At 72.1% G+C, this 56,135-nt stretch carries 49 protein-coding genes and 1 pseudogene (1 of these 50 cut by a window edge); 20 read left to right on the top strand and 30 right to left on the bottom strand.

What is annotated here, in order from left to right:
• Positions 1-813 carry the 3' portion of a sulfotransferase gene (locus ACIQVI_RS05010; protein ID WP_351974196.1) on the top strand. It extends 387 nt beyond the left edge of the window, so 813 of the gene's 1,200 nt are visible here — the last part of the coding sequence; its start codon lies beyond the left edge, outside the window; its stop codon occupies positions 811-813.
• Positions 814-980: 167 nt separating this feature from the next.
• Entirely contained in the window at positions 981-1,487 is a 507-nt protein-coding gene (locus ACIQVI_RS05005) for a MarR family transcriptional regulator (protein WP_351974195.1), read from the top strand.
• 58 nt (positions 1,488-1,545) lie between these two features.
• On the opposite strand, the gene ACIQVI_RS05000 is transcribed toward ACIQVI_RS05005, so the two are convergent.
• Both ACIQVI_RS05000 and ACIQVI_RS04995 read right to left on the bottom strand, forming a co-directional pair.
• Positions 1,546-2,424 (bottom strand): NADP-dependent oxidoreductase, encoded by an 879-nt coding sequence (locus ACIQVI_RS05000; RefSeq protein ID WP_403591155.1) that lies wholly within the window; start codon positions 2,422-2,424, stop codon positions 1,546-1,548.
• 44 nt (positions 2,425-2,468) lie between these two features.
• Complete coding sequence (locus tag ACIQVI_RS04995; protein ID WP_403591152.1) at positions 2,469-3,677, bottom strand: MFS transporter; 1,209 nt, start codon at positions 3,675-3,677, stop codon at positions 2,469-2,471.
• Positions 3,678-3,735: 58 nt separating this feature from the next.
• Here ACIQVI_RS04995 and ACIQVI_RS04990 point away from each other — a divergent pair, with 58 nt between their 5' ends.
• Positions 3,736-4,110 (top strand): MerR family transcriptional regulator, encoded by a 375-nt coding sequence (locus ACIQVI_RS04990; RefSeq protein WP_403591150.1) that lies wholly within the window; start codon positions 3,736-3,738, stop codon positions 4,108-4,110.
• A 58-nt stretch (positions 4,111-4,168) separates the two neighbouring features.
• Here the strand turns inward: ACIQVI_RS04990 and idi are convergent, their stop codons facing one another.
• From idi to ACIQVI_RS04900, 18 genes are all read right to left on the bottom strand, one after another.
• Positions 4,169-4,696 (bottom strand): isopentenyl-diphosphate Delta-isomerase, encoded by a 528-nt coding sequence (gene idi, locus ACIQVI_RS04985; RefSeq protein ID WP_403592264.1) that lies wholly within the window; start codon positions 4,694-4,696, stop codon positions 4,169-4,171.
• A gap of 26 nt (positions 4,697-4,722) precedes the next feature.
• Positions 4,723-5,574 carry a class I SAM-dependent methyltransferase gene (locus ACIQVI_RS04980; RefSeq protein ID WP_403591147.1) on the bottom strand — a complete coding sequence of 284 codons (852 nt, stop codon included), beginning with the start codon at positions 5,572-5,574 and terminating at the stop codon, positions 4,723-4,725.
• Entirely contained in the window at positions 5,568-6,374 is an 807-nt protein-coding gene (locus ACIQVI_RS04975; RefSeq protein ID WP_403591144.1) for an alpha/beta fold hydrolase, read from the bottom strand. Before ACIQVI_RS04975 ends, ACIQVI_RS04980 begins: the two co-directional genes overlap by 7 nt.
• Positions 6,371-7,033 (bottom strand): LysR family transcriptional regulator substrate-binding protein, encoded by a 663-nt coding sequence (locus ACIQVI_RS04970; protein WP_351973661.1) that lies wholly within the window; start codon positions 7,031-7,033, stop codon positions 6,371-6,373. Before ACIQVI_RS04970 ends, ACIQVI_RS04975 begins: the two co-directional genes overlap by 4 nt.
• Before the next feature lie 2 nt (positions 7,034-7,035).
• Positions 7,036-7,863: a DUF6182 family protein gene (locus ACIQVI_RS04965; protein WP_403591140.1), complete on the bottom strand. Its 828-nt coding sequence runs from the start codon at positions 7,861-7,863 to the stop codon at positions 7,036-7,038.
• On the bottom strand, positions 7,860-9,059 hold the full coding sequence (locus ACIQVI_RS04960; protein WP_403591137.1) for a hypothetical protein: 1,200 nt from the start codon (positions 9,057-9,059) through the stop codon (positions 7,860-7,862). The genes ACIQVI_RS04965 and ACIQVI_RS04960 overlap by 4 nt, the downstream gene beginning before the upstream one ends.
• Positions 9,059-10,522 (bottom strand): FAD-dependent oxidoreductase, encoded by a 1,464-nt coding sequence (locus tag ACIQVI_RS04955; protein ID WP_403591134.1) that lies wholly within the window; start codon positions 10,520-10,522, stop codon positions 9,059-9,061. The genes ACIQVI_RS04960 and ACIQVI_RS04955 overlap by 1 nt, the downstream gene beginning before the upstream one ends.
• Positions 10,519-11,376, bottom strand: coding sequence for an SAM-dependent methyltransferase (locus ACIQVI_RS04950; protein ID WP_403591132.1), 858 nt, complete (start codon positions 11,374-11,376; stop codon positions 10,519-10,521). The genes ACIQVI_RS04955 and ACIQVI_RS04950 overlap by 4 nt, the downstream gene beginning before the upstream one ends.
• A 122-nt stretch (positions 11,377-11,498) precedes the next feature.
• Positions 11,499-13,079 carry a GH3 auxin-responsive promoter family protein gene (locus ACIQVI_RS04945; RefSeq protein WP_351973875.1) on the bottom strand — a complete coding sequence of 527 codons (1,581 nt, stop codon included), beginning with the start codon at positions 13,077-13,079 and terminating at the stop codon, positions 11,499-11,501.
• 122 nt (positions 13,080-13,201) lie between these two features.
• The gene (locus tag ACIQVI_RS04940; RefSeq protein ID WP_403591129.1) at positions 13,202-13,837 is read right to left on the bottom strand and encodes a hypothetical protein; all 636 of its coding nucleotides are present in this window, start codon (positions 13,835-13,837) and stop codon (positions 13,202-13,204) included.
• The gene (locus tag ACIQVI_RS04935; RefSeq protein ID WP_403591126.1) at positions 13,830-14,879 is read right to left on the bottom strand and encodes a ketoacyl-ACP synthase III family protein; all 1,050 of its coding nucleotides are present in this window, start codon (positions 14,877-14,879) and stop codon (positions 13,830-13,832) included. The genes ACIQVI_RS04940 and ACIQVI_RS04935 overlap by 8 nt, the downstream gene beginning before the upstream one ends.
• A 98-nt stretch (positions 14,880-14,977) precedes the next feature.
• Positions 14,978-16,048, bottom strand: a complete 1,071-nt coding sequence (locus tag ACIQVI_RS04930; RefSeq protein ID WP_402445524.1) for a ketoacyl-ACP synthase III family protein — start codon at positions 16,046-16,048, stop codon at positions 14,978-14,980.
• 68 nt (positions 16,049-16,116) lie between these two features.
• On the bottom strand, positions 16,117-17,220 hold the full coding sequence (locus ACIQVI_RS04925) for a VOC family protein (protein ID WP_351973078.1): 1,104 nt from the start codon (positions 17,218-17,220) through the stop codon (positions 16,117-16,119).
• A gap of 55 nt (positions 17,221-17,275) precedes the next feature.
• Positions 17,276-18,061, bottom strand: a complete 786-nt coding sequence (locus ACIQVI_RS04920) for an SDR family oxidoreductase (protein WP_403591121.1) — start codon at positions 18,059-18,061, stop codon at positions 17,276-17,278.
• 168 nt (positions 18,062-18,229) lie between these two features.
• A complete protein-coding gene (locus ACIQVI_RS04915; RefSeq protein WP_403591118.1) occupies positions 18,230-19,369 on the bottom strand; it encodes a zinc-binding dehydrogenase in 1,140 nt (379 codons plus the stop codon).
• Positions 19,366-19,803 (bottom strand): cupin domain-containing protein, encoded by a 438-nt coding sequence (locus tag ACIQVI_RS04910; RefSeq protein WP_351973075.1) that lies wholly within the window; start codon positions 19,801-19,803, stop codon positions 19,366-19,368. Before ACIQVI_RS04910 ends, ACIQVI_RS04915 begins: the two co-directional genes overlap by 4 nt.
• Positions 19,800-20,642, bottom strand: a complete 843-nt coding sequence (locus tag ACIQVI_RS04905; RefSeq protein WP_403591115.1) for a cupin domain-containing protein — start codon at positions 20,640-20,642, stop codon at positions 19,800-19,802. Before ACIQVI_RS04905 ends, ACIQVI_RS04910 begins: the two co-directional genes overlap by 4 nt.
• Positions 20,639-21,919, bottom strand: a complete 1,281-nt coding sequence (locus tag ACIQVI_RS04900; protein ID WP_351973073.1) for a sedoheptulose 7-phosphate cyclase — start codon at positions 21,917-21,919, stop codon at positions 20,639-20,641. The genes ACIQVI_RS04905 and ACIQVI_RS04900 overlap by 4 nt, the downstream gene beginning before the upstream one ends.
• 265 nt (positions 21,920-22,184) lie before the next feature.
• Here ACIQVI_RS04900 and ACIQVI_RS04895 point away from each other — a divergent pair, with 265 nt between their 5' ends.
• From ACIQVI_RS04895 to ACIQVI_RS04885, 3 genes are all read left to right on the top strand, one after another.
• Positions 22,185-23,387 carry an MFS transporter gene (locus tag ACIQVI_RS04895; RefSeq protein ID WP_403591110.1) on the top strand — a complete coding sequence of 401 codons (1,203 nt, stop codon included), beginning with the start codon at positions 22,185-22,187 and terminating at the stop codon, positions 23,385-23,387.
• Positions 23,388-23,464: 77 nt separating this feature from the next.
• The gene (locus ACIQVI_RS04890) at positions 23,465-24,709 is read left to right on the top strand and encodes an acyltransferase family protein (RefSeq protein ID WP_403591108.1); all 1,245 of its coding nucleotides are present in this window, start codon (positions 23,465-23,467) and stop codon (positions 24,707-24,709) included.
• Between the two features lie 11 nt (positions 24,710-24,720).
• Positions 24,721-25,635, top strand: a complete 915-nt coding sequence (locus ACIQVI_RS04885) for a TIGR03619 family F420-dependent LLM class oxidoreductase (RefSeq protein ID WP_351973070.1) — start codon at positions 24,721-24,723, stop codon at positions 25,633-25,635.
• A 341-nt stretch (positions 25,636-25,976) separates the two neighbouring features.
• Here ACIQVI_RS04885 and ACIQVI_RS04880 read toward each other — a convergent pair whose 3' ends face one another.
• Genes ACIQVI_RS04880 through ACIQVI_RS04865 form a run of 4 tightly spaced genes read right to left on the bottom strand, consistent with a single transcriptional unit; the run spans position 25,977 to position 29,755 of the window.
• A complete protein-coding gene (locus ACIQVI_RS04880) occupies positions 25,977-26,972 on the bottom strand; it encodes a DMT family transporter (protein WP_403591105.1) in 996 nt (331 codons plus the stop codon).
• A complete protein-coding gene (locus tag ACIQVI_RS04875; protein WP_403591102.1) occupies positions 26,950-27,948 on the bottom strand; it encodes a TauD/TfdA family dioxygenase in 999 nt (332 codons plus the stop codon). The genes ACIQVI_RS04880 and ACIQVI_RS04875 overlap by 23 nt, the downstream gene beginning before the upstream one ends.
• Positions 27,949-27,971: 23 nt before the next feature.
• Complete coding sequence (locus tag ACIQVI_RS04870) at positions 27,972-28,712, bottom strand: SDR family oxidoreductase (RefSeq protein ID WP_351971036.1); 741 nt, start codon at positions 28,710-28,712, stop codon at positions 27,972-27,974.
• Between the two features lie 41 nt (positions 28,713-28,753).
• Complete coding sequence (locus tag ACIQVI_RS04865) at positions 28,754-29,755, bottom strand: isopenicillin N synthase family dioxygenase (RefSeq protein ID WP_403591099.1); 1,002 nt, start codon at positions 29,753-29,755, stop codon at positions 28,754-28,756.
• 629 nt (positions 29,756-30,384) lie between these two features.
• On the opposite strand from ACIQVI_RS04865, the pseudogene ACIQVI_RS04860 reads away from it, so the two are divergent.
• Positions 30,385-30,639, top strand: a pseudogene (locus tag ACIQVI_RS04860) (transposase); the annotation flags it as partial.
• A 47-nt stretch (positions 30,640-30,686) separates the two neighbouring features.
• On the top strand, positions 30,687-30,917 hold the full coding sequence (locus ACIQVI_RS04855; RefSeq protein ID WP_403591096.1) for a transposase: 231 nt from the start codon (positions 30,687-30,689) through the stop codon (positions 30,915-30,917).
• Positions 30,918-31,142: 225 nt separating this feature from the next.
• On the opposite strand, the gene ACIQVI_RS04850 is transcribed toward ACIQVI_RS04855, so the two are convergent.
• Positions 31,143-32,378: a PucR family transcriptional regulator gene (locus tag ACIQVI_RS04850; protein WP_403591093.1), complete on the bottom strand. Its 1,236-nt coding sequence runs from the start codon at positions 32,376-32,378 to the stop codon at positions 31,143-31,145.
• A 326-nt stretch (positions 32,379-32,704) separates the two neighbouring features.
• Here ACIQVI_RS04850 and ACIQVI_RS04845 point away from each other — a divergent pair, with 326 nt between their 5' ends.
• Positions 32,705-33,346, top strand: a complete 642-nt coding sequence (locus ACIQVI_RS04845) for a helix-turn-helix domain-containing protein (RefSeq protein ID WP_403591090.1) — start codon at positions 32,705-32,707, stop codon at positions 33,344-33,346.
• A 133-nt stretch (positions 33,347-33,479) separates the two neighbouring features.
• Here the strand turns inward: ACIQVI_RS04845 and ACIQVI_RS04840 are convergent, their stop codons facing one another.
• The 3 genes from ACIQVI_RS04840 to ACIQVI_RS04830 all read right to left on the bottom strand — a co-directional run bounded on the left by ACIQVI_RS04840 (position 33,480) and on the right by ACIQVI_RS04830 (position 37,780).
• Positions 33,480-34,844: an NAD(P)/FAD-dependent oxidoreductase gene (locus ACIQVI_RS04840; protein ID WP_403591087.1), complete on the bottom strand. Its 1,365-nt coding sequence runs from the start codon at positions 34,842-34,844 to the stop codon at positions 33,480-33,482.
• Positions 34,845-35,066: 222 nt separating this feature from the next.
• Positions 35,067-36,131 carry a dihydrodipicolinate reductase gene (locus tag ACIQVI_RS04835; RefSeq protein ID WP_403591085.1) on the bottom strand — a complete coding sequence of 355 codons (1,065 nt, stop codon included), beginning with the start codon at positions 36,129-36,131 and terminating at the stop codon, positions 35,067-35,069.
• 200 nt (positions 36,132-36,331) lie between these two features.
• Positions 36,332-37,780, bottom strand: a complete 1,449-nt coding sequence (locus ACIQVI_RS04830) for an APC family permease (RefSeq protein ID WP_403591082.1) — start codon at positions 37,778-37,780, stop codon at positions 36,332-36,334.
• 553 nt (positions 37,781-38,333) lie between these two features.
• Here ACIQVI_RS04830 and ACIQVI_RS04825 point away from each other — a divergent pair.
• From ACIQVI_RS04825 to ACIQVI_RS04780, 10 genes are all read left to right on the top strand, one after another.
• Positions 38,334-39,869 carry a flavin-containing monooxygenase gene (locus tag ACIQVI_RS04825; RefSeq protein WP_403591079.1) on the top strand — a complete coding sequence of 512 codons (1,536 nt, stop codon included), beginning with the start codon at positions 38,334-38,336 and terminating at the stop codon, positions 39,867-39,869.
• On the top strand, positions 39,862-40,785 hold the full coding sequence (locus tag ACIQVI_RS04820; RefSeq protein ID WP_403591076.1) for an alpha/beta fold hydrolase: 924 nt from the start codon (positions 39,862-39,864) through the stop codon (positions 40,783-40,785). Before ACIQVI_RS04825 ends, ACIQVI_RS04820 begins: the two co-directional genes overlap by 8 nt.
• Positions 40,769-42,205 carry a flavin monoamine oxidase family protein gene (locus tag ACIQVI_RS04815; protein ID WP_403591073.1) on the top strand — a complete coding sequence of 479 codons (1,437 nt, stop codon included), beginning with the start codon at positions 40,769-40,771 and terminating at the stop codon, positions 42,203-42,205. The genes ACIQVI_RS04820 and ACIQVI_RS04815 overlap by 17 nt, the downstream gene beginning before the upstream one ends.
• Positions 42,202-42,906 (top strand): transporter, encoded by a 705-nt coding sequence (locus ACIQVI_RS04810; RefSeq protein WP_403591070.1) that lies wholly within the window; start codon positions 42,202-42,204, stop codon positions 42,904-42,906. The genes ACIQVI_RS04815 and ACIQVI_RS04810 overlap by 4 nt, the downstream gene beginning before the upstream one ends.
• A gap of 26 nt (positions 42,907-42,932) precedes the next feature.
• Complete coding sequence (locus tag ACIQVI_RS04805; protein WP_403591067.1) at positions 42,933-44,291, top strand: NAD-dependent succinate-semialdehyde dehydrogenase; 1,359 nt, start codon at positions 42,933-42,935, stop codon at positions 44,289-44,291.
• Positions 44,292-44,319: 28 nt separating this feature from the next.
• Positions 44,320-45,435: a Zn-dependent alcohol dehydrogenase gene (locus ACIQVI_RS04800; protein ID WP_403591064.1), complete on the top strand. Its 1,116-nt coding sequence runs from the start codon at positions 44,320-44,322 to the stop codon at positions 45,433-45,435.
• Positions 45,436-45,557: 122 nt separating this feature from the next.
• The gene (locus tag ACIQVI_RS04795) at positions 45,558-46,709 is read left to right on the top strand and encodes an aspartate aminotransferase family protein (protein ID WP_403591061.1); all 1,152 of its coding nucleotides are present in this window, start codon (positions 45,558-45,560) and stop codon (positions 46,707-46,709) included.
• Positions 46,710-46,807: 98 nt separating this feature from the next.
• Positions 46,808-47,674, top strand: coding sequence for a phytanoyl-CoA dioxygenase family protein (locus ACIQVI_RS04790; RefSeq protein ID WP_351971022.1), 867 nt, complete (start codon positions 46,808-46,810; stop codon positions 47,672-47,674).
• Positions 47,675-47,746: 72 nt separating this feature from the next.
• Complete coding sequence (locus ACIQVI_RS04785) at positions 47,747-49,936, top strand: SpoIIE family protein phosphatase (RefSeq protein ID WP_403591058.1); 2,190 nt, start codon at positions 47,747-47,749, stop codon at positions 49,934-49,936.
• Between the two features lie 110 nt (positions 49,937-50,046).
• Positions 50,047-50,673: a TetR/AcrR family transcriptional regulator gene (locus ACIQVI_RS04780; RefSeq protein ID WP_403591055.1), complete on the top strand. Its 627-nt coding sequence runs from the start codon at positions 50,047-50,049 to the stop codon at positions 50,671-50,673.
• A 69-nt stretch (positions 50,674-50,742) separates the two neighbouring features.
• On the opposite strand, the gene ACIQVI_RS04775 is transcribed toward ACIQVI_RS04780, so the two are convergent.
• Complete coding sequence (locus ACIQVI_RS04775) at positions 50,743-53,958, bottom strand: bifunctional cytochrome P450/NADPH--P450 reductase (protein WP_403591052.1); 3,216 nt, start codon at positions 53,956-53,958, stop codon at positions 50,743-50,745.
• A 253-nt stretch (positions 53,959-54,211) separates the two neighbouring features.
• Between ACIQVI_RS04775 and ACIQVI_RS04770 the strand changes: the two genes are divergently transcribed.
• Positions 54,212-55,273: a zinc-binding dehydrogenase gene (locus ACIQVI_RS04770; protein WP_403591049.1), complete on the top strand. Its 1,062-nt coding sequence runs from the start codon at positions 54,212-54,214 to the stop codon at positions 55,271-55,273.
• A 75-nt stretch (positions 55,274-55,348) separates the two neighbouring features.
• Here ACIQVI_RS04770 and ACIQVI_RS04765 read toward each other — a convergent pair whose 3' ends face one another.
• A complete protein-coding gene (locus ACIQVI_RS04765; protein ID WP_403591046.1) occupies positions 55,349-56,038 on the bottom strand; it encodes a DUF1345 domain-containing protein in 690 nt (229 codons plus the stop codon).
• Positions 56,039-56,135: the final 97 nt, after the last annotated feature.

The following is a 56,135-nucleotide window of genomic DNA, read 5'->3' as shown; positions in this document are numbered from 1 at the left end:
AACATCCCCTCCCTGTGGGAGATCCTCTCCCCCTCCGCGGAGTGGCACCCCTGGCAGGCGGCGGGCGCCTCCGACGACCCCTTCGAGCGCGCGCTCTGGTCGCACCTGGGCCAGCGCGACGGGTTCAGGCCGCCCGACCTCGGCGCCCCCTACGGGGACCACCTGCTCCTGACGTACGCGTTCCACACCTTCTCCGCCGCGCTGGAGTACCGGATCCCGTCCTACTCGCGCTGGCTCCACGCCCAGGACACCACCACCGCCTACGAGTTCCACCGCTACGCGCTCGCGGTGATCCTGCAGCGGGTGAGCGGCGGCACGCCGCTCCTCGTCAACGAGTTCCACTCGCTCCAGCTGCCCTCGCTCTTCGCCTCGTACCCGACCGCCCGGGTCATCAGGGTGCACCGCGACCCCCTGGAGTCCCTCTCCAACGTGGTCGGGGTCAGCACGACCCGGCGCCGCGCCTGGTCGACGCGGGTGGACCCGGTCGAGGCGACGTCCGAGTGGGCCGGACAGCTGGGCGCCGCGATGACCGTGCCGAGCTGGTCCGACCCGGCGCCGCCCGGGGCGGCGGTCCTGGACGTCACCCACGCCGAGGTGGTGCAGACGCCGCTGCTGACCGTTCGCCGCATCTGCGAGTTCGCGGGGGTCCCCCTGCCCGGCGGGATAGAACGCCGGGTCCTGGAGCAGGTCAGCCAGTTCGAGGGGACGCTGGAGGAAAGCCACTTCGCCCGCCCCGACGAGACGACGCTCCCCGAGGACTTCCGCGCCCTGCGGGCCGCGTACTGTCGGCGGTGGGGTCTTCCCTCCTGTTGACCGGTGGCGGAGGGGGGCGATCGCGCCGTTCTCCGAGATCGGCATATTCTTGCGCGGAGAAAACATTAATACATGACTCTGCATCTGTTAAGGTCGCGTTACGGGGGTTGCATACCGTCGTGTGATTCTCGTGCCGCCGAGGCGGGGTGAGGCTGGAGGGTTGAGCCATGGTGCGGACGTCCCGCGGAAACAGGTCGGCGTCGGACGGCGACACGGAGTCGGACACCGGTCCCACGGCGGACCGCGGCGCCACGCAGGACCCCACCCTCGACGTCTGGTGGCAGCTCTCGCGGCTCTCCGGATACGTCTCGCAGATCCTGGAGCGCAAGCTCATGCGCTCCCACGGCATCGGGCTCACCGACTTCATCGCCCTGAGCACGATCCGGCAGGCCGCCCCCAAGGCGCTCCAGATGCAGGAGCTCGCCGACGAGATGGGCGTCAACCAGTCGACGCTGAGCCGGGTCGCGACCCGGCTGGAGCGCAGCGAGCTGGTCGAGCGCGGACACAGCGAGCACGACCGGCGCTGCATCGTCATCCGGCTCACCGACGCCGGTCACCGGGAGCTGGAGCACTACACCGAGACCTTCAGCCGCGAGCTCCACACGGCCTTCGAGATGGCGGCGCTCTCGCCCGCCCTCTCCCCGCTCCTCACCCGCATCCTGCCGGAGCGGTAGGCCCCGCCCCGGCGGACGGGACCCCGTCCACCGGGACCGGCCGCGCGGCCCGCAAGGGTCAGAAGAGCAGTACGACCTTGCCGCTCAGGCCGCCCGCCTCGAAGCGCTCGTGCGCGGCGCGCACCTCCGTCACCGGGTGGTACTCGGCCACCCGCACCCGCAGCCGGCCGGCGTCCACCAGCTCCACGAGGGCGGCGAGGTCCTTGGCGCTCTCCTGGACGTAGCTCTTGGTGGCACCCGGCACGTCCGGCAGCGGGTCGTCGGAGACGGAGACGTAGCCGCCGCCCTCGACGAGCGCCGCGGTGACGTCCACGCCCGCCGTGTCGAACACCGCGTCGTACGCCCGCTCGGGCAGGTCGGTCACCAGGTCCGTGACCGTACCGGCGCCCAGCTCCCGTACCGGCTCGACGTGTTCCGGCCGGGAGACCAGGCCGTCGACCTCCACTCCGGACTGCCGGGCGAGCTGGACGGCGAGGCCGCCCACCGCGCCCGCGGCGCCCGTGACGAGCAGGCGGTCGCCCGGCTTGAGCCGCAGCTTGTCGAGCGCCTGTACGGCGGTGGTCCCGGCGAGCGGGAGCGTGGCGGCCTCCACCAGCGACAGGCTCTTCGGCGCGCGGGTCACCAGGTGCTCGGGAAGGGCGACAAGCTCGGCCCAGGTGCCGCGCCCGGTGGCGACCTGCGCCGACATCGCGATGACCCGGTCGCCCACGGCGAACTCCGGGGACCCGCTGGCGACGACGACGCCCGCCAGGTCCCAGCCCAGGGTCGCCGGGAGCACGGGGCCCACGTCCCAGGCCCGGGTCTTCCAGTCGACCGGGTTGAGGGTGCTCGCGACGGTGCGCACCAGGACCTGGCCCTCACCGCACTGCGGGTCCGGGACCTCCCGGACGACGAGGGCCTCGGGTCCGCCGTGGACATCGATCTGTACCGCACGCATGACAGGAACTCCTTGTGGTTCTCTCGTGGATCTCTAAAGGGGGATCAGACGGTGGTGGGGGCGGGGGAGGTCGCGGCCGTGCCGGCCTCGGGCGCCTCGCCCTTCGCGGCCTTGGACTTCCGGGGCAGCGCGTAGACGGAGATGGCGAGGCCGAGGGCGCTGAGCACCGCGCCGGCCAGTCCGGTCCAGCGCAGCGCGCCCGCCGCGACGATGACGCCTCCGACGGCCGAGCCCATGGCGGTGGCCAGCTGGAAGGCGCCCACGTTGACGGAGACGGCCAGCGTCGGGGCCTCCTGGGCGTGCCGCAGGATCAGGCCCTGGAGGGGGGCGATGGTCGCGGTGGCCAGCAGGCCGAGCAGCAGGACGGCGAGGACGGCGGTCGGCTTCCACGTCACGGCGAAGGGGGTGCAGGCGAGCAGCAGGGCCAGTGCGGCGAAGACGCCGCGCAGGGTGGCCGCCGGGGCCCGGTCGGTGAGCCGTCCCGCGATGATGTTGCCGAGGAAGCTGCCCGCGCCGTAGGCGAGCAGCAGCACGGAGACGACGAACGCGGCGAAGCCGGTGACCTCGGTGAGCAGGGGCGCGATGTAGGTGAAGACGGTGGCGACGCCGGCGAAGCCGACCGCGGTGGTGGCGATCGCGAGCAGCACCGGGCGCTGCGCCATGACCCGGATCTCGGCGCGGGCGCCGGCCGACTCGGCGGCCTGGCGCGGCAGGACGGCCGCGAGGAGCGCGGTGCCGAGCAGCGTCAGGACGGTGAGGACGACGAAGGGCGTGCGCCAGTTGGTCCGCTCGCCGAGCAGCGCGCCGAGCGGGACGCCGAGGAGGGTCGCCACGGTCAGGCCCGAGACGACGGCGGCGGTCGCCCGACCCACCTTCTCCGCCGGGACGACCTTGCTGGCGACCACCAGGGAGAGGGCGAAGAACGCCGCGTGGCTGAAGGACGACAGGACGCGGCCGAGCAGCAGCACCTCGTACGAACCGGCGAACGCGCTGACCGCGCTGCCCACCGCGAAGAGCAGCATCAGCGAGAGCGCGAGGCCCTTGCGGGGCATCCGCGCGGTCAGCAGGGTCACCACGGGGCCGCCGACGACCACGCCGAGGCCGTACGCGGTGACGGTCTGTCCTGCGGCCCCCACCGAGACCCCGAGGTCTCCGGCCACCTGGGGAAGGAGGCCGGCGATGAGGTACTCGGAGGTTCCGACCACGAAGACGGAGACGCACAGCGCGGTGAGGATCACGGAGCTTTTTCTCATGGGGAGACGTTAAAGTCTGACATCAGTGTGAGAGTCAAGCGAGCGAGGAGGCCGATTCATGCGCATGGGAGAGATGGCGCGTCAGACGGGCGTGAGCGAGCGCCTGTTGCGCTACTACGAGGAGCAGGGCCTGCTCAGCCCCACCCGGTTGCCCAACGGCTACCGCGTCTACTGCGAGAAGGACGTCGAGACGGTGCGGCGCGTGCGCACGCTGCTCACCGCGGGGCTGACGACGGAGACGATCGCGCGGGTGCTCCCCTGCGTCCGCACGGAGAACGAGGAGCTCGTGCCGGTGTGCCCGGACCTGGTGGCCCAGCTGCGCCAGGAGCGGGAGCGGATCACCCGGGCCATCGACGAGCTGCGGTCCTCGCGGGGCATCCTGGACCGGGTCATCGACGCGCAGCCGCGGCGGGCGGCGCTCCAGTCGGCCTGAACCGCCGCCCCGGAGGCGTACCTCCCGCGTGACCCCGTGCGCGTCCGCGCGTGCGGGGTCACCAGCCGCCGGGGGCCGTACGGCGGATCTCGGGCAGCGCGGCGTCCAGCACGGCGGGGAACCAGGCCGAGAAGGGCGCCCGGGCGCGCAGGTCCGCCAGCCCGGCGGCGTCGACGAGGGCCGTCTCGTGGACCTCGGCCGGATCGGGCGCGGGAGTCCCGGTGAGGGCGCCGACGAAGAGGTGGTTGTACTCGTGCTCCACGAGCCCCGAGGCCTCGTCGCCGTACCGGTAGAGGACGGTTCCGGCCGGCCGGAGCCCGTCCGGCCGGACTCCGAGTTCCTCGGCGGTGCGGCGGGCGGCCGCCTCCGCCGGGTCCTCCCCGGGGTGGGGGTGGCCGCAGCAGCTGTTGGACCACACGCCCGCCCAGTGGTACTTGGTCAGGGCCCGGCGCTGAAGCAGGAGCCGGCCGTCCGGGGCGAGCAGGAACACGGAGAAGGCCCGGTGGAGCGTGCCGGGGAAGGCGTGGGCGCTCAGCTTCTCCGCGCTGCCGGTGGTCTCTCCGTCCGGGGTCACCAGCTCCAGCATGACGGGGGCGGGGGCCGTGGCGGTGCTCACGCGTCCACCGGGACGACGCCCACGGTGACGGTGTTGCCCTCGCTGATGTAGCCGTGCGGCCGGCGCAGCGGGTGGGAGGCCCCGTCCGGGTCGAGGAAGGGCTCCCAGTCGCCGGGGAACCCCGCGTCGACCGCCTGCCGGGCGATGCTGGCGCACGCGCGCGTGTAGAAGCCGAGGGCCGCCGGTTCCAGCGGGGCGTGGTGCTCGATCAGCATCGTCTGCTGCCGGACCGACGCCAGCCCCGCCCCGTCGAACGCTCCGTGCAGCCGGCGGGTGCGCAGCAGTTGGCGCGCGTAGCCGGGGGTGCGGGCGGCGTGCCGGAAGAAGTCCGTGAACAGGAAGGGGTCCCCCGGGCGCACGGTGATGAGCGAGGCGTCCAGGTCCTTGACGGCCACGACCCCTCCCGGCCTGACGACGCGGCGGAACTCCCCCAGCGCGCGGGCGAGTTCGTCGTCGTCGAGGTACTGGGTGGTGTTGGCGCACCAGACGGCGTCGAAGGTGTCGTCCGCGTAGGGGAGGTCGAGCACGTCGCCCTGGCGGACGTCGAAGGCGCGGAAGGAGCGGTTCGCGCGCATCCGTTCGGCGGCGAGCGCCGCGTTCTCCTCGGCGAGGTCGATCGCGGACACCCGGCCGTCGGGGCCGACCAGGTCGGACAGCCAGGGCAGGAAGGCGCCGCTGCCGCAGCCCGCGTCGAGGACGTGCCAGCCGGAGCGGACGCCCACCTGGTCCAGGGCCGCCTGGTACTGCGGCGCGCACGCGGCGAAGTGCGCGTCGATGATCTCCTCGTGGGTGAAGCCGAGGCCGGTCGATGCCGTGTGCCCCCAGGCCGCGTGGTCCTTCGTCAGCATGTGTCCTCCCGGTTCCGGCCCGCCGTGGCGGCGGTGGTGGCGTCGTCGAGCAGTGCGGTGAGGAGGCCGGTGACCCGGTCCGGTGCCTCCAGCGGCTGGAGGTGGCCCGCGTCCGGCACGGTGACGAGCCGTCCGCGCGGCAGGGCGTCGCACGTGCTCGCCGCCTCCCGCGCGCCGACGAGTTCGTCCTCCGCCCCGGTGACGACGAGGGCGGGCACGTCGGTGGCGCGCAGGACGGACGTGGAGTCCGGTCGTGCCGCGATGGCGCGCTGGGCCCAGGCCACTGCCTCGGGCGCGGCCGCCGTCGCCATCGCCAGGACCTCTTCCACCAGGTCGGGGCGGCGGGCCCGGGTGCCGGAGCCGAGGAGCGAGGGGGTGGTGCGGCCCACCACCTGGTCGCGGAGCGTCCCGTCGAGCATCAGGTCGGCGAACCTGCGGCGTTCGGCCGCCGTCTCCGGCGTGTCCGCGGCGGCCCTGGTGGCGAACAGGGCGAGGGCGCGGACCCGGCCGGGGTGGCGGCGCAGGAAGGCCATCGCCGTGTAGCCGCCCATCGAGCACCCGGCGAGCGCCACCTCCCGGATGCCGTGCTCGTCGAGGAGGGCGGCGAGGTCGTCGGCCACGGTGTCGAGCGAGGGCGGTTCGGTGCCCAGCGGGACGGTGCCGAAGCCGCGCTGGTCGGGCGTCAGGACGGTGTGGCCCCGGGCGCGCAGCGCCTCGGCCTGGGTCCGCCACATGGCGGAGCCGAGGGGCAGGGCGTGCAGCAGGACGACGGGGAGGGCGCCGGGCCGTGCGGGGGTCATCGCCGGGCCCGCCGTTCGGCGTCGGCGAGGAGGGCGGCGGCGTTCGGCGGGAGTTCCGCGTCGCGCAGCCGGGCCAGGGCGACCGGGGCGGGCGGCAGGTCGTGGACGGGCACGGCCCTGATGTGGGGCGGCAGCACCGCTTCGAGCGACGCGAACGACACGTGGACGGCCCGCGTGGTGGCGAGGACCTCGACCATGCCCTCCACCGTGGTCATCGGGTGGACGCGGCGGATCGGGGTGCCGCGGGGGGTGTACGGCGGCACCACCAGGTCCCAGACGTACGGGGGGAAGTCCCCGGGGCAGGAGAAGGAGTCGTAGGGGGCGGCCTCCTCGATCGAGACCGAGGCGCGGTCCGCGAGGGGGTGGCCGGCGCCGACGATCAGCGCGCGGCCGTCGTGGGCCACCGGGTCGCCGACGGCGATGTCCGGCTCCTGGAGGACGTACTTGACGATCATGGCGTCCACGGCGCCCTCCCGCAGCGGGCGGAACGGTTCGGCCACGTCGTAGGGGACGAACTCCACCTCCTCCGGGCGGTGGCCGGCGGCCGTGATGATGCGGGTGGCGAGGTGCGGGGCGCCGTGGATGCCGAGGCGGACGGGGCGCGCGGCGGTCCGGGGGCCGGGCCCGTCGAGCGTGGCGGTGGGCGGGGTGTCGGGCATGGTCAGCTCTCCTCGGTCAGTCCGGCGTAGGCGCGGAGTCCGCTGGGGGCGTGGGGGTCGGCGTCGACGCGCAGGGCGGCGAACGGGACGGTCGTTCCGGTCAGTCGGGGGACGGGGCGCAGGGTCAGCCGGTCGCCGGGGGCGATCAGCCCGTCCAGGACCGCCTCGACGACGAGGTGGTTCAGCTGCACCAGCAGCTCGGAGACGGTGACCCGGGCCGTGGCGACGTACAGGTCGCGGTGGACGGGCGGGCGGACCGTGCCGTCCGGGGCCGGCACCTCGACGGTCACGGGGGGCCACGCGGAGAGCTCCCGGGTGCCGCTGAACGTCTTGAGGATGCGGCGCAGGGAGGTGGTGGCCGCGCCGGGGGCGGGCCCGCACCAGGCGACGGAGCCGTCCTCGGCCACGTGGTCGAAGGCGAACCGCTCGGTGAGGTTGCCCGGCCGGCCGGCGAGGAAGACGGTGCGGGTGAAGGCCCGCCGCCACGGCTCGGCGCGCTCCCCCGGTACGGACAGCGCGAAGCGGCAGGTCTCGGCCACCCATTCGGGGAGGCGGAAGCGGTCCACGACGACGACGGCCAGGACGTCTCCGGCGGGGTCGTCCTCCTCGGCGGCCAGGGCGGCCCGGGCGTCCAGGAGGCCGGGGAGGGCGGTCAGGTCGAAGCGCGCGGCCAGGTCGGGCCGGGCGTCGCGCAGCCGTCCGGCGGCGACGGCGAGCAGCCGTTCGGGGCCGAGCCGGTCGGTCCGGGTGCGGAGCGGGTTCCCGGACCGCGCTCCGGGCCCGCCGTGCGTACGCAGGGCGCGGAGGGAGTGGAGGGTGCTGAGGTTCATGGCGACACCGTGGTGAGCAGGGAGCGGGCCGGGGCCGGACCGCGCCGGTTCAGCAGGGACGAGGTGAGCCGGTAGGGGTCGACGTGGGTGTGTCCGCGCCGGTGCCGCCGGAGCAGTGCCGACAGGCCGTCGGGGTCCGCGTCCGGTTCCCGCCCGGCCCGGTCGAGGAGCTGCTCGGCGCGGGCCACGCTCTTGCGCAGCAGGTCGTGCCGGAAGGACTCCTGCTGCCCCGGTCCGAGGGTGGCGATGAAGTACAGCCTCATGCCGAGCCGGAGCGCCGCGGGGTCGGCGTCGGCGAGGGAGCGAAGCAGGGCGTCCACGGTGTGGTCGTGCCAGCCGCCGTGCCGGGCGGAGGTGATCGTCCCGTCGATGGGCACCCGGCCGATGGGCACCCGGTGCACGGTGGGGCCCTTGTGGGCCAGGACGCGTTCCAGGAGCCGGTAGTCGGGGTCGAGTTCCCGGTCGTACAGGACGACGACCTCGTCGTACCGGGGGGCGAGCGGCAGGAGTTCGCGCAGGGCGCAGGCGAGGTAGTTGGGGCGTCCGTCGGCGGTGACGATCCGCCGCAGGGGCAGGCCGTACCGGGTGGCGTCGAGGTACACCGGGCCGCCCACGTCCCGCTGGTCGATGGCCAGCCCGTCCGCGAGCAGGTCCCCGATCATCTCCTCCAGGCCGAATTCCGGGGGCTGGTGCGCGAGCAGTCCGGGGTCGTGCAGACCGAGCCGCTCGTAGTGCCCGGCCCACAGCCGCAGGACGCGTGCGCCGGCCGGGTGGACGAAGCCGTCGCTCTCGACGGCCTCCCGGTAGGGGCGCAGGTCGTCGGCGGTGACGGTCCGCTCCTCGGCGCGGTGGCGGACGTACAGCTCTCCGATGTCCGTCTCGGAGAGGTTCGCGTAGTCGGCGTCTCCCACGGCCCGGTCGAGGAACTCCCAGAATCCCAGGGTCTGTTCGGTGGGGTGGTACGTGGTGTGGCTGTAGCGGAAGGTGACGTCGGCGGACGGCTTCGTGGCCCGGTGCATCACGTCCGCCCAGAGCAGCCCCTTGAGGTGGCTGGGCGTCAGCGGCTTGGACGGGGTGACCGTGACCGGGGCCAGCAGTACCCTGCGGCGGGCGCCGGCCGGGCGCTCGCCGGCCGGCCGTCCGGCGGCGAGGGGTTCACCGGCCGCCCGGACGGCGGTCGTTCGCGTGGCGGCCATCAGGTGCGCTCCCCCGGGCTCAGGGCGGCCAGCAGCTCCGCGCGGGTCGGGGGCCGGAGTCCGGCCGGGACGGCGGCGCCGTCGGCGCGGGCGAGGCGCACCCGCTCCCTGAAGGCGGCCGAGTCGAAGACCTCCGCCGGCGTGTTCAGGCCCATCAGGACGCGGGTCAGCCCCCGCCACACCGCGGTGTCCCCGGCGGCGGCCCCGGCGATCTCGGCCAGGGCGGGGCGGCCGGGCGCGGCGGGCGGCACCGGCGGGGGCGGAGCGCCCTCGACGCGGGACCGCCACAGCCGGGCGCGCGCCCGGCTGTCGTGGACGGCCTGCTCGAACCAGGGACGGTGGACGTCCTCGGCGAGCCGTACGGCCCGCTCGCTCTGCTCCGCTCCCGGCTCCGGGTGCGCCCGGAGCAGCTCCGCCAGCGCGAAGGCGTGCTGGAGGGCGAGCGACATGCCTCGGCCGTACAGCGGGTCGGTGACGCAGGCGGCGTCCCCCACGGGGAACAGGCCGGCCACCCGCCACCGCCCTGGGCGGGCGGTGGAGCGCAGGACGTTGGGGGGCATGGTGATGGCCCGTACGCCCGTCAGCGGGGTCACGAGCCGCTCGTCCGTCCACGGCGCCACGTGGGGCGACAGCCGGGCGGCGGCGGTGAAGCCGGTGGTGGTGCGCAGGAGGTTCGTCGCCGGGTCGGCCGTCGGCGCCCCGACGGCGATCGCGAAGGTGCGGTTGTCGGCGAGGTGGACGACGGCGGCGTAGTGGTCCCAGATGCCGCCGGCGGCGTTGCCCCGGTTCAGCGGTCCGGGCAGCGCGTCGCCGGGCGCGTCCAGCCGGTAGAAGCGGGTGAAGCCGCGCAGCTCGGTGGGGGCCGTCAGGTCTTCGCCCACCGGCGTCCCGGCGTCCGTCAGCCAGGAGAGGGAGGCGGCCCGGCGGCCCGTGGCGTCCACCACGAACCGGGCGGGCAGCCGCTCGCCGAGGTCGGTCACGACGCCCGTGACGCGGGACCGGGACGGGTCGAGGAGCAGGCCGCGCACCGTCGTCCCGTGGTCGAGGGTGACGCCCGGCAGGTCGCGCACCGCGCGGTACAGCAGCAGTTCGAGGAACGTACGGCGTACGGCGAGGGCCACGAGGTCGTCGTCGCCCGGCTCGCGCGGCCCGGCGGGCGCCGCCTCCGTGAGGTCCAGGAGCCGCGCGCCTTCGGCCAGGGCGCTCTCCAGGAGCCGGGGGGCGTGCGCGCGCAGGACGCGGACCCCGAGCGAGGTGAGGATGTGCGAGTGGACGCTCTGCGGGGTGGTGGGGCGCTCCCAGAGTTCGGCGGCCTTGGCCGGCGGGCCCTCCGGGGGCGGGTCGGACCGCTCCAGGACCCGGACCGGGACGCCGCGTTCGGCGAGGGCCAGGGCGGTGGCGAGTCCCGCGATGCTGCCGCCCGCGACGATCGCGGGAGCGGTGGGGGTCTCCGGAGCGGTCAACGCCGCCGCCCGTGGACGAAGAAGACCCGGCGCACGTCCTTGACGTCGCGCGGCGGCACCGGGTCGGGCCAGCGCCCGAAGTCGGCGCCGGGCTCGCCGGGCTGGACGGCGGTGACGTCGAATCCGTACCGGTCGAAGAGCGCCTCGGGCTCGTCGCTGCCGAAGAGCCAGGGGCAGCCCCAGCCCGCGAAGACGTCGAGCAGCCCGCGCATGTGGGGCAGCGTCAGCGCGGCCGCGTTGACGAGGTCGGCCGCGACGCGGCTGCCGGGCGCGGAGACGGCGGCCACGCGCTCCAGCATCCGGTGCGTGTCGGCTTCCGGGATGTAGTAGAGCAGTCCTTCGAGCAGCCAGGTGGACGGCAGCGCGGGGTCGTACCCGCTGTCCACGAGCCGGCTCTCCCAGTCGTCGTCGGTGAGGTCGACGGCCACGGAGCGGTGTGCCACGCGGGGGGCGACGCCCCGGAGCCGGTCGGCCTTGAACTCCAGGACGGCGGGCCGGTCGACCTCGAAGTAGCGGATGTGGGCGGGCCATTCCATCCGGTAGGCGCGGGAGTCCATGCCGGAGGGCGCGAGGACGATCTGCGTCATCTCCGGGTCCTGCGCGGCACCGTGCAGGAAGTCGTCGAAGAAGCGGGTGCGGATGGCGTTGTAGTCCGGGGTGCTGGGCAGCGAGCGGGGCCGGTCGGCCGGGAACGTCGCGGCCCGCACCTCGGCCAGCAGCTCGGGTCCGGCGTCGCCGCAGAGGCGGGCGGCGTACGGGTCCTCGTAGAGGCGGTCCTCCCGCCGGGTCTCGGCGGACCGGAGCGCCGCGGTGAGCAGGGCTGTCCGCTCCACCGGGTTGAGCAGTTCGGTCATCGGGGCTCTCCTCGGGCGTGCGTGTGGGCGTGGGTGTGGGGCGTGTTCGGGGTGGGGGGCGCGGGCGGGGCCGTCCCCGGCCGCCGGGCGGCGCGCCGGGGACGGCTCGCGGGGTCCGGCCGTCAGGCGGTGCCCGTCAGCCGGCGCCAGAGGGTGGTGTCCTGGCGGAACAGGCGGTCCTTGACCTGGGTGGGGCGGATGCCGGTGGCCACCGCGGCGTGCCAGTCCCGCTGGAAGGCGTCCCGGTCGAGGAGGCGGAGCGCCGGGGCCGCCAGGCGGCGGTCGGTGCGGGCCCTGGCGTAGTCGGCGGACTCCCGCGTCAGGGCCTCGTCCAGGAGGGTGGTGAAGCGGCCCGCCTCGGCGTCCTGCCAGGGGGTGGCCGGGGAGACGGCGAAGACGTAGTGCGGTGCGCTCGCCCCGGAGGTGCGCTCGGTCCGGCAGGCGACGTTGACGAGGTCGAGGCCGGTGGCGTCCAGGGCGGCGCGCAGGGCCCGTACGACCTGGGACTCGCGCAGCCGCTCCCCGGCCGCGTCGGACCGGTTGGCGCGGCCCGCGTAGGAGACCCGGGGGACGCCGCCGGGCATGTCCACGACCCGTACGACGTCGCCCACGGCGTACCGGTAGAGGCCGCCGACGTGGCTGAAGAGCACGTGGTACTCGCGTCCCGCCTCCAGTTCGTGCGGCAGCAGCGTCTCGACGTCGGGCGTGAGGTCGGCGTCGGCGTCCACGAACTCGTACGCGGAGGCGGTGACCACCAGGCTGCCCGCCGAGCCGTGCCGGTCCAGCGGCACCCCGACCGGTCCCTCGGACGCCGCGACCGGGGCCGGCAGCGCCGCGACCCCGGCGCCGAAGCGGTGGCGCAGGGTCGGCAGGTAGAGGGAGGCGACGCCGGTCGTCCAGCCGAACAGGGCCCGGATCCTCGGCCACACCTGGGCCGGGGAGAGGGTTCCGAAGTAGTCGGCCAGCCGTTCCAGTTCGGCGGCGCGAGCCGGGTCCGGGTCGCCGTGCGGCACGCCGCCCAGCGTCCCGTCGCGGACCTCCTTGACGATCCGCTCCCCCCACAGGCCGAGCTGGTACGGCACGGCCGCGATCATCGCCGGGTTGATGCCGATCAGACAGCGCACGTCGCTCTGGACGGCGAGCCTCAGCCGCAGGTAGGCCTTCTCCAGGTGGTCGTCGGGGGCGACGTCCACGGGGAGGGTGCCCCAGGGCGCGGCGGTGCCCAGCTCGGCCGAGAGCGGCTCGCCGAACTTCGCGCCGAAGTCCACCTGGCTGGCGCCGACGTGGGGCCGGCCGCCGGACGTGGTGGGCGGGGCGGCCAGCGGGTCGTGCTTGAGGTTGAGGACGGCGTCGGGCCGGTGCGCGACGTCGGGGTGGTTCTCGACGAGCGGGGCCCAGGCCGCGTAGTAGAAGGGGAAGAACGTGGTGCGCATGAACCGCGGGGTGACCGGGATCTTCTTGTGGGCGCCGGTGCTTCCGCTGCTGGTGAAGTAGACGACCGGCTGGTCGGCCGAGAGGAGGTTCGGCTCGCCGGCCGCCATCCGCTCGATGAGCGGGGCGTGGGCGGCGTAGTCCTGTACGGGGACGGCCTTGCGGAAGTCGTCGATGTCGCGTATCCGGCCGAAGTCGTGCCGCTTGCCGAACTCGGTGCCGGAGTTGAAGTCGAGCAGGTCGGTGAGGACGTCGTGCTGTCGTCCCCGCATGTCGCCGAGGGCGGCGGCGAGCCGGGCGCGTTCGGCGAAGACCCGCTCGCGGTAGCGCCCGGCGTGCCCGGGGGCCGCCCAGCCGGTCGCGTCGCCCGTCCCGGCGGGCACGGTGTCCGCGGTCACGGGGCGATCACCTCCACCACGGCGTCGGCGGCCCTGGCCGCGCTCGGCTGTTCCTCGATGATCGTCACGGGCACGTCCCGCACCTCTTCCAGCATCAGTTTGCGAAGGCTCGTCTGGTAGCTCTCGAAGCCCAGCCACTCGGGGCGCTCGCCGAAGTACTCCAGCGGGTTGAGCCGCGCGCCGTCGCCCGAGCGCCGCCAGGCGGAGGCGGGCGAGACGTCGAGGTAGACGACCGCGCGGGGCTTCGGGAAGGAGCGCCACCAGGCGTACATGGGGTTGCTCCGCATCCCCGCCAGCCGGCACTTCGCGAGGATCTTGTAGTAGTAGGAGTCCATGAGCAGCGGTCCGCCGTCCTCGTGCCGCTCCAGTTCGTCCCTGAGGTGGACCACGGCGGTCTGCAGGACGCTGGCCAGGAAGTCGGCGGAGTAGCGGGTGCCGAGGTGCGGCAGGACGTCCTCGACGACGTGCCGGCGCAGCGCGCCGACGAGGTCGTGGCCAGGGTCGAGGAGGTCGTGGTCGGTGGAGAGGATCCGCCAGCCGGGCAGCCGGGCGGCGACCTCGGCCATGACCGAGGACTTGCCCGCGCCGTCCGGGCCGAGCAGGACGTGGAACGGCCGGTGGGCGTCAGTCACGGACGGCCTCCCCGTCCGCTCCGGCGGGCGCCCCTCCGGTCACCTCGACGACCGCGCAGGTCCAGACGAACCCGGCGCCCACGCCGACCAGGAGGACCCGGTCGCCCGTGTCGATCCGGCCGGTCTCCAGCAGGTGGCTCAGGCCCGCGAACTGGTCGCCGGGGCCGAGGTGCCCGATCCCGAGCCCGTACTCCAGGAGCGTGCGCTCCTCGGGGACGCCGAGCGGGCCGATGCACTGCTTGTGCGCCAGGTCGGCCCCGAAGAAGGGCACCACCACGGCCGCCATGTCGGCGACGTCGCACTCCGCGTCCTCCGTGCAGCGCTTGACCGCCGTGAGCATCCCCGCCTCGTTGCGGGCGATGGTCTCGGCGAGCGGCGTGCCCTCCAGGAAGACCCGCTTGCGCGCCACCAGGTCGAGCGGCGCCGCCGGATCGGCGGGCGGGTGGTGGAGGTCGTCGCCCCGGTGCAGGCCTTCGAGGGAGGGCTCGGAGTGGGTGGCGGTGGCCACGAGCCGCAGCCGGCCCGGGGTCCGCGAGAGCACCGCGGCGGTGCCCGCGTCGCCGAAGACCAGCCCCCGGTCCGCCGTCCACCGGGGGAAGCGCGGTTCGGCGAACCGGTCCGCGGTGGTGAGCAGTGCGGCGGTGACCTCCGGCACGGCGCTCAGGTGGGCCGCGGCCAGTTCGAGCGCGGCCATGCCGCCGTTGGACATCTGGCGCAGTTCGAAGGCCATGGCCTCGCCGTGGCCGAGCGCCCCGTGCTGGACGTAGGAGGCGGTGTTGGCGAAGCTGATGCCCTGGTCGAAGCATCCGGCGTGGATGAGCAGGCCGACGTCCCGCGGGTTCCGGCCCGCCCGGTCGAGCGCCAGCCGGGCCGCGTCGACCGCCAGGTCGGGGGCGGGGCGGTCGCTGACGCGGGCCGCCCGCTGCCGGGTGCGGGCGGCCTCCTCGGCGCTGAAGCGCCCTTCGGCGACCGCCCGCGCGCTGTCGACCGGTTCGCCGAGCACGGCGGCCACCGCGTCGATGTACATCCCTGACCAGCGCATGTCTTCCCCTCCGTTGCTTGTTCCGTGCGGTGGTGGTGGGTGCGGGCGCGGGGCGGGCGGCGGGGTCGCGTCCCGCGCCCGCCCCGCGCGCCGGCGGATCAGGCCGCGTCGAGCACCCGGAGGGTCCCGGCGTCCGGGCCGGACCAGTCGGGGACCTCGTCCACCGTGACCACCGCGGTGGTCCAGCTGAAGCCGACGCCGACGCCGACGACGAGCACCTGGTCGCCCCGGCGGAGCTGCCCCGACTCCAGGAGGTACGTCAGTCCGGCGAACTGGTCGCCGCCGCCGATGTGGCAGGTGTGCCGGCCCCAGTCCCACACCGTGCGGTTCACGTCGATCTTGTACGGGGCGAGGAACTCCCATTCGAGGAGCTCCCGGCCGACGTTGGGGACGATGACCCGGGCGATCTGGTCCATGGACGTGTCGGCCTCGGCGAAGGTCCGCTCCGTGTTGGCCAGGAGGCCCTTCACGAGCCGTTCGACGACGAAGTCGTGGCCGACCCGCTTCATGTAGCGGCGCTTGCGCCCGCGCAGGTCCAGGGGCTTGCCGTCGGCGTGGGGCACCGGGGTGAAGCCGCGGTCGACGTCGCGGTAGGCGTCCTCCAGCTCCGGGTCGGAGGTGGAGTTGCTGGCCACGAGCCGGGCGAAGCCGGCGCCGCGGTTCAGGACGAGCGCGGTCGCGCCGTCGGCGAAGACCTGGCCGCTGTCGCTGTGCCAGCGGTCGAAGCCGGGCGGGGCGTAGCGGTCGCCCGTGGTGAGGAGGGCCGCGGCGGCGCCGTCGCGGCCGTTCAGCCAGGAGGCGCCCAGTTCCAGGGCGGCCATGCCGCTGTTGGAGGCGTGGTCGACGTGGATGGCGGGTGCCGTGCCCGCGACGGTGTGCCGCTGTACGTAGGAGGCGGGGGTCCAGAAGTCCTCGCCCTGGTGGTACATGCTCGCGTGCAGGACCAGGGCGATGTCGTCGGCCGCGACGGCGCTGCGGGCCATGGCCTGCCGGCCGGCGGCGACGGCCATGTCGACCGCGCCGAGGTCGTCCGACTCCAGCGCGGACACCAGCTGGTTCTCCTCGAACTCGTCGGCCGGGTAGCGGCCTTCGTCCCGCGCCCGCTCCGCGCTCGCGGGAGCGGGGAGGTGGGTGCCGAGTCCGGCGATGTGAATGTCGTCCCAGCGCATGGGGGGCCTTTCTCGTGGTCGCCGCGTGCGGGTGCGCGCACGCGGCGGGTCGGCGGAGGGGGACCGCGTCAGCGGTGGTTCCAGGACGGGCTCGGGCCGAAGCGGCGGGCGCTGGTGTGCTGTTCGTAGGGCATTCCGTCGGGCATGTTGAGGACCTCCATCTGGAGGCCCCACGGGGCGCGGAAGTAGACCCAGCGGTCGCCGTGGATGGGGCCGCCGTCCTCGATGAGCTGCGGCTCGCCGAGCACCTCGACGCCGGGCACGGTGCGCAGCCAGGCAGCGGCGGCTTCGACGTCGTCCACGTAGAAGGCCAGGTGGTGGCCGCCGACGTCGCTGTTGCGCGGCGGCTCGGTGCGCTGGTCGGCGACGGTGTACTGGAAGAGCTCGACGTTGGTGACCGGGCCGAGGCGGACCATGGCGGCGTCGACCTCGATGTCCTGGGGGACGTCGAGCTGGCGGCCGCAGTAGTCGGCCTCGGCGGCGATGTCGACGCGGTAGAGCAGTTCGCCGCCGAGGACGCCGGTGAAGAAGTCGAGGGCCTGGTCGAGGTCGGGCACGGTGTAGCAGACGTGGTCGACGCCGAGGGCGGTGGGCAGGCCGGGGACGGGCAGCGACGGGTCGGCGGCGGGCCGGTAGAGGCGCGCGCCGGTCTCCTTCTCGTAGGGCGGCTCCTCGGCGACCTGCTGGAGCTCCATCTGGAGGCCCCACGGGGCGCGGAAGTAGACCCAGCGGTTGCCCGCGATCGGGCCCTCGGCGATGTGCTGGACGTCGCCCTGCACGACGACGCCCGGCACGTCGCGCAGGTGGGCGACGGCCCGGTCGATGTCGGCCACGCCGATGGCGAGGTGGTGGCCGCCGACGTCGCTGTTGCGCGGCAGCTCGGTGCGCTGCTCCGGGGCGGTGTACTCGAAGAGCTCGATGTTGGTGTCGCCGAGCCGGAGCAGCGCGATCCGGGCGCTGGCGCGCGGGTGGACGGCGAGCTGCCGGGTCATCCAGTCGCCGTCGTCGCGGACCGGGCCGAGGACGTAGAGCTCCTGGGCGCCGAGGACGTCGACGAAGAAGCGGACGGCCTGGTCGAGGTCGGGGACCGTGAAGGCGTGGTGGTCGACGTTCCGCGCGGTGGGGATGCCGGTGGTCCGGAGTTCCGTGGCGGCGGAGGGGGCGGGGTTCACCTGGATGCGTTCCTTACGTTGCTCGGGGAGGGTGCGGGGAGGGCGCGGCCGTGTGTCAGAGCCGGCCGGCGTGGGCGGCGTTGGCCTCCGCCGCGACGAGGCTGAGGCCGCCGTCGACGACGAGCGAGGTGCCGGTGGTGTAGGCGGCCCCGTCCGACACCAGGTGGGCGATGAATGCCGCCACCTCGTGGGGGCCGCCCGGGCGGCCGGCCGGGATGGCGGGCCGTGCGATGGCGGTGGCGGGGTGGCCCGCGGGCACGCCGTTCATGGGGGTGGCGGTCTCGCCGGGGGCCACGGAGTTCACGGTGATGCCGTGCGCGGCGAGTTCCATCGCCATGACCTTGGTCAGCATCCCGAGGCCGCTCTTGGCGACGCAGTAGGTGCTGCCGCCGCTGATCGGGATGTGTTCGTGGACGCTGGTGACGTTGACGATCCGTCCGCCCCTGCCCTGGGCGATCATCGTCCGGGCGGCCTCCTGGGCCAGGGCGAACGGGCTGGTCAGGTTGGTGTCGAGGACGCGGTACCAGGACTCCAGGTCCTCGTCGACCGCGGGCGAACGCCGGTTGATCCCGGCGTTGTTGACCAGGACGTCGATGCCGCCGGCGGCGCGTACGGCGGCGCGCAGCTGTTCTGCGGCGGTGGTGGGCCGGGCCAGGTCGAAGGCGACGGGGGTCGCCTCGACGCCGTGTCCCGCCGCGAGTTCGGCGGCGAGTTCCTTCGCCGCCCGTTCGTTGCCGCCGTACCCGACGATCACGTCGTGGCCTGCGGCGGCCAGCGCGCGGGCGGTCTCCGCGCCGATGCCGGAGCTGGCACCGGTGATGAGGCTGATGGGCCTGGGCATGGGTGTCCTTCGTCCTTGGTGGGTGTACGGGTGCGGGGCCGGGCGGGCGCGGCGCCCTCGCCGGATGTACGGGTACGGGGCGGGGCGCGGCGCCCTCGGTGGGTGTACGGGTGCGGGGGCGGGCCCGGCGTCCTCGCTGGGTGTACGGGTACGGACCGGGGCTCCGCGTCAGGCGGCGTTCCGCGCCGGTGCCGGCAGATCGGCCGGGAAGCCGTCCTCGCCGTCGGCGGTGGCGCTCGGGTCGAGCGCGACCTTGGGCGCGGTGCGCCCGGAGTCCTGGAGCAGCCGGAAGGCCTCGTCCACCTGGTCCAGCCGCAGGACGCCGGCGATCATCCCGTCCGGGGTGAGGGCCCCGTCCCCGAAGAGCTTGAGGACGCGGTCGTACTGGTCGAGCCCGTGCCGGATGCCGTGCACCGTGATCCCCCGCAGGACGAGGTCGCCCAGGTCGACGCCGTCCACGGCCTCCGTCGCGACGCCGACCGCGGCGATCCGGCCGCCGACGCCGGTGGTGCGCAGCGCTTCGTGGAACGCGCTGGTCGCGCCGGACGCCTCGACGACGACGTCGTAGTGGCCGGCCGGGGCCTCGCCGGGCCGGAAGGCGCGGCGCGCGCCCATGCGCAGGGCCGTGGCGAGTCCGGAGTCGTCGACGCCGACGACCTCGACCGATCCGGCCAGTCCCGCCGTGAGCTGGACGGCCAGCAGGCCGATGGTGCCGGTGCCGATGACGAGCGCCCGGTCGCCGGGGGCGCAGCGCACCCGTTGCAGTCCCTCCAGGACGGTGACGGCCGGCTCCACGAGCATCGCCGCCTCGTCCGTGACGTCCTCGGGGACGACGCTGAGGGCGTGGGCGGGCATCCTGAGGTACTGGGCGGCGGCGCCCTGCTGTCCGTAGAGCCCGACCTCGCGCAGCCGTCCGCACTCGTTGCGGCGCCCCCGGTGGCAGGCCCGGCAGTCGCCGCAGCTGATCATGGTGTGGCCGACCACCCGGTCCCCGACGGAGATCCGGTCGTCCGTGGCACCGGTCGCGCCCGGCGCCACCGCGACCACGCGGCCGACCCATTCGTGGCCGAAGACGTGGGGGTACGGGGCGCGGCCGTCCCGCACGTAGCTCGCGGTGCCGTGCAGCAGTTCCAGGTCGGTGCCGCAGAGGCCGACGCGCAGCGGGGCCACGAGCACCTCGCCGGGGGCGGGGTCGGGTATCGGCACCTTGAGGAGCCGGGTGGTGTGCGGGGAGGCCACGGCGGCGGCGTGCATCAGGCCGGCCGGCCAGCCGGCCGGGGTCCGCTCCCGCGTGCTGTCCTGTGTCATGCGGCACGCTCCTGGTGGGGCCCGGGGGCCGGGTTTCCGATCGCGCGCTCGCGCGGGGGGAGTTCGGGCACGCGCGGCGGCAGCGCGGTGTGCGAGGCCTTCGACAGGACGCGCAGGACGAGGAGTTCCGCTCCGTCGGGTCCGGCCTCGACGAGGGCCGCGGTCCCGGCCGGGACGAGCACCACGTCGTCCGCGTCGAGCCGCCGGGCCGTCCCGCCGAGCCGCAGTTCCGCGGTGCCCCGCAGGACGTGGACGGCCTGCTCGACGCCCGGGTCGTCGTGGCGGCCGGTCCGGCCCGGCGGCAGGACCACGTGGTCGAAGGTCTCGCACTCGCTGTGCAACATGCCGCGCCGCGCGAGGCAGCGCCAGGTCGGCGCGGCTGCTCCGGCGGGCCCCAGGGCGCGGGTGGGGGTGCCGGTTCCGGTGACGATCACTCGTCCTCCACGGCGGCCGTGGTGAGGGAGAGCTCGGCGTGGAAGAGGCGCAGCCCGTCCGGTGCGCCGTCGGCGGTGCCGGAGTGGTCCGCGCGGATCCGGGCGGACGTGCCCCGGGGCAGGGTCACCGACACCCCGGGGCCGAGCGGTGCCTCGCTGTCGCCGGAGACGGCGGTGCCGCTGCCGGAGAGGACGAAGACGGTGTGCTCGGTCCCGGTGGCGGCGAGGTCGAGGCTCTCTCCGGCGGCGACGGTCACGGTCTCGATCAGTCGCAGCGGCCCGGTGAGGAAGGTGGTGGGGTCGATGCGCTGCTCGTCGTCGAGCCGGTGGATCCGGGCGTTCACGTCGGCCTCTTCCTCCGTCCGCCGGCGGGGGGCGTCGCCGGACGGGTTCGTGGTGCGGCCCCGGAGGGCGCCGCTGGTGTGCGGGGAGCGGATCTCGGCGACCAGCCAGTCCAGCCGGGTGGTGCCGGTGTTCACCAGGCCGTGGACGGTGCCCAGGCCGGTGAGGATCAGGGAGCCCGCGGACACGGCGTGGGGGGTGCCGTCGAGGTACATCTCCCCTTCGCCGGACAGCAGGAAGTACAGCTCCTCGGTGCGGGTGTGCCGGTGTTCGCCGCTGACGCCGCCGGGCGGGATGCTGGCCCACTCGACGGCCTCCCACTCCCCGGTCAGGTCGTGGCGCCCGGCCAGGCACTTCCAGTGCGAGAGTCCGGCGGCGCCGTGCACGCCGTGCACGTCCGCCGGGGTGGTGACGTCGGCCAGCAGGACGCCCCGCGGCTCCCCGGCGGTCGCCGCGGTGTCCCCGGCGGCCGCCGTGTCGGTGACGGCCGTGGTCATCGGGCGGTCCCCCGCCCGGCGGTCCGGCCCTCGTCCTGGAGGGCGCGCAGGTCCTCGACGGCGGAGGCGAGTTCCAGGGCGGTCACGTCGTTGACGAAGGTGGCCCCGCCGATGCCGACGGGCAGCGGCAGGCGCTGCTGTCCGTCGCGGTGGCGGACGGTGTCCTGGAGGGCGTCGGCGAGGATCTCCCCCGTCAGCAGGTCGTTCCAGCTGGGCAGTCCGAGGGCCCGCATGGTGCCGAGGATCCGGTCCCGGTCGGTCTCGCTCACCATGCCTCGGTGCTGGGCGAGGACGGTGGTGAGGGCCATGTCGACGCAGACGGCCTCGCCGTGCAGCAGTTCGGGCAGGGCGCGCATCTCGACGGTGGGGCTGAAGGTGTGGCCGTAGTCGACGACCCGCTCCAGCTGGGCCTCCCAGAGGTTGGGCTGGAGCTCTTCGAGCATTCCGTGGATGGCGCGGCGCAGGGTTTCGGCCCCGGCCAGTTCGCCGGTGGAGGACAGGCCCTGGAACTTCTCCTCCAGCAGCAGGCCGCCGTGGCGTTCCAGGAGCTGGAAGAGGCCGCCGTCCTTGATCAGCGCGATCTTGAGGATCTCCGCGAGGCCGTTGCTGATGTGCCGCCGGTCGAGGGTGTTGAGGAAGCAGCGGTCGAGGAGCGTCAGGTCGGCCGGGAAGTAGGTGCCCAGACGGTTCTTGTGCCCGTTGAAGTTGACGCCGGTCTTGGCCCCGACGCCGGCGTCCACCAGGCCGATGAGCGTGGTGGGGACCCGGACGAACGGGGTGCCCCGCCGGTAGAGGCTGCTCACCAGGCCGACGATGTCCATGAGGACGCCGCCGCCGATGACGACGACGGGCTCGTGGCGGCGCGCGATGCCGAAGTCGTCGATCTCCCGGATGATGCGCGCCGCGGTGTCGAAGCCCTTGACCGACTCGTCGGCCGGCACCACGCAGATCCGGTGCTCCACCCGGTGGTGGTCGAAGTAGGCGCGGATCCGGTCGCCGTGCAGCAGGTCGACGCGGGCGTCGACGACGACGAAGCGCCGCACGGGGGCGGTGTCCGTGCCCGTGACGCCCCGGGAGCCCGCCTCGACGAGGTCGGTGCTGGAGGGGTCGAGCACGTCGTCGACGAAGCGGATCTCGTAACTGACGGGCTTGGCCGTCCGTACGACCCAGGAGTCGACCTGCTGGCTGAAGGTGAAGAGCCCGGACGGCTCCTGCGCGGCGCCGTCACTGGACCGCGACCCGCTGGCGTGGGACCGCAGAACGTCGGAAGGGGTCATGGGAGCACACCTCGTACGTAGGAAGGGCGGCAGGGGGGGGCGGCGGACGACGGGACCGGCCGGGTCCGGGTGCTCGACGCGCCGCGGCTTCGGGGCACTTCGAGCGTTCGGTTCTCGTGGCGATCGGTCCGCCGCGACAAACACTCATTCACAATGTATGACTTGTCAAGTATTTTGAAATGTATGCGCCGTGCATTACGGTGAGCGCCACCCGTCCCCACCCCGCACCGGCCCGCCGGGCCCTTCTCACATCCCAGGGACCACCATGCCCTTCCCCCTCTTCGCACTGATGCTGTGCGTCTTCGGCGTCGGCACCTCCGAGTACGTCATCGCCGGCATCCTGCCCGGCCTCTCCGGCGACCTCGGGGTCGACATCCCCACCGCCGGACTCCTGGTCACGGCCTACGCGTTGGGCGTCGTCATCGGCGGACCGATCGTCACCATCGCCACCGCGCGCATCGAGCGGAAGACCCTGATGCTGCTGCTCATGGGCGTCTTCATCGCGGGCAACGTGCTCGCCGCGGTCGCCCCCGAGTACTGGGTGGTGGTCGTCGCCCGCGTCGTCGCGGCCCTGGTCCACAGCACGTTCGTCGCCGTGGGCATCATGCTCGCTGTCTCGATGGTCCCCGAGGGCCAGTCGGGCTCGGCGGTGGCCAAGGTGTCGCTCGGGCTCAACCTCGCCACCGTCCTGGGCGTGCCGCTGGGCACCTTCATCGGCGAGAGCCACGGCTGGCGGGCCACCTTCTGGGCCGTCGCCGGCATCACCACGCTGGCCACGCTCCTCGTCGCCGCGGTCGTCCGCCCCGCGCCGGCGACCGGCGGCGGAGCCGCGTCCGAGCTGAAGGTCCTCGGCAACCGGCGCGTCCAGATCGCCATCGCGATGACCGTGCTCGGCAGCGCCGGCTTCGGCACCGTCTTCACCTACATAGCCCCGCTGCTCACCGACGTCACCCACTTCTCCACGGGCGCCGTGACGGTGCTGCTCATCGTGTTCGGCGTGGGGTCCGTCGTCGGCACCGTGCTCGGCGGCAAGCTGGCCGACCGGTCGCTGATGCCCGCCCTGTGCGCGCTGCTCGCGGCGCTGACCGGAATCCTGCTGCTGTTCGGCGCCACGGCGTCGGCGCAGATCGTGACCGCGGTCCTGGTCTTCGTCTTCGGAGCGGCGGCCTTCTCCATCATCCCCGGCCTCCAGACCCGCATCCTGAGCGCCGCGGCCGGTGCGCCCACCCTCGCGCTCGCGGTCAACATCTCCGCCTTCCAGCTCGCCAACGCGGGCGGCTCGTGGCTCGGCGGACGGGTCGTCGACACCGCCGGAGTGCGCTGGACCACCGTCGCCGGCGCCGCGGTCACCGTCCTGGGACTCGTACTCGGCCTGCTGGAGCTCCGCCGCGACCGGCGCGAGCGGAAGGCGGAGGCCACCGAGGCCGCCGGGAGCACCGGCGGTCCCCGTACGGCGACGGTCGGCTGACCCGCCGTGCGACACGTCCACCGCACCGCGCCGGAGCCGCGGACCCGGATCGCCCCGCACCGGACCGGAGGCGCGTCATGACCGGAGAGAACACCGCCTCCCGCCCCCGGCTGACCTCCATCACCGGCGTCCGCTTCTTCGCCGCGTTCCTGGTCTTCCTCTTCCACGTGGCGATCATGAAGCCCTTCGCCGACCAGGACGTCTCCGAGGGCCTGTTCACCGTCTTCAGCAAGACCGGCTGGGTGGGGGTCTCCTTCTTCTTCGTCCTCAGCGGCTTCATCCTGACCTGGTCGGCCCGCCCCTCGGACACGGTCGGCGCCTTCTGGCGCCGCCGCCTGGTCAAGGTGTTCCCCAACCACCTGGTCATGTACGCCGTGACGATGGCGCTGTACGCGGCGGCCGCCGTCACGGGCACGACCGCCGTCCTCAACCTGCTGCTGCTGCAGTCCTGGGTGCCCGAGGAGTCGGTCTACTTCAGCGTCAACAACCCGAGCTGGTCACTGGGTTGCGAACTGGTCTTCTACCTGCTCTTCCCGCTGCTGCACCGCTGGATCGGCAGGATCGGCGCGCGCCGCCTGTGGTGGTGCGCCGGAGCGCTGATCGCGGTGATCATCGCCCTGCCGGCGGTCGTCACCGCGCTCCTTCCGGCCGAACCGAGCATGATGATGCCGGACAAGTCCGGTCCCGCCCTGGGCTTCTGGCTGGTCTACATCTTCCCGCTCACCCGGGTGCTCGACTTCGTCCTGGGCATCGTCATGGCCCGGATCGCCCTGGAGGGCCGCTGGATCGGCATCGGCCCGCTGCCGCTGATCGCGCTCTTCACGCTCTGCTACGCCGGTTCGCTGTACCTGCCGGCGCTGTACGCCCTGAACGCCGCGACGGTCGTGCCCCTGGCCCTGCTCATACCCGCCCTCGCCCACCTCGACGTGGAGGACCGGAAGACGTGGCTGCGCGGCCGGACCCTCACCCTGCTGGGCGAGATCTCGTTCGCCTTCTACCTGGTCCACTGGCCCATTCTGGTCTACGGCCGCCGACTCCTGGGCGAGGAGCGGCAGTTCTCCCTCCCCGTCGGCGCCGCGCTGATCGCGCTGTGCACCGCGCTCGCCCTGGCCCTCGCCTGGCTGCTGTACGTGGGCGTGGAGCGCCCCGCGATGCGCCGCTGGGCGAAGGCGCGCCGCCGCCCGGCTCCCGCCCGTACCGCTTCCGGCGGCACTCCGCCCACCCGCCCGGCCGCCGGGAGGCCCGTCGTGGCCGTCCCCCCGCAGCCCGGCCCGCACGACGACGCCCCCGCACCGCCCGCACCGGCGAGACCCGCCCGCTGAAAGGCCCCACCATGCGATTCGGCATCAACCTCCCCAACTTCGGCTCCGGCACCGACCCGGACACGCTGCGGGGCTGGGCCACGACCGCCGAGCGGCTCGGCTACCACCTCCTGACGGTCTCCGACCACATCGCCCTGACCTCCGACGCCCACAGCCGCTCCCCCGCGCCGTTCTACGACTCGTTCACCACCCTCGCCTGGCTCGCCGGCCAGACCAGCACCATCGAGCTGGGCACCGGGGTCGCCATCGCCCCGCAGCGCCACCCGCTGCAACTGGCCCGCATCAGCGCCTCCCTCGACCAGCTCTCCGGCGGACGGCTCGTGCTGGGCGTCGGGGTCGGCTGGGCGTACCAAGCCTTCCAGGCGCTCGGCGTGCCCTACGAGAAGCGGGGGGCCCTCACCGACGAGTACCTGAGCGCCCTCCGCGTGCTCTGGACCGAGGAGGTCGCGAGCTTCCACGGGCCCACCGTGGACTTCGACGGCGTCCACACCGCGCCCCGCCCGGCCCGCTCGCCCCACCCGCCCGTCTGGGTGGGCGGCAACAGCCGCGCGGCCGTCCGCCGGGCGGCGCGCCACGGCGACGCCTGGCACCCGATGTGGCCGCAGGGCCCCGAACTGGCACCCGCCCTGAAAACCCTGGCGGACGACGCGGCGGCGGCCGGCCGGCCCACTCCGGCCTTCTGCCCGACGATCCCCCTGGCCCTGACCGACAAGCCGGTCCCGAGCCACCTGCGGCGCCTGGGCCAGGGAACCCTGGAACAGCTCCACTCCGACCTGCTCTTCCTGCAGGAGCTGGGCGCCCAGTACGTCGGCCTGAACACCGAACTGGGCGACCACCGACGCCGCCGTCCCGCCAAGGACGACTGGGCGATCTTCGAACACCTGGCGAACACGGTCATCGACACCACCGGAGAATCCCTCCGCTGACCCCGACGCGGTCCGGGTCTCCCGCCTCCGGAGACCCGGACCGCGGTCGCAAGCGAGAACCGGGCGCCGCGACACCCGGCTCAAAGGCGATGGATCGGGCGTCCGGCCGGGAGAACGCATCGAGCCACGAAGCGTGCCGGCCGAGGCAGTCGTCCTGAAGGGCACACCCGTCGGCCTGGAGACCGGGCGGTTGGCCCACGATGTCGCCTCCGCCCTCGGCCGAAGCCACCTCCTGTGGAGAAGGCGAGAGTGGGGTCCGTCGGGCCGAGGCCCTCGTGCGGCCCCCTGACGACGGGTTCGCCGCGGAACCCGTCGGGCTCTGCGGCGAACCTCCGTACCGTCTAGAGAGTGCCGTCGGAGCGGGGGGCGGCCGCGACGGGGTCCGGCTCCGGCTCCGTCTTCTTCTTCGACCGGGCCTTCGTCCACATGTCCCGCAGGCTCTCCAACATCGACGCGAGGAAGATGACCGCGCCGCCGAAGATCTGCGACAGGCTCAGCGACTCGCGGTTGACCAGCCCGAAGAGGCTGGCGAACACCAGGTCGAGGTTGAAGATGACCGAGGTGCGCGCGCTGCCGACGCGCCGCTGGTAGCGGGTCTGGAGGTAGATCGCGAGGGCGGTCGACATGACGCCCATGAAGACGATCGCGATCCACACCTTGGTCTCGGTGAGCGGCGCGAGGTCCCGCTGGAACGGGAAGTACAGCAGGGCGAGCGTGCCGAACAGGACCTGGAAGAAGCCCAGGGCCAGCCGGTCGACCTGCCCGGACTCTGGCTCGGAGGTCAGCTTGCCGATGATCGAGATGGTCATGGCGATGGCGAAGGCGGCGAGCCCGCCCCACAGGTAGCCGACAGAGATGTCGTCGAGGTCGGGTCCGAGCACGATGAACGCGCCGACGACACCGACGACCACCGAGGCGAGGTCCACCTTCGACGGCCAGCCCTGGCCGAGCGCGGCCGAGACGAAGGGGATGAAGACGATGCACATCGTCACGCAGAACGCCGTACTGGCCGAGGAGAGGTAGTGCAGCGCATAGCTTTGGCTGACGATGTTGAGCGCGCTGAACAGGCCGAGCACGAGCCCGCCGAGGACCGCCTTGCGACTGGCCCGCAGTGCGACCGGCAGGGCGAACGGCAGCAGTGCGACCGTCGCGACCAGGGAGCGGGCGAAGGCGTACAGGCCGGGGTCGACGACGGCCACGGCGTTGTGCGTCAGCGGGAAGCCGATGCCCCAGATCAGCGGGATCGCGAAGATCGCGAGGAGGGCGACCCGGTCGTGCCGCTTCTCCGCCCTGGGGTCGGCGAGGAGGGCGGGGTCATCGGTAGTCGACGTAGCCATAGAACTTCCCGGGCTCGTAGTTCCACTCCACGGTCCGCCGCGTGTCACCGAGCAGCATCTCGGCGCGGCGCAGGTCACGCGAGACCAGCAGCCGCTGCAGCCAGCGGTCGGTCCCGTCGTAGCGTGCCGTGAAGGCGGTCCTGCCGTGGACGGTCTTGAGGTTGTCGAGCAGCAGGGTCTCGCCCGGCCCGAGGTCGACGGCGTACATGTTCTCGTGCAGGATCACGCGCAGCCGGTCCAGGGCCGCCTGGGCGCGGGGGTTCGTGCCGGCGATGTACTCGTCGTCGTACGCGATCATGGGTGAGGCCGGGTCGCCGAAGAGCACCCGGATCGCGGGGCCGTTGCCGCGCTCGGCGTCGCTGTTGCCGAAGTTGTAGTCGACGCTCGTACGGAACTGGAACGAGGAGAGCGTGTCGACGTCCTCCGCGCTGAGCAGCGGCAGGATCTCGTCCGCGCCGATCACGAGCGTCTTGGCGACCCCGGCCGGATCGCGGCGCAACCCGCTGAGCATCAGGTAGTCGGGCTGGACCGGGTGGTAGATGTTCTCGTTGTGGAGGTCGAGGATGACCGCCGAGCTGTCCGAGGAGATGTTGGTCTCGTTGTGCTTGGCCGGACGCACGTTGTGGATGATCGCGCCGTTGCGCTCCTGGCTGTAGCTGAAGGGCTCGCCGAGCAGTTTGCCGAGCATGATCAGCGTGAACTCGCTGTAGTAGGTGCCCTTTCCGTTCTCGATGTCCTCCGTGGACTCCGTGGTGGGCATGAGGTCGGGGTCGATCGCGCCGTTGCGTATCAGCAGCCGCCCGCCGGGCCCGCCCTTGCGCTTGAATGCGAGCAGGGCGCGGACGTCGTCGTGGTCGAGGGAGGCGAGCGCCTCCTCGGCGTGCGCGGCGGTGCGCTCGAACTCCCGGTAGGGGTTGGCGCGTACGGCATGACGCCGGATCGTCTCCGACCAGGAGGAGATGTCGACGGTCGGCATGGGGACATGGGTGGTGGTACGGGTCACAGCGCTGCCCTCGCAGTCTCGCCGCCGTCGACGATGTAGTGCTGACCGGTCATGAAGCGTGCCTCGTCGGAGGCCAGGTAGACGAGGAAGCCGCCGATCTCCGAGGGGTCGGCGTGGCGCCCGAGCGGGATGTTGGCGTTGACCTCGTCGAGCATCTCGTCGGTGTACTCGGCCCGCTGCATGGGCGTGAGCACGGCCCCGGGGGCGAGCGCGAGGACCCGGATCCTGGGCGCGAGTTCGACGGCCATCGTGCGCGAGAGCGCGAGGATGCCGGCCTTGGAGGCGTTGTAGTCCGCGTAGTGCGGGAACGCGGCGAGGCCGTTGATCGAGGACATGTTGACGATCACACCCTCGTCCATGCGGCGGACGGCCTCGCTCGCCACGTAGAAGACCCCGTTGAGGTTGGTGTCGACCACGGCGCGCCACTGGGCGGGCGTGATGGAGCGGAAACTGTCGTGCCGGACGCTGATCCCGGCGTTGTTGATCACTACGTCGAGCTGCGGAAACGTCTTCTCCAGCTCCTGGAAGGCCTCCGCCACGGCGACGTCGTCGGAGACGTCCACGGTGATCGCCGCGGCAATCTCCGGAATGGCCGCCACCGTTTCGTCGATGGCGCGCTTGTCACGGTCGAAGATCGCCACGCGCGCGCCCTCCGCGACGAAACGGCGGACGGTGGCCTGGCCGATTCCGCTCGCGCCGCCGGTGACCAGCACCCTTTTCCCTCTGATGCCCTGCATGGAAGAAATCCCCTGAGTCTCGGAAGTGGCGTCGGAACGGATCACAGCTGCTCGAAGACGTTCCGGTCCGGAATGGCGAAATCGACGGGCCACTTTCCGGAGTCGACGCGCCTCTTGATGTACGGGAAGTCGCGGTAGAGCTGGCCGAGGAGGTGGTGCCCCACGGTGATCCGCTCGTCGCTCGCCCCGAACTTCGGCAGGACACGCAGTTCGGTCTCGAAGTCGAGATTCATGAAGAAGGGGAAGCTGTAGCGCTCCTCGCCGGTCGTGACCACCCGGTGCAGAAGGGACTTCACCTTTCCGCCGGTGAGGAACTGGAGCATGTCGCCGCCGAGGACGAGCAGGGTGTTCTTGAAGACGGGCATGTTCCGCCAGGTCTTCGTGGGACGGTCGTACGCCAGCAGACCGGGCGAGGTCTGGTGGATGAGGGTGAAGAGCTCGTAGTCCGTGTGCGCGCCCATGGACGTGTCGCCGCTGTTCACGAGCACGTCGTTGGGAACGTAGTGGATCAGGCGCAGCTGCGAGGCGGGGCGGGTGATCCAGCGGTCGAAGTACTCCTCGCCCTCGCCGACGCCCTGGGCGATGAGCCGCAGGATGTGGCGGGAGATGGTGAAGTTGGCGGCGTAGTAGGCCTCCGCGGTGGCGGCCATGCCGTCGATGCCGGCGGGATAGCTGTTCGGCCCGATGAGTTCGAACCCGAGGCTGCGGTCCGGCGGCAGGGGCTCGGTCTCGTAGCCGATGTCGAAGGCCTCGTAGGCCCGGATGGATTCGTCGCCGTATGAGCCCTGTTCAGTGACGGGGACGTAGCCGCGGTGGTGATCGGAATCACCGATGTAGTACTCCATCTTCGACTCCACCGAGGAGTCGAAGAAGCTTTTCGAGACGTCCTGCAACGCCTTGAAGAGCTGCGGAGAGATGACCTTGTCGAGGTCGGAGAGATAGAAGTATCCGGTTTCAGCCAGGGTTTCCAGGACGTGTGTGGGTGTCACGTCCCCGGAAATTATTTCTTCGTAGCTGATGACCGGGATGGAGTGAATCGCCATGTGAGGGCTCCCCCGAGCTTCATGCTTTCGGACAGGTCTTGCCGACCGAGAGTGTGGTGGAGCACGGAGAGGAACTCAATCTTCCATTTACGGTCGTACACGGCGTAATGATTGAGCATCGAACAACGAGGCTTCACTTTGTTCGAATATCCCCCACTGTCGGCAACGGGAAATCAGACAGCGTGGCCTCATCCGGCCCTCCCGGGAGTGACCGTCATCACATGGCCAAGTCTGTTTGGTTACCGTCCGGTTACGCCCTCGCACGCCCTTCGTCCAAGGCCCGGCCGGCATCGAGCCTCACTATCGAGTCACGAGTCACCGGACTCGAACGGCCGAGGTCGCTTTTCCTTGTACGTGCGGGAACCCTGAGAAGCACCTGTACGGTCCCTGGGTGCGTCCTTCGAGGCATTTACCTGACATCAGGCGAGCCGACTCCAACGGGCCGGGCACCCGTCTCTTCGCGCCGGACGGCATACGGGTCACGGTGGCACCGCACCACTGCACAAGGCTCGACTCGGCGTAGGACAGGCCGGAGGAGCGGTGACTTCTCCGTCTCCTGGATGGGGATCGCGCCGACGGCGCTCGTTCCGTGGTCCCGGCCCGGGGTGCCGGAGCCGCGTTACGTGGGCGACCAGGTCACCGGCCGCGCCTGGGGAGAGAAGGGGAAGACTCCCGTGGTACTGCGGAGTGGAAACCGGTTCTCGGTGAACGCGATGTCGGCGATCAGCACCAAGGGTCGGATGCACTTCACGGTCTTCGTCGAGGGCTCCACCGCCGAGGTGATGCGCCGCTTCCTGGAACGGCTCGCCGCCCACCCCTGCGACATCGAGCCGCGCTTCCCGTCGACGTACTCGCCCGAGTTGAACCCCGACGAGCCGGTCAACCCTGCTGACGTCGCTCTGGGCACCGCTGTCGTCTTCCGCCCCGCCGCATGAGCAGCGGCGGGTTCCTCATCCGCCGACCGGCGGCGCCCGAGCGTGTGATGAGCGTTGAGCTGCTGGTGCCCGACGAGTCGTGGAAGTTGTTCCAGCCGGTGGTGCCAGAGGCGCCGGCCCGGCCTCAGAGGGGTGGCCGACGTCGGCACGGGGTCCGGGAGGTGCCGGCCGCAATCGTGTTCGCGGCCATGTCGGGTTGTCCCCGACAGCAGCTGCCTTCTACGTAGTTCGGCCTGTCCGGAGCGACGGGTCGGCATCGATCCGAGCGAACCCTGACGCACAAGCCCAAAGACGAGGCTCGACATGCCTCCTTTCACACCCAGCAGACCCTCGGTCCCAAGCACCGGACAGGAGGCGGGCCGAAGGTCCGGGCGCGGCGGCCGTCAGCGGGAACGCGGCCTGTCCGATGGCACCGTAGCCGCGGCCCGGCACCACGACCCCGTGGTGCGGGATCAGTTCGGAGCGGTCGTCACGATGTCAGGCGCGATGTCCAGCACCAGGAGCGCCGCCGCCACATGGGTCGGGTTGTCCTCCACCTTGACGGCCGAGAGCTCGTTGGCGCGTGAGACCCGGCGTTCGACGGTGTTGCGGTGCGCGTAGAGGTCGGCGGCCGCCCGGGTGGTACTGAAGCCGCACTGCACATAGGTGAGCAGCGCCTGCCGCAGCGTCGTGTCGGCTTCGGCCAACGGCCCGAGGGTGTTGATGACGAACCGGCGGGCGCCGGACCGGTCCTTCGTGAGCGCGTCGATCAGCTCGACGTCGGCGTAGGCGGTGAACCGCCGGTCGGAACCCAGCCGGATCACCAGCGCCTGCGCCGCGAGGGCGTCCTGGTGGCTGGAGCGGAATCCGTCGAGGCCGCGTCCCGGCCTGCCCACCGCCGCGCGGACCTCGTCGGCCGCCGCGAGGTCCTTCTCCACGGGGTGAAGGTCCGGGACGACTTCCCCGGAGAGCCAGATCCACCGCGACGTGGCGCTGGCGCGCGCCACCAGGGCGCTCCGGCCGCCGGCGGAGGAGCGCACGGCGGCGATCGCCTCGTCCAGGGCGTCGGCCTCCCCGGGATCGTCGACCCAGAGGACGAGACCCACGTGCCACCGCGCCATCCGGTAGCGCAGGCGTCCTTCGGCGAGGTCCTCCGCCATCGGTGCCCCACTGGCGATCAGCTGGATCAGTGCGACCCCCTCGGCATCCGTGTTCGCCATCGCCGCGGCGAGTCCGGCTTGCCGCAGGGCCGCGACGGAGTCGAGGGCGTACTGCACCAGCGACTGCGCCGTCACGTCCAGGACCCCCACGAGAAGATCGGGGTCCGCGCAGTCCGCCACGCATTCCTCGAGCCATCGCCGCCAGCCGATCCCCAGGGCCACGCGCCAGGCACCGGCGAAGTCGGGCGCGATGCCCCGGGAGACGAGATCGTTGATGTACGCCGTGGTCCTGGGACTGACGTAGGGCTCTACCCTCCGCCCCGGTTGCTGAACGTTTGCGGTCAACCATTGGACCAGCTCAGAGCGGTTGAGCGCGCGGTCCTCCTCGATCAGCGAGGCGTCCGCCAGGAGGGCGGGATCGTTCTGGGCGACGAGAGAGGGCCTTGCGAAGGCATCGGCCAAGGCGTCCGTTTCCGTCAGCAGGCGCTGGCACAGTGACCTGATCGCATCGGCGACCTCGCGGGAGGGCGGGGGCCACAGCTCTTCCATGTTCTCAGTGTCCCTCTGCTCTCGGGGAGCCGAGGCTCCCGACATGCCGTGTCCCGGACCGATGAAGGGCCCGTCGGCGGCCTGGCCGACGGCGAAGGCGCGGACCCTCGGCCGCTGTTTACCACTACTAAACGGCGGCAGGTTTACCACGCCCTCACCGGCGCCACAAGGGGCTCGGCGCCGTCGCCCCCTCCCTCTCCGCAGGGGCGCGCCGACCGCCCCCGCTGGGCATGTCTTAGCCTCGTGTCACGGAGAGGACTCGTCCGGGTCGGCCCGTCACCTGACGGGCACACGACCTCGGCCTCGGGACGGGCGGTGAGCACACCATGTCCATCGGTGACGGCGGGACAGCAGAGGGAGCGGAAAGGGGCGCCGCCCTCGAAGCGCCCACAGGCGCGCGGCTGCGGAAGATCAGGGTCGACCGCGGGTTGTCGTTGACGGAGGTCGCGCACGGGGCGGAGGTCACCAAGGGCTTTCTGAGCCAGTTGGAGCGTGGGCTCACCAGCGTGTCCGTCCCGACGTTGCTGCGCGTCTGCGAAGTGCTGCGGATCGGGGTGGGGGAGCTGTTCGCGTACCCCGACGAGCAGGTCGTGGACGGGGGAAGCCGGATCGACATGGGCGGTGAGGGCGTGGCCGAGTACCTGCTCACGCCCGCCGGCACCACGGCGTTCCAGGTCTTCCGTTCCGTGATCGAGCCGGGCGGGGGCACCGGAGGCCCCTATCGGCTCGACACCGCCACGATCTTCGCGATGGGGCTGAGCGGCTCGACCCGTCTGATCGTCGGGGGCGAGACCCGGATGCTGTCGGCGGGGGCGTCCACCTCGTTCTCCGGGCAGACGCTTCACCGGTTCGACAACCCGGGTACGACGGTGAGCGAGGTCCTCTGGGTCCTGTCGCCTCCCTTGCCGCGCGCCGCGCGAGGACCCGCCCAGGGCCTACCCGACGAGGGTCCGCCGGACAGGCCCTAGATCCTGGCGTCGAACGCCGGCCCCCATCAGCAGTGGTGCGGGGGCGACGGCTGCTCCGCGAGGTTCGGCGGTCTTGTCCTAGCGGGTGGCGCTCTCACACCGCGCCGTCACGTAGCAGGCGTCGCCCGACTCCTCAGGAACCCCCGCGCCTGCCACGACGGAGCGCCCGCCGGGCCAGCGTCCTGCTGCCGTTGAAGAAGTCGTTGAACCGGTCCAGCCCCCAGATGGCCCGGAGGACGAACGGCTGCATCAGCAGCGACATGGACGACGAGTACTTGGTGGTGTTCGACCAGATGCCGGCGAGGTCCTCCGGCATCTCGCCGTCGACCATGTAGTCGGCGAGCTGATGGGTCACGTACGGCACCTGGCAGAGCCCGTGACCGTTGCAGGCCATCGCGTAGAAGACGTTGTCCCCCACCTGCCCGGCGACCGACAGCCAGTCCGGGCTGATGCCGATCCAGCCGCCCCAGGCCCGTTCGACGGCCACGTCGGACAGCGTCGGGAACCGCTTGGCCAGGTCCTTCCCCATGTCCCGCACGACTACGGGGTCCGGGACGCGGTCCGGGAGCGGGAAGGTCTGGCCGCGTTGTGCCTGGCGGACTCCGCAGACGATGGTGTTGCGCTCGGTGAGCCGGTAGTGGGTCATCAGCTGGTGCTGGGTGATGATGCCGGACCGGCTGGTCCAGTCCAGCGCGGCGATCCGCTCCGGCGCGATGGGCTCCGACTCGATCTCGATGACGTACAGCGGCGTCGCGAGGTTCTTGGGCGTGATGTCCCACTCGCCGCCGTAGACGCTGGTCGCGAGCAGCACCTTGTCGGCCCGCACGGTGCCGTGCGGTGTCGTGATCTCGACGGTGCCGCCGGTCCGCCGGACATCGCTCACCCGCGACTGCTCGAAGACCCTGGCCGAGGAGGCGAGCAGCGCGCGACGCACACCACGGGCGAGCTTGCCCGGGTTCAGCATCCCGCCGATGGATTCCCGCATCCCGCCCACGAACCCGGCGGGAAGGCCGAGCTCCTCCCGGCTGCCGACGGTCCCGCCCCCGCCGAAGGCGCGCAGGATCGCCGCCTGAGTACGCACCCTGAGCATCATGAGGGGCGAGACCGCACCCCACACCAGGCCGTTCGCCACGTAGTCGCAGTCGATGTCGTGCGTCTTGATGAGGTCTTCCACATAGCGGCCCGCGTGCTCGGCCAGTTTGGCCATGACCGGCATCTTCCTCGGGGACTGGATACTGAGCATCCGCAGGTCACCGCCCGGCGCCCCGGCGATCTGACCACCGTTGCGCGAGGCCGAGCCGTAGCCGCAGAACTCGGCCTCCAGCAGGACCACGTCCTGGTCGCGCTCCGCGAGGCGCAGCGCCGCCGCCATGCCACCCATGCCGCCGCCGATGACGGCGATGTCACAGGTGAGATCGCCGTCCAGCGCGGGCCGCACGTCGTCCGGCGGGTCGATCCAGCCGGTGAAGTTGGTGTACTTCGTGCTGTCGGTCCTCATGTTGTCCCGACCTCCTTCCAGGTGGGGCGTCCGCCCCACTTCGTGCTCCACGTCGAGGCGTGCCGGCAGCGCGCCCGAGCCCCCTTCCCGTCCGGCGGATCAACCGTGACGGGCGGCTCTTCGGCGAGACGCGCGAAGACGGCGAACAGGAGGTTCTCCTTCTTCCGCGTCTCCGTCTTCTGCGTTTCCGTCCTCTGCGTCTCCGTCTTCTGCGTCTCCGTCTCAGTCCTGAGAAGTCGTGGCCCCGAGCGAGGCCCGGCCTGCTCTCCGCTCTCCCTTGGCCGCGACCGAACGGGCAGGCAGGTCCCCCATCGACAGGAGACCGGGACGCGCCTCGACGACCGCGGTGGAGGCGTTGACCGCCGCCGCGACGGTGCTGAGGAAGGAATCGAAGCCCACGGAGGAACGGAGGTCGACCACCTGCTCCTCTCCGACGATCCGGTAGTCGTCGCCCGCGGCCACCTCATCGGCCGGTTCGAAGAACCCGAACGTGATCTCCAGATCGATCACCGCTTCGCCCTTGAGCACGCCCCGGGCGGCATGGGTGACAGCCGCGATCTGCCCCGGTTCGATGCGCAGGTGGTCCCCGGTGCGCGGCGAGGTCGTCACGACGGCGGGTTCGACCTCTCCCACGTCCACCGAGTCGAGCTCCCATCCGAGCCCCGCCGCGAGCGCCCCGATGGCCTGCTCGAAGCCGTGGTGCCCGACGACCTCGCCCCGGCTGCGAGCCGTCGCGAACTCGCGCGCGGTCAGACCGAGGCCGAACTTCGACAGGATCGCGCCGTAGCGTGACATGTTCGTCCGCCGGCGGATCCGTACGCTCTCCACACGCTGGGTCAGCGCGGTCAGGAGGAGGGGAAGGGTGTCCATCAGGATGCCCGGGTTCGCCCCGCTGCCCAGGACGGTCACGCCGTGCGCCTTCGCCGTGTCGTCGAGCCGCCGGGCCAGATCGGGGTGGCTCCGCCATGGATGGGCCAGCTCTTCGCAGATGCTCAGGACGTTGTACGAACGCTCCAGCAGCGGCAGCAGGACGTCGGCCGCCCTGCGCAGATCAGAGACGGTCGCCACGATCGCGAGGTCGGCGGCGGGCAGCTCGGCCGGGTCGCTCACGACGACGACACCGTTCGCGACGCCACCGAGGAGCACTCCGAGGTCTTGACCGACCGCGCGGGGGTCCCGGTCCGCCGCTCCCACGATCTCCACGTCCGCGCGCCGCAGCAAGGAAGAAGCGAGGGCCCGGCCGGTGGCGCCGAGCCCCACCACGACAGTTCGATTCTTCAAGGTCACTCCTCTGGGCGCCCCGGTCGGCCCGCCCACGACACGGCGCTCGGCGAAACCGGACTTCGCAGGTGGCGGCTGCCTCGTATCCCACTGTCACAGGCCACGGTCGCGGTGAGAACGACACCGGGCACCGGCTTCCCCCGGGGACGGTGCACGGTGCACAGACCGGTCGCGCCCCTGCGCTCATGAGCCGACCGGCGAGTCGCTCAGAGCCGCTCGTAGACGGCCGGTCGGCGCGCTCGCAGGACGAGGGCCTGCACCGCGCCGGCCACGGCCGAGAGGGCGACGAGCCCGCCGATCACCCAGGCGCCCGTGACGGTGCCGACGAGGAGCGGGAAGTTGGTGACCATCATGCAGACCACACAGGCCAGGCCGAGGAAGGCGACGCCCGGGGCCACGACCGTCCGCCACACCGGCTGCCGCCCGTCGGCGCGCCGGAAGAAGCCGATGACGGCAAGGCTGGTGGCCGCCATCAGCAGGACGACGCCGAGGGTGGCGGCGCCGGAGAACCAGGCGTAGAGGTCCCCGATCGGGTCGAGGCCGAGCGCGGCGACGACGAGCGTGGTGACGAACGCGACCGCCGAGGCGACGGCCGAGGACGCCGAGGGCGCGCGGTGCCGGGGATGGACGACGCCCAGCGACGCCGGAAGCGCGCCGGCCCGGGACAGCGCGAACTGGTAGCGCGTCACGACGTTGTGGAAGGCCAGTACGCAGGCGAACTGGCTCGTGATCAGCAGGAGTTGCATGGTGTCGGCCCAGACGGGCCCGACGTAGCTCCGCGTCAGCGCGAGGACCAGGCCCTCGGGGTCGGCCTGCGCGGCTCCGACCACGGCGTCGACGCCGGCACCCACCACGATCGCCCAGACGGTGAACGCGTAGAAGACTCCGATCACCAGGATCGCGGCGTACGTCGCCCGCGGGACCGTGGCGTCGGGGTCCTTCGCCTCGTTGCGGAACACGGCCGTCGCCTCGAAGCCGATGAACCCGAAGAGGGCGAACATGACGCCGAGGCCCGGGGAGCCGGTGCCCACGATCGAGGGCGACACCGGCTCGGCCGTCAGGCCGTGGGCGCCGCCGTGGCCCATGATGCCGAGGTCCATGACCAGGAGCAGCAGGGACTCCAGTACCAGCACGGCACCGAGCACCTTGGCGCTCAGCTCGATGTCACGATGGCCGAGGAAGGCGATGACGCCCAGCGAGACGAGCGCCCACGCCCACCAGGAGGAGCCGACGTCGGCGTACCGCTCGATGGCGTTGCTCGTCGCGACGCCGACGTAGGCGTTCACCCCGACGAGGAGCAGGGTGTAGGAGAAGAGCGCGAGGGTCGCGGCCGAGAGACCGGGGATCCGGCCCAGCCCCGCCTGGACGTAGGCGTAGAAGGCGCCCGCGTTGCGTATCCGTCCGGCCATCAGCGTGAAGCCGACCGCGAAGACCAGCAGCAGCACGGTGGACAGCGCGAAGTACAGCGGCATCCCCGGGCTGCCGCTCACGGCGAAGGCGAGCGGTACCCCGCCGGCCACAAGGCCGAGCGGCGCCGCCGCCGCGACGACCATGAACACGATCTGCGACACGCCGAGCCCACGGTGGAGCGGGTTGCCCGGTCCCGCTTCACCGCCGGGTGCTTCGGCGTGCCCTGTCTTGGAGAGGTCGGTCATCGCGACCACCTTTCGGCTCACGGACCGGCACCGGCCCGTCATGGGTGGATGAAGGAGTGCGTGAAGCGGTGCGCCTGCGCGAAGGAACGGGTGCGGCTCCCTCGCAGCGGCCGAGCCGGAGCGACTGAGCCGGAGCGGGAAGAGGCGGAATCTCCGGCCCGAGAAGACGTAGCCCCGTACGGGTGCCGGGTCGCCGGCCGCTTCCGCTCGACCGCGATCGCGGGAGTGACGGCGACGAACCTTCTGCGGCTCGATACACCCGTGGGTCCCGACGCGCAGCGAAGCCGTGACGACGGCGGGTTCGACCTCCGCGCACGACCACGACGAGGTGTTTAGTACCACTAAACACCGAGGGCAAACATCTATCGCGCCGGTCCTTACCGCGCAATGACTGCGGCACGCCCGAACGCCGGACACCGTATGGGCGCAGCTGACCGGCCCGCCTGTGCATCGTGCACCGAGCCCCGGCGAAGGAGGTGCCCGCTGTCGTTCTCGGAGGCGGTCGCCGCTCGCGACAGTGAGGTGACCGCCACAGGAACAGCGAGGAAACGCCATGACAGCTGAGGTGTTGGACGCCGTCGAGGAATTCGACGTGGTGATCGTCGGAGCAGGGATCTCCGGGATCGGCGCGGCCACCTATTTCAGCCGGGAGCTGCCCGACAAGTCGCTCGCCGTGCTGGAAGCGCGCGACGACATCGGAGGCACTTGGGACCTGTTCCGCTATCCCGGCATCCGCTCGGACTCCGACCTCCACACGTTCGGATACGCGTTCAAGCCCTGGCGCCACGAAGCCGCGATCGCCGACGCCCCCCTCATCAAGGGGTACCTCCACGAGACCGTCGAGGAGAACGGCCTGGAGCGCGTCCTCAGGCTCGGCCACCGGGTCGTCCGCGCGGAGTGGTCCACGGCGGACTCGCTGTGGACCCTCACCGTCCGGACCTCGGACCCCGCCACGGGAGCGACCCGGACCAAGACGATCCACGCGGGATGGGTCTTCGCCGCCACCGGCTACTACCGGTACGACGAGGGGTTCTCCCCGGAGTTCCCGGGACGGGACGACTTCGAGGGCCGGATCGTCCATCCGCAGCACTGGCCCGAGGGACTCGACTACAGCGACAAGAAGGTCGTCGTCATCGGCAGCGGCGCGACCGCGATCACGCTGGTGCCGGCCATGACCACCGGGGCGGGCGCCGCCCGGCACGTGACGATGCTGCAGCGCACCCCCACCTACGTCATGGCGCTCCCCCGCGTCGACAAGGTCGCCCTGGCGCTCACGAAGCTGCTCGGGGAGGAGCGCGGGTACGCCGTGACGCGGTTCAAGAACATCTGGACCGAACACGCCGTCGTGAAGGGCCTGCGGACCTTCCCCAGGGCAGGACGGGCCTTCATCCGGCGCGAGAACGCCAAGCGCCTTCCCAAGGGGTTCGACGTCGACAAGCACTTCAACCCGCCGTACGACCCGTGGGACCAGCGGCTGTGCGTGGCACCGGACGGCGACTTCTTCGACGCGATCAAGGAGGGGAGGGCCTCCGTCGTCACCGACGCCGTGGCGCGGTTCAGCAAGCGCGGAATCGTCCTGGCGTCGGGTGAGGAACTGGAGGCCGACGTCGTCGTCACCGCGACGGGGCTGAACCTCCGGCTCTTCGACGGTATGCCCCTCGTGGTCGACGGGCGCCAGGTCGACATCGCGGACGCGCTCTGTTACCGCGGCATGTTGCTGAGCGGGATGCCGAACTGGGCGATGGCGATCGGCTACACCACCTCGTCCTGGACGCTCAAGGTGAGCCTGATGTGTCGTTACTTCATCGACTTGGTCCGGCACATGGACGCCCGCGGATACGACACGGTGGTTCCGGTCGCCCCGTCGGGAACGAACCGCAGGCCCGTCATGGACCTTCAGGCCGGGTACGCCAAGCGCGGCGAGAAGCTTCTGCCCAAGCAGGGACCCGAGAAGCCCTGGCGGATGGCGATGTCCTACCCCGAGGACGCCAGGGCGCTGCGCGGCCCGGTGGCCGACGAGAACCTCGAGTTCGGCTCCCGCCGGGCGGCCGCACCCGCGCCCGGCGGGAAGCGGGGCACCCGTGTCTGAGACGGGCGCCGACCAGTACGCGACCCTGCCGTCCGGGATGACGATCTGCTTCCGGGACCACGGCGACGAGGACGACCCCGCGATGCTGCTCGTCGCGGGACTGGGCGAGGACCTCACCTTCTGGCCCGACTCGTTCGTCGGCTCCCTCGTCGCCCACGGTTTCCGGGTCGTCGCGATCGACAACCGTGACGTCGGCCAGTCGACGTTCGTCGCCGCGCCCCCTCCCGGGCTGTGGCGTCAGATCGCCGCGTGCCCGCGCGGTGACGCGTACGCGCTGGCCGACATGGCCCAGGACGCCGTCGGCGTACTCGACCGTCTCGGGATCGCGCGGGCTCACCTGGTCGGGCGGTCGATGGGCGGGATGATCGCGCAGACGATCGCGGCCACCGCGCCCGAGCGCGTGCTGTCGCTGACCTCGCTCTACTCGACCACCGGGGCGAAGAAGGTGGGCCGGCCGACGCTGTCGACGATCCGGCTCCTCGCCGCCCCGCCCGCGCGGAACAGAACCGCGGCGGTCCGTGCTCACCTGCGACTCACCCGGCACGTCGCGGGAACGGACCACCCCATCGACGACGCGGCCGAGGCCGCCGTCGCGGCGCGCGGATGGGATCGCAGCGCCGGTGAACCGGCCGCCGGCACGGCACGCCAGATCCAGGCGATCCAGCGCTCCGGGGACCGGACGGCCGAGCTGGGCAGGATCACGGCCCCGACCCTGGTCATCAACGGCGACCGGGACCCGCTGGTCGACCCGAGCGGCGGCGCCGCGACCGTCCGGGCGATCCGCTCGGCGCAGCACGTGGTCGTCCCCGGCATGGGCCACCACATCCCCGAGGCCCTCGTCGCCCCCATCACGACCCACATCTCGCAGCACGCGAACCGTGTGGGCGAAGGAGGAAACCATGTCCGGATCTCGTAAGTCCGGTTCAGGGGACACCACGGTCGACGTCGTGGTCGTCGGCGCCGGTTTCGCCGGTCTGAGCGCGGCGGAGCGGCTGGTGAGCACGGGGCGGTCCGTCGTGGTCGTGGAAGGCCGCGACCGGGTCGGAGGGCGTTCGCTGTCCGGCGAGGTGGCGGGCGTGAAGGTCGACCTCGGAGCGACGTGGGTGGCACGGCGCCACACCGCCGTCCGGGACCTCGCGAGCCGGATGGGGTGTACGACGACCGGCCAGTTCGCCCGGGGCCGCAACGTGCTGTGGATGACGGGCCGGCGCCGCACCTACAGCGGCACCATTCCCAAGGTCTCCCCCTTGGCCCTGGTGGACATGGCCCGCATCCAGACGGCGGTGAACCAGCTGGTCGCGACCATCGACGTCAACGCCGCCTGGGAGACGCCGGGGGCCGACCGGCTCGACGCCGTCTCGTTCGGCGAGTGGCTCGACCGGAAGAACGCGCTGCCCAGCACCCGTGCGCTGATGACCGTCGTCAGCAAGGTGCAGTGGGGGTGCACCCCGGGCGACGTCTCCTTGCTGCACGCGCTGCGCTACATCCGCTCGGCGGGCGGACTCGACCACATGCTGGACGTCGAGGGCGGTCAGCAGCAGGACCGGATCGTCGAGACCACCCAGGAGATCGCCAAGCGGGTGGCGGAGCGGCTCGGCGACCGCGTGCGCCTGGAGACACCGGTGCGCCGCATCACGCAGGACGACGACGGCGTCACCGTCAGCACCGGCTCCAGTTCCAGTTCCGGCTCCGGCTCCGGCTCCGGCTCCGGCTCCGGCGAGATCCACGCCCGGTACGCGATCGTCACGGCCTCGCCGGCGCACCGCGCCGCCATCGAGTTCGCCCCCGCCCTGCCCGAGCGGGGCGAGGGGCTCACGCGAACCTGGCGCATGGGCGTGCTGAGCAAGGCCTTCGTGGCCTACGAGAAGCCGTTCTGGCGGACCGAGGGGTTCTCCGGTGAGGCGGTGACCGACACCGGAACCGTGTTCATCACCTTCGACGTGTCCCCCGCCCCCGGCGGACCGGGCGTCCTGATGGCCTTCTGCGATCCGCGCGTCTTCGACGGCTTCGGCCCCGAGACCCGGCGCGACCGGGTCGTCCAGCAGCTCGCCGACCTCTACGGTCCGCAGGCCCGCGCCCCGATCGACTACGTGGACCACTGCTGGGGAGCGGAGCCCTTCGCCCCGGGCGGCCCCAACCCCGCCGTCGCCCCCTACGCGACCACGAGCTTCGGCAAGGCGCTCTCCGAGCCCCACGGGCGCGTCCACTGGGCGGGCAGCGAGACCGCCGGGGAATGGGCCGGAACCATGAACGGCGCGGTTCTGACGGGCCAGCGCACCGCGGAGAGCGTCCTCGCCCTGCTGTCCCGCGACGTCCGAGAGGGGGCGTCCCGATGAGGGAGATCCTGTTCCTTCTGGCCGACCTGTGGATGATCTTCGCCGGTTACTTCTACGGCTGGAAGTTCATCCGCCGCTACGGCAACTACCTCCTGGGCCTCGAATGGACGGTCGTCGCCACGTCGGGCACCAACTTCCTGCTCTGGTCCCTGCTCGGCGCCAAGAGCGACAGCGTCCTGTACGACCTGGCGTACTTCCTCGACGCCTTCTCCAGGTCGGTCGGCATCACGCTCATCCTGGTCATGGGCCTGATGAAGGTCACCCACCGTTACAAGCCGAGCCGTGGCGTCGACGTCGCCGTGTTCGGAGTCGCGACCGTGACCGGTCTCCTCCTCCGGCAGTTCCACGGCGCGGATCTCCACGCGGGCGGCATCGCGTTCTGGGTCGCCGTGTTCTACGTGGTCGCCAACCTCCTCACGGCGGTCTTCCTCGGGTACTTCGCCAAGCGGCTCTGGAACGCGGGCGCGAGGTGGCCGGCGGTCTGGACGGCACTGGTCACGGCCGCCGGGACCACCATCGCGATCACGTACGACTTCTTCCCCCTGCCGTTCGACGACGCGAACCGCACGATCTTCTACACCGCCGCACTGGCGACGTGGGGCACCCAGGGATTCGTCTACTTCCGTGCCTACCGCGCCCTGCACGACCACGAGGCGGCCTTGGACGCGAACCCGTCCCGCACCACCGGAACCCTCGCATGAACCCCGAGAACGAAGAAGGAGTCAGCATGGCGAAGAGGCACGTGTACGCGGTGGTGGACCCCACCGACGGCAAGCTGGTCAAGGAGTACCCGACCGCGACGGACGAGGTCGTCGCGGGAGCGGTCGACGCGGCGGCGGAAGCCTACGCGCAGTGGTCGAGGCGGACTTCCGTGGAACAGCGCGCCCAACTGCTGAACACCGTCGCCGCCCTCCACGACGAGCGCAGCGCGCAGCTCGCCGGGATCATCCACCGGGAGATGGGCAAGCCGGTGGCCGAGGCCGTCGTGGAGGTGGAGTTCAGCGCCTCGATCTACCGGTACTACGCCGAGAACGCGGAGAAGTTCCTCGCCGACGAACCGATCGAACTCCTCGAAGGGGAGGGCACCGCCTTCGTCCGTCGCCAGCCGGTCGGCGTGTTGCTGGGGATCATGCCCTGGAACTACCCGTACTACCAGGTGGCCCGGTTCGCCGCGCCCAACCTCGCGCTGGGCAACACCATCGTGCTCAAGCACGCGTCGCAGTGCCCGGAGTCGTCCGAGGCGCTCCAGCGGCTGTTCACGGACGCGGGCCTCCCCCGGGGCTGCTACGTCAACGTCCACGCCACCGGAGAGCAGATCGGCCGCGCCATCGCCGACCCCCGCGTGCGGGGCGTCTCCTTCACCGGTTCGGAGCGGGCCGGCGCGGAGGTCGCCGAGAAGGCCGGGCGCAGCCTCAAGAAGGTGGTGCTCGAGCTGGGCGGCTCGGATCCCTTCGTCGTGCTGTCGACCGACGACCTCGACGCCACGGTCCGGGCGGCGGTCGAGACGCGGTTCGAGAACACCGGGCAGGCGTGCAACGCCGGGAAGCGCTTCATCGTCGCCGAGGACCTCTACGACGCCTTCCTCGACAGGTTCACCGAGAAGGTGCTCGCCCTGACCGACGGGCTGACGCCGCTCTCCTCGGTCGCCGCCGCCGAGTACGTCGAGGAACAGGTCGGGCGAGCCGTCGCCGACGGGGCGACCTTCGTCTCCGCGCGACAGCGCGAAGGAGCGTACTTCCCGCCCGGCGTCCTGACGGGCGTCTCGCCGACGTCGGCGTCGGCCGCCGAGGAGCTCTTCGGCCCCGTGGCGACCGTCTACCGCGTCGGATCCGAGGACGAGGCCGTCGAGCTGGCGAACGCGACCCCGTACGGGCTGGGCTCCTACGTGTTCACGACGGACGCCGAGCAGGCGCTGCGCGTCGCCGACAGGATCGAGGCCGGCATGGTCTTCGTCAACGGCGTCGGCCTCGAAGGCGCGGAACTTCCCTTCGGCGGGGTCAAGTTGTCCGGTTTCGGCCGCGAGCTAGGGCGGGCGGGAATCGACGAGTTCGCCAACAAGAAGCTCATCCGCACCGCTCGGACGTGATCGCCCGGAACACGGAAGGAAGACTTTCATGACCATCGAATTCGACGCCGCCGTCTTCAGGACGCCGAACGAACCGCTGACCATCGAGCGGGTGACGATCCCCTCGACGCCTCCGCCCGGCGAGGTGCTCGTGCGGCTCAAGGCGAGCGGGGTGTGCCACAGCGACCTCCACGTCCTCCTGGGCGAATGGGAGGTTCCTACGCCGATGATCCTCGGCCATGAGGGAGCCGGGATCGTCGAGAGCGTCGGCGAGGGCGTCACGACGCTGGAGAAGGGCGACCACGTCGTGCTGTCCTGGACGCCTTCCTGTCGCCGCTGCTCCTACTGCGTCAGCGGCAGGCCCGTCCTGTGCGACATGGTCAGCCAGCACTCGGCGAACCACCTGTCGTTCGACGGCCGGTCCCGGATCACGTCCGCCGACGGGGACGACGTCCTCAGCTTCGCGGGCCTCGGAACGTTCGGCCAGTACGCCCTCGTGCCCGAATCGGGCGCGATCGCCATCCGGGACGACGCCCCGTTCCCGCAGGCGGCTCTGGTCGGATGCGCCGTCACGACCGGTGTGGGCGCGGCCGTCAACACCGCCAAGGTCCGTCCGAGCGACACCGTGCTGGTCCTCGGCTGCGGCGGCGTCGGCCTGAACGCGATCCAGGGGGCCCGACTCGCCGGCGCGCGGAGGATCATCGCCGCGGACGTCTCCGACGAGAAGCTCGAACAGGCCCGTGTCTTTGGGGCGACCGACCTGATCAACAACGCCCGCGAGGACTTCGCCGACGGGGTGCGCCGGCTCACCGACGGACGCGGCGTGGAGATCGCCATCGAGGCCATCGGCCTGCCCCGCACCATCGAGTCGGCCTACGAGGTCCTGGCCCGGGGCGGTACGGCGGTGGTCGCCGGGCAGGTGGCGGACGGCCTGAAGGTCTCCATCGATCCCTTCGTCATGTCCGACCAGGAACTGTCGCTCATCGGCTCGAACTACGGCTCCAGCAAGCCGGCTTCCGACTTCCCGCTGCTGATCGACCACTACATGAACAACCGCATCGACCTGGACTCCCTCGTGACGAGCGAGATCGGTCTCCAGGACGTCAACGAGGCGTTCGACCGGATGAAGCGCGGCATCGGCATCCGCTCGGTGATCACGTACTGAAAGGCGGGGGCGATCCCATGGCCCTGGAATCATCACGCTCGGCCTTCGAGCGAGCCCGCCGCAGCGTCGGCGGAGGAGTGGGGTCGGGCCTGCGCGCCGCGATGCCTCCCCATCCGCTCTTCGTGCGCGAGGCGCGAGGCGCGTACGTCTGGGACCTGGACGGCGACCGGTACGTCGACTACGTGATGGCCTGGGGTCCGCTCGTCCTCGGTCACGGCGACCCGCGGGTGGTGTCCGCCGTGACCGGGGTCGCGACGAAGATGCAGGTCGTCGGCACCGGCCACCCGCTCGAGTACCTCGCGGCGGAAGCGGTCCTCGAAGCGGTGCCGCACGGCGAGCGACTGCTGTGGAGCAACACGGGGACCGAGGCGGTGCAGGTGGCGCTGCGCCTCGCGCGGGCCGCCACCGGGCGGCGCCGCGTCCTCAAGTTCGCCAAGAGCTACCACGGCTGGCACGACACCGTGTACGCCGGAATGTCCGAGGACGACTGCGACCGCCCCGCCACCCCCGGCGGACGGGGACAGTCGGCAAGCGTCCTCGACGACCTGGTCGTGGCGCGCTTCAACGACGTGCGGCTGGCCGAGCGCCTGCTGGGCGAGTCCGCCGAGCGCGACATCGCGGCCGTGCTCGTCGATCCGGTGATGAGCAACGCCGGCGTCGAAGCACCCACACCGCAGTTCCTGTCGACGCTGCGGACCCTCTGCGACCGGCACGGCGTCGTCCTCGTCTTCGACGAGGTGATCGCCGGGTTCCGGATCGCGCGGGGCGGGGCGGCCGAGAAGTACGGCGTGCTGCCCGACCTGTCCGTCTTCGGGAAGGCGATGGCCGGAGGGTTCACCCAGAGCGCCGTCGTCGGCCGGGCCGACCTGGTCGATCAGGTGACGACCGGGGTCGTGCACGCCGGAACCTTCAACGCCAACCCGGTCGCACTGGCGGCCGTCGCGGCGACGATGCGGGCCCTGGCCGATCCCGCGGTCTACGAGCTGCTCGAACGGACCTCGGCCGAGTTCGAAGCGCTCGTCGGCGGCGCTCTCGGTCCGTCCGCCGAGTTCGGCCGCTTCAACCGGGTCGGCTCGCTCCTCCAGTACGTCCCCGCCGGCGGGGCCACCGGACTCCACGGGACCAGCGGGCTCTGGACCGAGATCCTCGAAGGGATGCTGCGTCGGGGCTTCCTGTTCATGCCGTCCGGCAAGGTCTTCCTCAGTACGGCACACACCACCTCCGACATCGAGGCGACGGCCGAGGCCCTCGACCGGCTGCTGCGGAAGTCCTGACGCCCCCAAACCACTCCACCAGCCGGATCGCGCTCATCACCCCCGTGGCCGAGCGAACGGCCGGTCAACCGCGACGCAGATCGAAGGAGAGGACGCACATGACGACCCAGAAGAAGGCCCAGGCCCTGACGTCCGTGGTGAACGACACGCCGGCGGAGGAGATCCTCAAGATCGTGACCCGCGAGGGTGGCGTCATCATCAAGGGCTTCCTGACGCAGGAGCAGATCGTCCGCTTCAACGCCGAGATCGAGCAGCCGTTGCGGGCGCTCGACCCGGGGTCGACCCACGAGGACGAGGTCGTGGCCGCGTTCCACGGCAGCAACACCAAGCGCCTCACGAACCTGGTGACGCACAGCGTCACGTTCCGCAGCGAGGTCATCGACCATCCCCTCGTCCACGAGATCAGCGACCTGGTCTTCCTCCAGGAGTCGGGCACGTACTGGATGACCACCGCGCAGGTGATCGAGATCGGCCCCGGCAACCGGGCGCAGATGCTCCACCGCGATCTGGAGAACTGGTTCCCGTTCATCGGCATGGGGCCCGGCGGCCCGGAGGTCACCATCAACTTCCTGGTCGCCCTGACCGACTTCACGGAGGAGAACGGCGCCACCCGCGTCATCCCCGGGAGCAACCACTGGAGCGACTTCGAGGACCGCGGGACTCCCGACCGGACGGTTCCCGCGGTCATGGACGCGGGAGACGTCCTTCTGATCAGCGGCAAGACCGCGCACGGCGGCGGGGCGAACCGGACGGGCGACGAGTACCGGCGGGGCCTCGCCTTCACCTTCAACGCGGGGTTCCTCACCGGCGAGGAGGCGTACCCCTTCCTGGTCGACAGGGAGCTCGCCAGGACGCTCTCGCCGCGCGTCCAGCGAATGCTCGGCTTCCGCTCCCAGTACCCCACGGGCTCCCCCGGCCTGTGGCAGGTCGACTACGCCGACCTCGGCGACCACCTCGGTCTCTGAGATCCGGGCCGACCAGAGGCCGCCGCAGCCGTCCGAGGAGCGCACGTCATGGGTTTCCCTTACCTTCGCACTATGGGAACCGACGTCGATGCGTTCCTCGGTCGGATGGCCCGCCACCTGAGGCCACAGGTGAAGACCCTGGCCGACCTGCTGCTCCGGCGTCTGAACGGCGAAGCCCCCGAGCTGTGGGAGGACGCGGACATCTCGGCCCTGACCCTGGACGAGACGGTCCAGCACGTCAGCGCCTTCCTGGACCTCCTGGAGACCCGCCCCGGTGCGAGCGCCTCGGTCGTTCCTCCGGCCGCCCTGGACATGGGGCGCCTCTACGCCCGGCGGGGCATCCCGGTGAGCAGACTCCTGCGCGTCTACCGGCTCGGCCACCTCAGCCTGCTCGAACGGGTGCAGACCGAGGCTCCCCGCCTCACCGACGACTGGCTCATGATCCACCTGGCCACGATGAGGCTGGTCGCGATCGGTTTCGACTACGTGGACCGTTCCTCGGAAGAGGTCGTCGCCGCCTACCAGGAGGAGCGCGACCACCTGTTGCGGCGCCGGCTCGCCCTCACCGACAGGGCGAGCAAGCGGATCGGGACCACGCTCGACGTCACCCGCACCGCGGAGGAGCTGACGGAGGTCTGCACCGAGGACTTCGCCGACCTCGTCACCGTCGACCTCTTCGAGTCCGCCCTCGACGAGCCCGGCACGGGCTCGCCGGAGGCCCTGACGCAGCGCCGGGTCGCCCAGCGGTCCGTCCTCGACGACTGTCCGGAGTCCCTGCTCCGCAGGGGCGAGGCCCACTCCTATCCCGACGGCTCGGAACCGGTTCGCGCCCTGGCCACCGGCCGCTCCGTCCTGCACCACGTCGCGGGGGCCAGGATGCCCGCGTGGATGGCGCCGTCGGAGTCCCACGGCCGGGTGTTGCGCGCGCTCGGCCTGCACTCGGTTCTCCTCGTGCCCCTGCACGCCCGCGGGGACGCCCTGGGCCTGGTGCAGTTCGCGCGCCATCGCACCTCGGCCCCCTTCGACGACGACGATCTCCTCCTCGCGCAGGAGATCGTCTCCAGGGCGGCGGTGTCCATCGACAACGCCCGCCGGTACACCCACGAGCGTTCCACCGCGCTCGCCCTCCAGCGGACCCTGCTGCCGCGCCACACGGCGGAACAGCCGGCCGTCGAGACGGCCTCGCGTTACCTGCCCGCCGGGTCCCGCGCGGGTGTGGGCGGTGACTGGTACGACGTGATTCCGCTGTCCGGGGCCCGCGTCGCGCTCGTCGTCGGCGACGTCGTCGGTCGCGGCCTGCGCGCCGCCGCCACCATGGGCCGGCTCCGCACGGCCGTCCGCGCCTTCGCCGACATCGACCTCACGCCCGACGAGCTCCTCACCCATCTGGACGACGTGGTCATCCGGATGCAGCGCGAGGAGTCGCCGGACGAGGGCGAGACCAGCGCCACCTGTCTGTACGCGATCTACGACCCCGTCTCCCGCGTGTGCTCCCTCGCCTGCGCCGGCCACGTCCCGCCGACCGTGGTGGTCCCCCCGACCCCGGGCGGGACCACCCGGGCCCCCGGCACGGTCGAGTTGCCCGAGGTGCCGATCGGGCCGCCCCTCGGCCTGGGCGGACTCCCTTTCGAGACGACCGAGTTCGAACTGCCGGAGGGCAGCCTACTGGCCCTGCACACCGATGGACTGATCACCGACCGCACACGTGACGTGGACCTCGCGCTCACGGTGTTGCACGATGTCCTCGCCTCGGCGCCGGAGTCCCTGGAGGAGACCTGCGACCGGTTGCTGGCCTCACTGCTGCCCGGCCGCCCCGCCGATGACGTCGCGCTGCTCGTCGCCCGGACCCATGCCCTCGACCCGGACCACGTCGCCACGATGGACCTCCCGTCCGATCCAGCGGCCGTGTCCGGCGCCCGCCGCTTCGCGTCCGACGTCCTGGAGGCCTGGGGTCTGGAGGAGCTGTCCTTCACCACGGAGCTGGTCGTCAGCGAACTGGTGACGAACGCGATCCGCTACGGCAGGAGCCCCGCCCGGCTACGGCTCATCCTCCAGTCGACGCTCATCTGCGAAGTCTCCGACGCCAGCAGCACCTCCCCGCATCTGCGCCGCGCCAGGATCTCCGACGAAGGCGGCCGCGGCCTGCTCCTGGTGGCCCAGCTCACCGAGCGATGGGGCACGCGACACAGCCGCGAGGGGAAGGTCATCTGGGCCGAGCAAGCCCTCCCCGCACACGGCGGACCGGCCGTCGGAGGGACGTGACCCCACTCGGGTTCCGGGGGAACGAGTTCGACGGGGCTGCCCGTCCGTCCGGTGACCGAGCCCTCGCCCGAACCGACTTGATCGATCGACTAAGTCGATATACTCGGCCCATGGCTCATGTTTCCGCGGCGGAGCGCCGCCCCCAGTTGATCAAGGCGGCCATCGACCTCATGACCCGGGAGGGCGTCGCCGCGGGAAGCACCCGCGCCATCGCCGCGGAGCTGGGTGTCGCGCAGGCCACCGTCCACTACACCTTCGGGACGAAGGAGGACCTGTACCGCGCGGTCATGGACCAGATCACGGACGAGCTGGTCGCGCAGGTACAGCGGGCGGCGCCGGAGGACGCGGGCTTCGAGGAGACCTTCAGCGCCCTGGCGGGGGCCCTGTGGGGTACGGTGCGCGAGCCGTCGTCGCACCACCAGCTGCTCAGCGAGCTGACCATGTTCGCCCTGCGCGTGCCCGGTCTCAACGAGGCCCGGCAGAGCCACTACCGGCGGGTCATAGAGGTGACCACGCGGGTGATCACGGAGACGGCGGCGAGGACGGGGCAGGAGCTGGCCGAGTCCCCGGAGACGGTGACCCGGTTCTTCCTCTCCGGCTTCGACGGACTCACCATGCAGGTCCTCATGTCCCTGCCGGACGAAGCCACCGAGCGGGCGGGCCTCAGAGCGCTCGTGGCCGCGACCGTGGCGCTGGCCAAGGGGGAGCTCGACCTCCCCGACGTACCGATGGCCTGACACAACACGAGACGGCGGTGGGCGCACCTGGAAGGTGCGCCCACCGCCGTCTCCCTCTCCTCGTGAGGATCAGCCGGCCCAGACGTCCTCGACGTAGCGTCCGGACGTGACGAGCTCGGCCAGCCACGCCACGGCCCGCTCGTCGCTCGCGCCGGTCCGCTCGCGGTAGATCGCCATGAACGCCTCCCGTACGGCGGGGGCCATGCGGCGGCCGTCGCCGCAGATGTAGACGCGTCCGCCGGCCTCCAGGACCGACCACACCTCCTCGCTCTCGCGGGCGATGCGCTCCTGGACGAACCGGGCTCCGTTCTCGGGCGCGTGCATGAAGGTGGGGCGCATACTGACGGCGCCCGCCGCCTCGGCCGCCTCGAACTCCTCCCGGTGCAGGAAGTCCACGTCGGGGTGGTCGCAGCCGAAGTAGCAGAGCAGGGTGCCGGTCAAGCCCGTGTGGTGACGGTCGAGGACCGCGCCGCGGAAAGGCGCGAGTCCGGTGCCGGCGCTGACCAGGATCACCGGCACGGAGGTGTCCTCGGGGAGGCGGAAGGACTCGCCGCACGGCAGGACACGGGCCTGGATCACGTCACCCGCGTCCACGGTCTGCAGGAAGTGCGAGGCGATGCCCCGGAAGGTGCCCTCGCCCGACCGGTGGGGGGCGGCGAGCAGCGACACCATCAGGTCGGCCTCGCCGGGCCGGGCCGCGGCGGACGACGAGATCGAGTAGTGCCGGGGACGGAGTACCGGCAGCAGCTCCAGGAAGCGCTCGAAGGGCAGCTCGCATGCGCGGTAGCGCTCCAGGAGGTCCAGGACGCTGAGCCCCGCGGCGGTCACCTGCTCCCGGAAGGTCTCGGGATCGGCGGTGGCCAAGGCGGTGAGCGGCTGCTTCTCGGGCGGGCAGGCGGTGTGCTCGGCGAGTACGGCGACCTGCTCCTGGGTGGCCGCGTCCTGGAGCTCGACGAAGTCGGTGAGCAGGCGGCGCAGGGTCAGCGGCCGGTCGACGGGCAGGGCGCCCCGGCTGCGGCGGCGGGCGCGCAGCCGGACGGTGCGGTCCGGGTCGAGGCCGAAGCGGTCGGCGACGCGCCGGACGAGGGCTTCGGGGTTGCCGGGCAGGACGGCCAGGTGGTCGGCGGTGCGGTAGGTGACGCCCTCGGGCAGCCGGAGCCGCAGGAACCGCTTGGAGCGGCCCAGTTCGTGGTCGGTGTCGACGAGTTCGTACGCTTCGAGGACCTCCATCGGCTGGACGCCGTGGCGCTCGGCGAGACCGCCGAGGACCGACTCCGAGGTGTCCTCCAGCTCGTACAGCCCCTCGCCTTCCGTCTCCGGTGCGGGGCCGGCCGCTTCACCGGCGGCCGCCTCGCCGTACTCCTCCAGGAGCGCCTTCCACAGGTCTTCCGTCCACCGGTCGACCACTCCGCCGAAGTCGCCGGAGGCGTCGGCGCTGCCGCGCTCCAGGAGCGGGACGGCACCGGCGGCGGTCAGGCGCTCGTCGATCAGGGTGGGGATCCGCTGGTAGGTGGCCGCCCAGTTGCGGTCGCCGACACCGAGGACGGCGTACCGCAGCCCGGCGAGCGAGCCCGGGGCGAGGTTCTCCAGGGAGGCGACGAACCCGGCGGCGTCGTCGGTGGGGCGGCCGTTGTAGGAGGCGGCGACGATGACGACGGGGCCCTCGGAGCCGGCCAGCCTCTCCGTGTACTGGTCGAGGGAGACGACGGTCGGGGCGAAGCCGTGCTCCTCGCCGTCCGTGCCGAGGTCGCGGGCGATGCCGGCGCAGGTGCCGAGGTTGGAACCGTGGAGCAGCGTCAGCGCGGTGCCGCTCGCCCGGCGCGTCACGGCCGGGGTCCGGCCCGCGACGGGGGTGGCCGCCGTCGCGGCGGGCAGGCGCCGTTCGTCGCCGGTGCGGCGGGCGAGCCGCAGGCTGAACCCGTCGGGCTTGATGGTCAGCGTCGACTTGATCTTCATCCGGTAGTCGGTGTGGTCGATCAGGCGGTAGCGGTGCACCAGCAGGCCGAGCAGCAGGGTGGCCTCGTGCAGCGCGAACTGGCGGCCGATGCAGGCCCGTTCGCCGCTGCCGAACGGCTTGAAGGCGTGGACCGAGCGGGCCGCCTCCCGCTCGGGGGTGAAGCGCTCGGGATCGAACAGCTCGACGTTCTCCCCCCAGGCCGCGTCGCGGTGCAGGGCCGAGGCGATCACCATCAGCGACTCGCCCTTGCGGACGGGGTACTTGCCGCCGATGACGGTGTCCTCGATCGGCTCGACGGCGTACGCGGGCGCCGTCGGCCACAGCCGCAGGCTCTCGTTGAGCACCTGACGGATGTAGGTGAGCTTGCCGATGTCGCCGTACTGGGGGTCCGGGGAGTCGGTGTCGCCCCACAGGGCGTCCACCTCGGCCTGGGCCCGGGCGAGCACCTCCGGGTGCTTGGTCAGGTAGTACAGGGCGAAGGAGAGCGCGCTGCTGGTGGTCTCGTGGCCGGCGATCAGGAAGGTGACCACCTGGTGCCGGATGTTGACGTCGTCCAGCGGCTCGCCGGTGGCGGGGTCCTTCGTGTGCAGCATCAGCCCCATCAGGTCGTCCGTGTTGGTGTCGCCGGAGGCGCGGCGCTCCCTGATCACGTCGTCGACGAGGTCCGTCATCAGGTCGACGTCCGCGCGGAACTGCTCGGTCTTCTTCCTCTTGAACAGCTCGGAGCCCGGGATGGACTCGCCCTTCTCCTGGGCGAAGACGAGGGCCCGGGCCATCGCCTCGACGAACGGGTGCAGGTCGTTCCGGCGGAAGGACTGGAAGTCGTAGCCGAAGCCGCACAGGCCGATCGTGTCGAAGGTCAGCCGGGTCATCTCGTCGGGCACGTCCACCGACTGCACCCCGGCCAGCCGGTCCCACTTGCCGATCAGCGACCGGGCGACCTGGAGCATGGGGGCGTGGTAGCTGCGCATCGAGCCGAGCGAGAACGCGGGCATCAGGATGTCGTGGGCCTTGCGCCAGTTCGGCTCGTGGTTGTAGGCGGTGAACAGGCCGTCCCCGGCCAGGGCCCGGACCTCGACCAGGTCGGCGTGGACGTGTTTGCGGAAGCGGGTCTCGTCCGACAGTTCGGTCACGAGGTCCAGGCCGCCGACCATGACGGTGTCCCTCCCGAAGAGCCGCAGCCGGTACACGGGGCCGAACTCCCTGAACTCCTTCTGCAGGTAGGTCAGGAAGTCGGCGCCCGCGGGAACGTTGAACGCGTGGCCTACGAGGGGCAGCGGGGGGCGCTCGGGGATCGCCCGTGCCGCGCCTACGGACACCTGAGTCATGAGCGTGCCTTTCGTTGCACTCCAGCAGTCACCAGCCAACATACATACGACTTTGTCGAGTGAACATGTCGCACGACTGTATTGAATGACACAGTCATGGGACGGAACTCGTCACCTCCCCCGAACGTCCGGCGGAGGACGGCTTGACAGGTGACCTCGTCAGTAGACACGGTTGAGCGACATGGTCGATCGACCACGTCAAGCGTATGAGCTGTGTGCGCACTTCTTCCCCCGAACACATCGAGGTTTCCGCATGAACACCATGCTGGCCGGACGGCTGCGCCTGGACACCCGCGCCTTCGCCGTCGAAGAGGTCCCGATCCCCGTCCCCGGCCCGGGCGAGGTCCTCGTCGAGGTGCGGGCCGCGGGCGTCTGCCTGTCGGACGTCCACCTGATCGACGGCAGCCTGAGCCCCTTCTTCCCCACCGACGCGGTCACCGAGGCGGGCGCCGTCACCCTCGGCCACGAGGTCGCCGGCGTCGTCCACGCCCTCGGCCCGGACGTGAAGGGCGACTGGACGCCCGGGCAGCGGGTGGTCCTCCAGGCCGGCGAGGCGTGCGGCGACTGCACCGGCTGCCTGCGCCGCACGCTGTGCCACCGCCCCCTCACCCGCGGCCTGGACTACGACGGCGGCTGGGCGCAGTACGCGATCGCCCGCGAGGGCACCCTGCTCCCGATCCCGGACGGCCTGCCCTTCGACCAGGCCGCGATCATCCCCGACGCGGTCTCCACCCCGTACGCCGCGATCGTGGGCACCGGCGCGGTCCGCCCCGCCCAGTCGGTCGGCATCTGGGGCGCGGGCGGCCTCGGCGCCCACGCCGTCCGGCTGGCCCGGATGGTCGGCGCGGCCCCGATCATCGCGATCGACCCCCTGCCGTCGGCCCGCGAGCGGGCCCTCGTCTTCGGCGCGGACTTCGCCCTCGACCCGCTCGCGCCGGACTTCGCGGACGCGGTGCGGGAGGCCACGGCCGGGCGCGGCCTCGACGTCGCCTTCGACTTCGCCGGCGTGGGCGCCGCCCGCGCCCAGGCCGCGTCGACCCTCGGCCCGTTCGGCTCGCTCGTCCTCGCCGGACTCACCCCCGAGCCGGTCTCGATCGCCGACAGCATCGGATTCTGCTTCAACGTCAACCAGGTCCGCGGCCACTACGGCTCCGAGCCCGAGCACGTCGAACAGCTCGTCGGCCTGGCCTCGTCCGGACGCATCGACCTGGCCCCGTCCATCACGGCCCACGTCCCCCTGGCCGAGGCCGCGGACGCCGTCGCCCGGCTGGAGAAGAAGACCGGAGACCCGATCCGCCTCGTGCTCATCCCCTGAGCGGGAGGGGCGGTGGCCGGCTCACCGCGCACGGCGCGGACGATCCGGCCACCGCCCGAGGACCGACGGAACCCGTCAGGCCCCCTGCCCGCTGTCCAGCGCCGCGACCATTCCGGCCACGATCACCGTGTTGAAGACGAACGCGATGGTCGCGTTGGCCGACACCGTCCGGCGCATCTCCCGCGACATCACCGTGACGTCCGTCGTACCGAACGTCGTCATGACCGACAGGGCGAAGTACACGTAGTCGGCCCAGAGCGCCGTATCGCCACCCGGAAAGTCCAGCGCCGCCTCGTCCTCCACGAGGTTGTCGGCATGGAACGCGACCGCGAAGGCGATCAGAACGCAGATCCAGGCGACGACGACGAGACCGAGCGCCATCAGCACCCGCGCGGTCGCCGGAAGGGCCGACCCCAGATGCCCGGGACGCCAGACCGCCGACACCACGAGCGCCGCCGACGCGATGAGGACCGACACCCCGGGCCCCGGCGCGGTCCCGAGCAGGTAGCGCTGCAGCACGGTGCCCCGCGCCTCCCGCCGGGCCCAGACCCGGATCCGTTCCGGCGGCGCGGTCGAGAAGGCTTTCAGCGTGACCGCGAGGTAGCAGAGCAGGTAGGCGAACAGCGCCACAACGCCCAGATCCGCGCCGGAGAAGGACACCGACCCCGGCGCGAGAACCCCCAGCAGGCCGAGAAGCGCGGCGACGCAGCACCCGACGACCGTACTCACCGCGGACCGGCGGCGTTCCGAAAGCCATGAATGCACCGACAGCGCCTCCTCCTGGGCGTCCCCACGCGTCCAAGCGGCACCCGCTCGATTCCGTGGGGGTACTGGGGACAGAGCGCGATCGTACGAAAGGCGG

Origin of the sequence: Streptomyces sp. NPDC098101 (assembly GCF_044760185.1) — a bacterium.
GTDB lineage: Bacteria > Actinomycetota > Actinomycetes > Streptomycetales > Streptomycetaceae > Streptomyces.
The sequence above is the reverse complement of the archived record's forward strand: the minus strand, read 5'-3'. Positions and strand labels throughout refer to the sequence as shown.

Coding starts and splice junctions, on each gene's coding strand:
- ACIQVI_RS04890 (WP_403591108.1), top strand. CDS start 23,465: ATGACCGGAGAGAACACCGCCTCCCGCCCCCGGCTGACCTCCATCACC.
- ACIQVI_RS04995 (WP_403591152.1), bottom strand. CDS start 3,677: ATGAGAAAAAGCTCCGTGATCCTCACCGCGCTGTGCGTCTCCGTCTTC.
- ACIQVI_RS04870 (WP_351971036.1), bottom strand. CDS start 28,712: ATGCAGGGCATCAGAGGGAAAAGGGTGCTGGTCACCGGCGGCGCGAGC.
- ACIQVI_RS04865 (WP_403591099.1), bottom strand. CDS start 29,755: ATGGCGATTCACTCCATCCCGGTCATCAGCTACGAAGAAATAATTTCC.
- ACIQVI_RS04800 (WP_403591064.1), top strand. CDS start 44,320: ATGACCATCGAATTCGACGCCGCCGTCTTCAGGACGCCGAACGAACCG.
- ACIQVI_RS05005 (WP_351974195.1), top strand. CDS start 981: ATGGTGCGGACGTCCCGCGGAAACAGGTCGGCGTCGGACGGCGACACG.
- ACIQVI_RS04905 (WP_403591115.1), bottom strand. CDS start 20,642: ATGACCACGGCCGTCACCGACACGGCGGCCGCCGGGGACACCGCGGCG.
- ACIQVI_RS04830 (WP_403591082.1), bottom strand. CDS start 37,780: ATGACCGACCTCTCCAAGACAGGGCACGCCGAAGCACCCGGCGGTGAA.
- ACIQVI_RS04885 (WP_351973070.1), top strand. CDS start 24,721: ATGCGATTCGGCATCAACCTCCCCAACTTCGGCTCCGGCACCGACCCG.
- ACIQVI_RS04815 (WP_403591073.1), top strand. CDS start 40,769: ATGTCCGGATCTCGTAAGTCCGGTTCAGGGGACACCACGGTCGACGTC.
- ACIQVI_RS04785 (WP_403591058.1), top strand. CDS start 47,747: ATGGGAACCGACGTCGATGCGTTCCTCGGTCGGATGGCCCGCCACCTG.
- ACIQVI_RS04900 (WP_351973073.1), bottom strand. CDS start 21,919: ATGACCCCTTCCGACGTTCTGCGGTCCCACGCCAGCGGGTCGCGGTCC.
- ACIQVI_RS05000 (WP_403591155.1), bottom strand. CDS start 2,424: ATGCGTGCGGTACAGATCGATGTCCACGGCGGACCCGAGGCCCTCGTC.
- ACIQVI_RS04780 (WP_403591055.1), top strand. CDS start 50,047: ATGGCTCATGTTTCCGCGGCGGAGCGCCGCCCCCAGTTGATCAAGGCG.
- ACIQVI_RS04895 (WP_403591110.1), top strand. CDS start 22,185: ATGCCCTTCCCCCTCTTCGCACTGATGCTGTGCGTCTTCGGCGTCGGC.
- ACIQVI_RS04825 (WP_403591079.1), top strand. CDS start 38,334: ATGACAGCTGAGGTGTTGGACGCCGTCGAGGAATTCGACGTGGTGATC.
- ACIQVI_RS04850 (WP_403591093.1), bottom strand. CDS start 32,378: ATGGAAGAGCTGTGGCCCCCGCCCTCCCGCGAGGTCGCCGATGCGATC.
- ACIQVI_RS04990 (WP_403591150.1), top strand. CDS start 3,736: ATGCGCATGGGAGAGATGGCGCGTCAGACGGGCGTGAGCGAGCGCCTG.
- ACIQVI_RS04920 (WP_403591121.1), bottom strand. CDS start 18,061: ATGCCCAGGCCCATCAGCCTCATCACCGGTGCCAGCTCCGGCATCGGC.
- ACIQVI_RS04880 (WP_403591105.1), bottom strand. CDS start 26,972: ATGGCTACGTCGACTACCGATGACCCCGCCCTCCTCGCCGACCCCAGG.
- ACIQVI_RS04790 (WP_351971022.1), top strand. CDS start 46,808: ATGACGACCCAGAAGAAGGCCCAGGCCCTGACGTCCGTGGTGAACGAC.
- ACIQVI_RS04845 (WP_403591090.1), top strand. CDS start 32,705: ATGTCCATCGGTGACGGCGGGACAGCAGAGGGAGCGGAAAGGGGCGCC.
- ACIQVI_RS04965 (WP_403591140.1), bottom strand. CDS start 7,863: ATGAACCTCAGCACCCTCCACTCCCTCCGCGCCCTGCGTACGCACGGC.
- ACIQVI_RS04980 (WP_403591147.1), bottom strand. CDS start 5,574: ATGCTGACGAAGGACCACGCGGCCTGGGGGCACACGGCATCGACCGGC.
- ACIQVI_RS04975 (WP_403591144.1), bottom strand. CDS start 6,374: ATGACCCCCGCACGGCCCGGCGCCCTCCCCGTCGTCCTGCTGCACGCC.
- ACIQVI_RS04945 (WP_351973875.1), bottom strand. CDS start 13,079: ATGCGGGGACGACAGCACGACGTCCTCACCGACCTGCTCGACTTCAAC.
- idi (WP_403592264.1), bottom strand. CDS start 4,696: ATGCTGGAGCTGGTGACCCCGGACGGAGAGACCACCGGCAGCGCGGAG.
- ACIQVI_RS04935 (WP_403591126.1), bottom strand. CDS start 14,879: ATGCGCTGGTCAGGGATGTACATCGACGCGGTGGCCGCCGTGCTCGGC.
- ACIQVI_RS04950 (WP_403591132.1), bottom strand. CDS start 11,376: ATGACCGAACTGCTCAACCCGGTGGAGCGGACAGCCCTGCTCACCGCG.
- ACIQVI_RS04915 (WP_403591118.1), bottom strand. CDS start 19,369: ATGACACAGGACAGCACGCGGGAGCGGACCCCGGCCGGCTGGCCGGCC.
- ACIQVI_RS04775 (WP_403591052.1), bottom strand. CDS start 53,958: ATGACTCAGGTGTCCGTAGGCGCGGCACGGGCGATCCCCGAGCGCCCC.
- ACIQVI_RS04840 (WP_403591087.1), bottom strand. CDS start 34,844: ATGAGGACCGACAGCACGAAGTACACCAACTTCACCGGCTGGATCGAC.
- ACIQVI_RS04960 (WP_403591137.1), bottom strand. CDS start 9,059: ATGGCCGCCACGCGAACGACCGCCGTCCGGGCGGCCGGTGAACCCCTC.
- ACIQVI_RS04770 (WP_403591049.1), top strand. CDS start 54,212: ATGAACACCATGCTGGCCGGACGGCTGCGCCTGGACACCCGCGCCTTC.
- ACIQVI_RS04970 (WP_351973661.1), bottom strand. CDS start 7,033: ATGCCCGACACCCCGCCCACCGCCACGCTCGACGGGCCCGGCCCCCGG.
- ACIQVI_RS04810 (WP_403591070.1), top strand. CDS start 42,202: ATGAGGGAGATCCTGTTCCTTCTGGCCGACCTGTGGATGATCTTCGCC.
- ACIQVI_RS04930 (WP_402445524.1), bottom strand. CDS start 16,048: ATGCGCTGGGACGACATTCACATCGCCGGACTCGGCACCCACCTCCCC.
- ACIQVI_RS04875 (WP_403591102.1), bottom strand. CDS start 27,948: ATGCCGACCGTCGACATCTCCTCCTGGTCGGAGACGATCCGGCGTCAT.
- ACIQVI_RS04855 (WP_403591096.1), top strand. CDS start 30,687: ATGAGCAGCGGCGGGTTCCTCATCCGCCGACCGGCGGCGCCCGAGCGT.
- ACIQVI_RS04805 (WP_403591067.1), top strand. CDS start 42,933: ATGGCGAAGAGGCACGTGTACGCGGTGGTGGACCCCACCGACGGCAAG.